This is a genomic window from Amycolatopsis lurida (assembly GCF_900105055.1).
In the GTDB taxonomy this organism is placed as follows: Bacteria; Actinomycetota; Actinomycetes; order Mycobacteriales; family Pseudonocardiaceae; genus Amycolatopsis; species Amycolatopsis lurida.
The window spans coordinates 2,768,371-2,825,802 of record NZ_FNTA01000004.1; the positions used below are offsets into that span (position 1 = coordinate 2,768,371).

The 57,432-nt window shown below is 68.9% G+C and carries 49 protein-coding genes and 1 other RNA gene (2 of these 50 cut by a window edge); 20 read left to right on the top strand and 30 right to left on the bottom strand.

The annotated features are described in order from the left end of the window. Positions 1–542, top strand: partial view of an LppX_LprAFG lipoprotein gene (locus tag BLW75_RS17800; protein WP_034324806.1) — the 3' portion only. It extends 127 nt beyond the left edge of the window; the window shows 542 of its 669 coding nt (coding positions 128–669); the start codon falls outside the window, past its left edge; the stop codon is at positions 540–542. Between the two features lie 21 nt (positions 543–563). Here BLW75_RS17800 and BLW75_RS17805 read toward each other — a convergent pair whose 3' ends face one another. Together BLW75_RS17805 and BLW75_RS17810 are read right to left on the bottom strand one after the other, a co-directional pair. After that, entirely contained in the window at positions 564–2,117 is a 1,554-nt protein-coding gene (locus BLW75_RS17805; protein ID WP_034324804.1) for an alpha/beta hydrolase, read from the bottom strand. 52 nt (positions 2,118–2,169) lie between these two features. Then, entirely contained in the window at positions 2,170–3,741 is a 1,572-nt protein-coding gene (locus BLW75_RS17810; RefSeq protein ID WP_198935872.1) for an alpha/beta hydrolase, read from the bottom strand. 149 nt (positions 3,742–3,890) lie between these two features. Between BLW75_RS17810 and secA2 the strand changes: the two genes are divergently transcribed. Both secA2 and BLW75_RS17820 read left to right on the top strand, forming a co-directional pair. After that, entirely contained in the window at positions 3,891–6,218 is a 2,328-nt protein-coding gene (secA2, locus tag BLW75_RS17815) for an accessory Sec system translocase SecA2 (protein WP_091597796.1), read from the top strand. A gap of 160 nt (positions 6,219–6,378) precedes the next feature. Further along, positions 6,379–8,136 carry an NAD+ synthase gene (locus tag BLW75_RS17820; protein WP_034313049.1) on the top strand — a complete coding sequence of 586 codons (1,758 nt, stop codon included), beginning with the start codon at positions 6,379–6,381 and terminating at the stop codon, positions 8,134–8,136. On the opposite strand, the gene BLW75_RS17825 is transcribed toward BLW75_RS17820, so the two are convergent. After that, a complete protein-coding gene (locus tag BLW75_RS17825; RefSeq protein WP_034313051.1) occupies positions 8,107–8,733 on the bottom strand; it encodes a VOC family protein in 627 nt (208 codons plus the stop codon). The genes BLW75_RS17820 and BLW75_RS17825 overlap by 30 nt on opposite strands. 90 nt (positions 8,734–8,823) lie before the next feature. Between BLW75_RS17825 and BLW75_RS17830 the strand changes: the two genes are divergently transcribed. Beyond that, positions 8,824–9,360 carry a methylated-DNA--[protein]-cysteine S-methyltransferase gene (locus BLW75_RS17830; RefSeq protein WP_034313053.1) on the top strand — a complete coding sequence of 179 codons (537 nt, stop codon included), beginning with the start codon at positions 8,824–8,826 and terminating at the stop codon, positions 9,358–9,360. Here BLW75_RS17830 and BLW75_RS17835 read toward each other — a convergent pair. After that, on the bottom strand, positions 9,357–9,944 hold the full coding sequence (locus tag BLW75_RS17835) for a DinB family protein (protein ID WP_034313055.1): 588 nt from the start codon (positions 9,942–9,944) through the stop codon (positions 9,357–9,359). The two genes, BLW75_RS17830 and BLW75_RS17835, sit on opposite strands and share 4 nt — an antisense overlap. A 143-nt stretch (positions 9,945–10,087) precedes the next feature. Continuing rightward, entirely contained in the window at positions 10,088–13,405 is a 3,318-nt protein-coding gene (lysX, locus tag BLW75_RS17840) for a bifunctional lysylphosphatidylglycerol synthetase/lysine--tRNA ligase LysX (protein WP_034313058.1), read from the bottom strand. Positions 13,406–13,648: 243 nt separating this feature from the next. Between lysX and panB the strand changes: the two genes are divergently transcribed. The 3 genes from panB (at position 13,649) to pip (ending at position 16,777) form a co-directional block, all read left to right on the top strand. Continuing rightward, entirely contained in the window at positions 13,649–14,524 is an 876-nt protein-coding gene (panB, locus tag BLW75_RS17845; RefSeq protein WP_034313061.1) for a 3-methyl-2-oxobutanoate hydroxymethyltransferase, read from the top strand. 235 nt (positions 14,525–14,759) lie between these two features. Beyond that, positions 14,760–15,734 carry a right-handed parallel beta-helix repeat-containing protein gene (locus BLW75_RS17850; protein WP_034313064.1) on the top strand — a complete coding sequence of 325 codons (975 nt, stop codon included), beginning with the start codon at positions 14,760–14,762 and terminating at the stop codon, positions 15,732–15,734. A gap of 89 nt (positions 15,735–15,823) precedes the next feature. Beyond that, positions 15,824–16,777 (top strand): prolyl aminopeptidase, encoded by a 954-nt coding sequence (pip, locus tag BLW75_RS17855; protein ID WP_034313066.1) that lies wholly within the window; start codon positions 15,824–15,826, stop codon positions 16,775–16,777. Positions 16,778–16,783: 6 nt separating this feature from the next. Here pip and BLW75_RS17860 read toward each other — a convergent pair whose 3' ends face one another. The 5 genes from BLW75_RS17860 to BLW75_RS17880 all read right to left on the bottom strand — a co-directional run bounded on the left by BLW75_RS17860 (position 16,784) and on the right by BLW75_RS17880 (position 22,336). Beyond that, the gene (locus BLW75_RS17860) at positions 16,784–17,590 is read right to left on the bottom strand and encodes an ABC transporter permease (RefSeq protein ID WP_034313067.1); all 807 of its coding nucleotides are present in this window, start codon (positions 17,588–17,590) and stop codon (positions 16,784–16,786) included. A gap of 9 nt (positions 17,591–17,599) precedes the next feature. Beyond that, positions 17,600–18,484 (bottom strand): ABC transporter permease, encoded by an 885-nt coding sequence (locus BLW75_RS17865; protein WP_034313070.1) that lies wholly within the window; start codon positions 18,482–18,484, stop codon positions 17,600–17,602. Positions 18,485–18,563: 79 nt separating this feature from the next. After that, positions 18,564–19,769, bottom strand: coding sequence for an ABC transporter substrate-binding protein (locus BLW75_RS17870; protein ID WP_034313072.1), 1,206 nt, complete (start codon positions 19,767–19,769; stop codon positions 18,564–18,566). A gap of 27 nt (positions 19,770–19,796) precedes the next feature. Then, positions 19,797–20,894, bottom strand: a complete 1,098-nt coding sequence (locus BLW75_RS17875; RefSeq protein WP_395766756.1) for an ABC transporter ATP-binding protein — start codon at positions 20,892–20,894, stop codon at positions 19,797–19,799. Between the two features lie 20 nt (positions 20,895–20,914). Beyond that, positions 20,915–22,336, bottom strand: coding sequence for a gamma-aminobutyraldehyde dehydrogenase (locus tag BLW75_RS17880; RefSeq protein WP_034313076.1), 1,422 nt, complete (start codon positions 22,334–22,336; stop codon positions 20,915–20,917). A 164-nt stretch (positions 22,337–22,500) separates the two neighbouring features. On the opposite strand from BLW75_RS17880, the gene BLW75_RS17885 reads away from it, so the two are divergent. Then, on the top strand, positions 22,501–23,244 hold the full coding sequence (locus tag BLW75_RS17885) for a FadR/GntR family transcriptional regulator (protein WP_034313079.1): 744 nt from the start codon (positions 22,501–22,503) through the stop codon (positions 23,242–23,244). Between the two features lie 32 nt (positions 23,245–23,276). Next, the gene (locus BLW75_RS17890; protein ID WP_034313082.1) at positions 23,277–24,011 is read left to right on the top strand and encodes a cache domain-containing protein; all 735 of its coding nucleotides are present in this window, start codon (positions 23,277–23,279) and stop codon (positions 24,009–24,011) included. 69 nt (positions 24,012–24,080) lie between these two features. Here BLW75_RS17890 and BLW75_RS17895 read toward each other — a convergent pair whose 3' ends face one another. Further along, positions 24,081–25,547 (bottom strand): PucR family transcriptional regulator, encoded by a 1,467-nt coding sequence (locus BLW75_RS17895; protein ID WP_034313084.1) that lies wholly within the window; start codon positions 25,545–25,547, stop codon positions 24,081–24,083. A 109-nt stretch (positions 25,548–25,656) separates the two neighbouring features. Here BLW75_RS17895 and gabT point away from each other — a divergent pair, with 109 nt between their 5' ends. Both gabT and BLW75_RS17905 read left to right on the top strand, forming a co-directional pair. Next, entirely contained in the window at positions 25,657–26,988 is a 1,332-nt protein-coding gene (gene gabT / locus BLW75_RS17900; protein ID WP_167373502.1) for a 4-aminobutyrate--2-oxoglutarate transaminase, read from the top strand. Next, positions 26,985–28,415, top strand: coding sequence for an aldehyde dehydrogenase family protein (locus BLW75_RS17905; RefSeq protein WP_034313087.1), 1,431 nt, complete (start codon positions 26,985–26,987; stop codon positions 28,413–28,415). Before gabT ends, BLW75_RS17905 begins: the two co-directional genes overlap by 4 nt. A 39-nt stretch (positions 28,416–28,454) precedes the next feature. On the opposite strand, the gene BLW75_RS17910 is transcribed toward BLW75_RS17905, so the two are convergent. Together BLW75_RS17910 and BLW75_RS17915 are read right to left on the bottom strand one after the other, a co-directional pair. Next, positions 28,455–29,216, bottom strand: coding sequence for a helical backbone metal receptor (locus BLW75_RS17910; protein WP_034313088.1), 762 nt, complete (start codon positions 29,214–29,216; stop codon positions 28,455–28,457). After that, entirely contained in the window at positions 29,213–30,622 is a 1,410-nt protein-coding gene (locus BLW75_RS17915) for a ribonuclease R family protein (protein WP_034313368.1), read from the bottom strand. The genes BLW75_RS17910 and BLW75_RS17915 overlap by 4 nt, the downstream gene beginning before the upstream one ends. 134 nt (positions 30,623–30,756) lie before the next feature. On the opposite strand from BLW75_RS17915, the gene BLW75_RS17920 reads away from it, so the two are divergent. Then, entirely contained in the window at positions 30,757–31,722 is a 966-nt protein-coding gene (locus BLW75_RS17920) for an ATP-binding protein (protein ID WP_034313090.1), read from the top strand. Between the two features lie 75 nt (positions 31,723–31,797). Here BLW75_RS17920 and BLW75_RS17925 read toward each other — a convergent pair whose 3' ends face one another. From BLW75_RS17925 to BLW75_RS17965, 9 genes are all read right to left on the bottom strand, one after another. Beyond that, entirely contained in the window at positions 31,798–31,995 is a 198-nt protein-coding gene (locus BLW75_RS17925; protein WP_016331585.1) for a hypothetical protein, read from the bottom strand. A gap of 34 nt (positions 31,996–32,029) precedes the next feature. Beyond that, positions 32,030–33,163, bottom strand: coding sequence for a superantigen-like protein SSL4 (locus BLW75_RS17930; RefSeq protein ID WP_034313095.1), 1,134 nt, complete (start codon positions 33,161–33,163; stop codon positions 32,030–32,032). A gap of 102 nt (positions 33,164–33,265) precedes the next feature. Next, positions 33,266–34,264, bottom strand: a complete 999-nt coding sequence (locus BLW75_RS17935) for a C40 family peptidase (RefSeq protein WP_034313096.1) — start codon at positions 34,262–34,264, stop codon at positions 33,266–33,268. Between the two features lie 4 nt (positions 34,265–34,268). Further along, positions 34,269–34,865: a hypothetical protein gene (locus BLW75_RS17940; protein WP_034313099.1), complete on the bottom strand. Its 597-nt coding sequence runs from the start codon at positions 34,863–34,865 to the stop codon at positions 34,269–34,271. 3 nt (positions 34,866–34,868) lie between these two features. Continuing rightward, entirely contained in the window at positions 34,869–37,034 is a 2,166-nt protein-coding gene (locus BLW75_RS17945) for a hypothetical protein (protein WP_034313102.1), read from the bottom strand. After that, on the bottom strand, positions 37,031–39,988 hold the full coding sequence (locus BLW75_RS17950) for an ATP-binding protein (RefSeq protein WP_034313104.1): 2,958 nt from the start codon (positions 39,986–39,988) through the stop codon (positions 37,031–37,033). Before BLW75_RS17950 ends, BLW75_RS17945 begins: the two co-directional genes overlap by 4 nt. 3 nt (positions 39,989–39,991) lie before the next feature. Further along, positions 39,992–40,468 (bottom strand): hypothetical protein, encoded by a 477-nt coding sequence (locus BLW75_RS17955; protein WP_091597802.1) that lies wholly within the window; start codon positions 40,466–40,468, stop codon positions 39,992–39,994. A 9-nt stretch (positions 40,469–40,477) separates the two neighbouring features. After that, entirely contained in the window at positions 40,478–40,744 is a 267-nt protein-coding gene (locus BLW75_RS17960) for a hypothetical protein (RefSeq protein WP_007035338.1), read from the bottom strand. A gap of 443 nt (positions 40,745–41,187) precedes the next feature. After that, entirely contained in the window at positions 41,188–42,051 is an 864-nt protein-coding gene (locus BLW75_RS17965; protein WP_034313109.1) for an SCO6745 family protein, read from the bottom strand. A gap of 331 nt (positions 42,052–42,382) precedes the next feature. Between BLW75_RS17965 and BLW75_RS17970 the strand changes: the two genes are divergently transcribed. From BLW75_RS17970 to BLW75_RS17985, 4 genes are read left to right on the top strand one after another with little or no spacing between them, the layout of a single operon-like run. After that, on the top strand, positions 42,383–42,886 hold the full coding sequence (locus BLW75_RS17970; RefSeq protein WP_034313373.1) for a YbaB/EbfC family nucleoid-associated protein: 504 nt from the start codon (positions 42,383–42,385) through the stop codon (positions 42,884–42,886). A 25-nt stretch (positions 42,887–42,911) separates the two neighbouring features. Then, positions 42,912–43,253 (top strand): hypothetical protein, encoded by a 342-nt coding sequence (locus BLW75_RS17975; RefSeq protein WP_034313111.1) that lies wholly within the window; start codon positions 42,912–42,914, stop codon positions 43,251–43,253. After that, positions 43,250–44,392: a hypothetical protein gene (locus tag BLW75_RS17980; protein WP_034313113.1), complete on the top strand. Its 1,143-nt coding sequence runs from the start codon at positions 43,250–43,252 to the stop codon at positions 44,390–44,392. Before BLW75_RS17975 ends, BLW75_RS17980 begins: the two co-directional genes overlap by 4 nt. Positions 44,393–44,442: 50 nt before the next feature. Then, positions 44,443–45,084: a hypothetical protein gene (locus BLW75_RS17985; RefSeq protein ID WP_034313116.1), complete on the top strand. Its 642-nt coding sequence runs from the start codon at positions 44,443–44,445 to the stop codon at positions 45,082–45,084. 76 nt (positions 45,085–45,160) lie between these two features. On the opposite strand, the gene rnpB is transcribed toward BLW75_RS17985, so the two are convergent. The 5 genes from rnpB to BLW75_RS18010 form a co-directional block, all read right to left on the bottom strand. Next, positions 45,161–45,559, bottom strand: an RNA gene (rnpB, locus tag BLW75_RS17990) — RNase P RNA component class A. 14 nt (positions 45,560–45,573) lie between these two features. Further along, positions 45,574–46,098, bottom strand: coding sequence for a COG4315 family predicted lipoprotein (locus BLW75_RS17995; protein WP_241783639.1), 525 nt, complete (start codon positions 46,096–46,098; stop codon positions 45,574–45,576). Continuing rightward, positions 46,019–47,302 carry an NAD(P)/FAD-dependent oxidoreductase gene (locus BLW75_RS18000; protein ID WP_034313121.1) on the bottom strand — a complete coding sequence of 428 codons (1,284 nt, stop codon included), beginning with the start codon at positions 47,300–47,302 and terminating at the stop codon, positions 46,019–46,021. The genes BLW75_RS17995 and BLW75_RS18000 overlap by 80 nt, the downstream gene beginning before the upstream one ends. Beyond that, positions 47,299–48,108 (bottom strand): ferredoxin, encoded by an 810-nt coding sequence (locus tag BLW75_RS18005; protein WP_034313124.1) that lies wholly within the window; start codon positions 48,106–48,108, stop codon positions 47,299–47,301. The genes BLW75_RS18000 and BLW75_RS18005 overlap by 4 nt, the downstream gene beginning before the upstream one ends. Continuing rightward, positions 48,105–48,755, bottom strand: coding sequence for a DUF4142 domain-containing protein (locus BLW75_RS18010; protein WP_034313126.1), 651 nt, complete (start codon positions 48,753–48,755; stop codon positions 48,105–48,107). Before BLW75_RS18010 ends, BLW75_RS18005 begins: the two co-directional genes overlap by 4 nt. Before the next feature lie 246 nt (positions 48,756–49,001). Between BLW75_RS18010 and BLW75_RS18015 the strand changes: the two genes are divergently transcribed. The 4 genes from BLW75_RS18015 to sfnG are packed head-to-tail and all read left to right on the top strand — an operon-like array spanning position 49,002 to position 53,984. Next, positions 49,002–49,556, top strand: coding sequence for a sigma-70 family RNA polymerase sigma factor (locus BLW75_RS18015; RefSeq protein ID WP_034313129.1), 555 nt, complete (start codon positions 49,002–49,004; stop codon positions 49,554–49,556). Positions 49,557–49,567: 11 nt separating this feature from the next. Beyond that, the gene (locus BLW75_RS18020; protein WP_241783643.1) at positions 49,568–49,936 is read left to right on the top strand and encodes a zf-HC2 domain-containing protein; all 369 of its coding nucleotides are present in this window, start codon (positions 49,568–49,570) and stop codon (positions 49,934–49,936) included. A gap of 31 nt (positions 49,937–49,967) precedes the next feature. Further along, positions 49,968–52,802: an AAA family ATPase gene (locus BLW75_RS18025; RefSeq protein ID WP_034313133.1), complete on the top strand. Its 2,835-nt coding sequence runs from the start codon at positions 49,968–49,970 to the stop codon at positions 52,800–52,802. Between the two features lie 33 nt (positions 52,803–52,835). Further along, entirely contained in the window at positions 52,836–53,984 is a 1,149-nt protein-coding gene (gene sfnG / locus BLW75_RS18030; protein ID WP_034313136.1) for a dimethylsulfone monooxygenase SfnG, read from the top strand. 65 nt (positions 53,985–54,049) lie between these two features. On the opposite strand, the gene BLW75_RS18035 is transcribed toward sfnG, so the two are convergent. The 3 genes from BLW75_RS18035 to BLW75_RS18045 all read right to left on the bottom strand — a co-directional run. After that, positions 54,050–55,786: a hypothetical protein gene (locus BLW75_RS18035; RefSeq protein ID WP_034313137.1), complete on the bottom strand. Its 1,737-nt coding sequence runs from the start codon at positions 55,784–55,786 to the stop codon at positions 54,050–54,052. 111 nt (positions 55,787–55,897) lie between these two features. Continuing rightward, entirely contained in the window at positions 55,898–57,007 is a 1,110-nt protein-coding gene (locus BLW75_RS18040; protein ID WP_198935747.1) for a bifunctional RNase H/acid phosphatase, read from the bottom strand. Next, on the bottom strand, positions 57,004–57,432 hold the 3' portion of the coding sequence (locus BLW75_RS18045) for a zinc ribbon domain-containing protein (RefSeq protein ID WP_034313141.1). Its footprint extends 309 nt past the window's final position; 429 of the gene's 738 nt are visible here — the last part of the coding sequence; its start codon lies off the right edge, out of view; the stop codon is at positions 57,004–57,006. Before BLW75_RS18045 ends, BLW75_RS18040 begins: the two co-directional genes overlap by 4 nt.

The window sequence follows — 57,432 nt, forward strand, 5'->3', positions numbered from 1 at the left end:
TGCGCAGCGTGCGGTTCACGCTCGGGGTGAACGGTGTCGTCACCGGCCTGCCGGTGCGGGGACTCGACGGCGAGGTCAGTCTGGAGGGTGGCGCGGTCGGTAATGCCGACCTGCAGGACGACTTCGAACGGATGAAGGTCAAGTACCGGCTGTCCGGCTCGGAGATCACGCTCAGTGGGCCTCGCGGGGAGCGCGTGATTCCGGCTTCGGCGCCGTACACGCCCGAAGCGATGCTCGGGCCCGAAGGCGGACTTCGACGGCTGCTGACCGGCGCGACCGACCTGCGGGGCGAGCGATGGGAGCGGGTGCAGGACACCGAGTCGTTCCGGATCGCCGCGAAGGTGCCGGCCGCGGTGATCGGCGGGATCGTGCCGGAGATCAAGTCGGACGTGTTCGTGAAGCTGTGGATTTCGCGGGACGAGCCGCGGCGGCTGGTGCGGGTGTGGCTGCAGGTGCCGCCGACGAGGCCGGAGGAGTTCGCGGTGATGCTCGAACTGGCGTTGACCAGGCATAACTCGGTGGTCATCGGGGCAGGGCGGTAGCAAAGGTCCCTTGCTCCCCTGCTAGGAGCAGCGGGTGTCGGGGGCGGGTAGTTCGCCGTCGGTCAGGTAGGCGATGCCGGCTCTGTCGACGCACTCGTTCCCCTCGAGGAAGACCGTGTGCTGCGCTCCCTCGAACGTGAGCAAAGCTCCCTTGAGGTCCCGCGCGAGATTCACGCCGGACGCGTGCGGGGTCGCGGGGTCGTCGGTGGTCGAGATGACCAGGGGCTTCGGCAGGCCGTCGATGTCCGGCTTGTGCACCTCCGAAGTGGCGGGCACGGGCCAAATCGAACAGATGTCGAGCTCGCTCATGTCCGGGGTGCCACCGGCGAGGAACGGTGCGCCCTGGAGCATCCGCTGGTGGGCGCCTTCGATGACCCGCCTGTCGGCGATCCGCGTGCTGTCGACGCAACGGACCGCGAAGTACACGTCGAGGATGCCGGTGTACCGGCCGTCCGTCTCGCGGCCGTAGTAGTTGTCCGCGAGCGCGACCAGGGTTTTGCCGCTTCCCCGTTTCAGCTCGGCGAGCCCGTCGTTGAGGAACTTCCACGCGTCCTGCGAGTACAGCGCGGCGCTGGTCCCGGTGATGGCGTCTTCGAACGAGAGCTTGCGGGTCCCCGCGGGCACCGGTTCGGTGATCAGCGGCCGGACCAGGTCCTGGAACGCTTTCGTCACCGCGCCCGCGTCCCGGCCGAGCGCGCAGTCTTCGCGAGCGGCGCACCACTTGCCGAATTCGGCGAACGTGTTCTGGAAGCCGGCCATCTGCGTGACCAGCGACTCGGCGGTGTCGAGCTGGGGATCGACCGCACCGTCGAGGAGCAACGCGCGCACCTTGTCCGGATAGGCCTCGGCGTAGGCGGTCCCGATCTGCGTGCCGTAGGAAAAGCCCAGGTAGGTGAGCTTCTCGTCGCCGAGGGCCGAGCGCAGGACGTCGAGATCGCGGACGACGTCCCTGGTCCCGATGTTGGCGAGCAGCTCTTTGCCGTGCTTCGTGCGCTCGGCGCACTTCGCGGCGTACGCCTTGGCGTCGGCGAGCTGCTTCGCGATCCCGGCGGGCGTCGAGTCGCTTTCCGAATCTTCCGCGCGGTCAGCGTCGCGCTCGGCATCAGTGAGGCAGACGAGCTTCGGCTCGCTGGTCCCGACTCCACGCGGATCGAATCCGACGATGTCGAAGCGCTCGGCCAGCGCCGCCGCGGGCCGGGACTTCGCGATCCGCGCCGCGGCCGAGACGCCCGAGCCACCGGGGCCGCCCGGATTGAGCACGAGGGAACCGATCCGCCCGCCGGTGCTCTTCGTCTTGTGCCGGAGGACGCCGATCGAGATCGTCTCGCCGTCCGGCTTCAGGTAGTCGAGCGGCACGGTGAGCTTCGCGCAGTCGAACGCCTTGTCCGCGGAAGACTCACACGCGCCCCACTCCAGCTCCTGCTGAGTGAACTTCTCAAGCGCCTTCGGGTCCGGCGTCGGTGACGCGGTGGTCGTGGGCGACGCCGTCGGCGCGGGCTGCGGCTGCTGCTGCGTCGTGCACGAGGCGACCAGCACGGCGACGACGAGCACGGCCGGGACGCGGCGAAGGCTCATCTCGCGATCTTCGCAGCGTCCCGGCCGCTCAGGGCCCTTCGCGCCGAACTCGTTACTTGGCGGCGCAGCGCGTGCCCTCGTCCGGCAGGGCGCCGTTCACCAGGTAATCGATGCCGATCTTGTCGACGCAGGACACGCCCTGGAGGAACACGGTGTGCTGGTTGCCCTCGAACGTGAGCAAAGCTCCCTTGATCGCTTTCGCGAGGTTGACGCCCGCCTGGTACGGGGTCGCCGGGTCGTTCGTCGTCGAGATGACCAGCGTCTTCGGCAGCCCTTCGACGTTCGGCTGGTGCGGCTCGGACGTGTTGGGCACCGGCCAGAAGGCGCAGGCGTCACGCGCGGAACCGTCCGGCCTCCCGTCGTCGAGGAACGGCGCCGCCTCCGCGTACCGCTTCTGCGCGTCGAGGATCTTCGCCTGATCGGTGACGCGCGGGTCGTCGACGCAGCGGATCGCGACGAACGCGTCCTGCGTCGTCCCGTACCGGCCGTCGGCGCCGCGTTCGTTGTAGAGATCGGCCAGTTTCTCCAGGCCGTCGCCGCGCTGGCGCTTCAGATCGTTGAGCGCGGTGTTCAGCGGTTCCCAGAGATCTTCCTGGTAGAGAGCCTGTATCACGCCTGTCGTCGCGTCCTCGTACGACAGTTTGCGGCCGTCGCTGACCGGCACCGGGAAGTCGATCAGCGGGCGCACCAGATCCTGGAACGCCTTCGTCACGCCGGCGGCGTCACGCCCGAGGGCGCAGTCCTCACGCGCGGCGCACCAGTTCGAGAACTCCCCGAACGCCTTGCCGAAGCCCTGCCCCTGCCCGACCAGCGACTCCACCGCGTCCTGCTCCGGGTCGACGGCCCCGTCGAGCACCAGGGCGCGGACGTTCGCCGGGAACGCCTCGGCGTAGGCGGAGCCGATCCGCGTCCCGTAGGAGTAGCCGAGGTAGCTCAGCTTCGGCTCGCCGATGACCGAGCGCAGGATGTCCATGTCCTTGACGACGTCACGCGTGCCCAGGTTCGCGAGCATCGCGGCGCCGTGTTCGGTCCGCTGGGCGCACTTCGCCGCGAAGTCCTGGGACTCGGTCTCCTGCTTTTTCACTCCCTCGGGTGAGCCGTCGGTCTCGCTGTCGTCCGCGCGGTCCGCGTCGCGCTCGGCGTCGGTCAGGCAGCGGACCTGCGGCTGGCTCGCGCCGATCCCGCGCGGGTCGAAACCGACCATGTCGAAGCGTTTGCCCAGCTCGTTCGTCGCCGTGCGGGAGGCGAGACCGGCCGCGGCCTGCATCCCGGAAGCGCCGGGACCACCGGGATTGACCACGAGCGCGCCAATCCTTTCGTCGGTTTCCAGCGCCTTCCGGCGCAGCAGGCCGAGCGTGATCGAGTCGCCTTCGGGCTTCGCGTAGTCGAGCGGGACGGTCAGACGAGCGCACTGCGCGTCCTTCACCCGAAACGCCGCTTTCGCGTCATCGGATGTCGCGTAGGGTGCACAGTCGGCCCAGGTCAGGCTCTGTCCGTAGAACTTCTCGAGTCCGGCGGGCACCGGTCCGGTCGGAGCGTGCGATTCGGTGGCCGGAGGCGGCGGCTGGGTTCTACCCTCTCCCGACGAGCAGGCGGCGACGGTGACCGCGAGCAGGCCGGACAGCGTGATCGCGGCGAATCGACGGGCACGGGACCTGGCGCTGACATGAGTGGACACGGTTGGATCGTGCCATCGGCCGTGGAACTCGGCCGCACCACCACTGCGTTGGTGGTACGGGTGCGGACGGCAGAAGAACAGACGGGAGCACAGGGGTGGCAGCACTGATCAGCCGGGTGGGCAAGAAGCTGCGCCGGATCATCCAGCGGCCGGGCAGCGTCGAGCTGACCCGCTACGAAGCGCTGCTGCCGGCCATCGAGAAGCTCGAGCCCGAGTTGGAAAAGCTTTCCGACGAGGAGCTGACAGAGCGGGCCGGCAAGCTTCGGGACGCGGCTTCCTTCGGCAACGACCAGCTGATCGAGGTCTGCGCGCTCGGTCGAGAGGCCGCGCGGCGGGCGCTCGGCGAGCGCGCCTTCGACGTCCAGCTGCTGGGCACGATGGGCCTGCTCAGCGGGCACATCGTGCAAATGGAGACCGGTGAGGGCAAGACGCTGGCGGGTGCGCTGGCGGGCGCCGGGTACGCCCTGCGCGGGAAGCACGTCCACGTCGTCACGGTGAACGACTACCTCGCCCGCCGTGACGCGGAGTGGATGGGCCCGATCTACGACCTGCTCGGCGTCTCCGTCGGCTGGGTCGAGCCCGCGCACTCCCGCGAGGAGCGCCGTGAGGCGTACGCGAAGGAGGTCACGTACGGCGCCGTCAGCGAGATCGGCTTCGACGTGCTGCGCGACCGGCTGGTGACCCGCGAAGAGGACCTGGTCCAGCGCGAGCCCGAGGTCGCGATCGTCGACGAGGCGGACTCCGTGCTGGTCGACGAGGCCCGCGTGCCGCTGGTGATGGCGGGGTCGATCGACCACACCGACGCCGACGAAGAGGTCGCGAACATCGTCCGGCGGCTGCGGCTCGGGCTGCACTACGAGACCGACGCCGACGGCCGCAACGCCTGGTTGACCAAGGCGGGCGCTTCGGTGGTCGAGAAGGCTCTCGGCGACGACATCAATCTCTACGACGAGACGGGGTCGGACCGGCTGCCCGCGGTGAACGTGGCGCTGCACGCGCACGCGCTGCTCACCCGCGACGTCGACTACCTCGTGCGCGACGGGAAGGTGCAGCTCATCAACGCCGCGCGTGGCCGCGTCGCCGAACTGCAGCGCTGGCCGGACGGCCTCCAGGCCGCCGTCGAAGCGAAGGAGCAGGTCAAGGCGACCGACCGTGGCGAGATCCTCGACTCGATCACCGTGCAGGCGCTGCTCGCGCGGTACCCCGAGGTCGCGGGGATGACCGGTACCGCGGTCGCGGTCGCCGAGCAGCTGCGCGAGTTCTACAAGCTCGAGGTGGCGGTCATCCCGCCGAACACGCCGAACATCCGTGAGGACCAGGAGGACCGGATCTTCGGATCGCCGTCGCAGAAGCTGCGCGCGATCGAGGAGGAGATCCGGCGGGTGCACGAGACCGGGCGGCCGATCCTCGTCGGCACCCAGGACGTCGCCGAATCCGAAGAGCTGGCCGAGAAACTGGCGAAGGTCGACCTCGAATGCGTCGTGCTCAACGCGCGCAACGACGCCGAGGAAGCCGCGATCATCGCCGATGCCGGCAAGAAGGGCGCGGTGACCGTCTCGACCCAGATGGCCGGTCGAGGCACCGACATCCGGCTGGGCGGCAAGGACGGCGAAGGCCGCGACGAGGTCGTCGAACTGGGCGGACTGCACGTGATCGGCACCGCCCGCTACCCGTCGAGCAGGCTGGACGGCCAGCTGCGCGGCCGGTCCGGACGCCAGGGCGACCCGGGCAGCGCGGTGTTCTTCGCCAGCTTGAACGACGAACTCGTGCTGTCGAACGCGCCGGACATCCCCGAGGGCATCAGCTCCGACGTGGGCAGCGGCGAGATCGTCGACCCGGCGGCGCTGCGGCAGATCAACCACGCGCAGCGCGTCGCCGAGGGCGTCGACCTGGAGATCCACCGGAACACGTGGCGCTACACGCGGCTGATCGAGCGGCAGCGCGGCGAGCTGCTGGAGCACCGGGACAAGGTGCTGCGGACGAAGCACGCGGCGGAGGTGCTGGAGAAGGCCCACCCGGAGAAGTTCAAGGAGCTTTCGGAGGCTGTCGACGACGAGGCTCGCGTCGAGCAGCTTTGCCGCGAGGTGCTGCTGTTCCACATCGACCAGCTGTGGTCCGACCACCTGGCGTTCCTGACCGACGTGCGGGAGAGCATCCACCTGCGGGCGCTGGCGCGGGAGACGCCGATCGACGAGTTTCACCGCGCGGCGATCCCCGAGTTCCACAAGATCATCCCGGAGGCGGCCGAGCGGGCGGCGAAGACGCTCGAGGAAGCCGAGATCACCGAGAACGGGATCGACCTCGGCGACGCGGGCGTGCGGCGGGCGAACACGACGTGGACCTACCTGGTGCACGACAACCCGTTCGACTCCGACTTCGAGCAGACCATCAAGAAGGTGCGGAGCATGATCAAGCGCAAGTAGCGCGCGGGTCCTCAGCGGGGAGCGGGGGACCTTTGCTGTCACTCTCTTTCGGAGAGCGATAGCAAAGGTCCCCCGCTCTCTTTTCGTGCCGGCCGGACCCAGGTGGGCGATTCGGCACATCCGGTCGTCCCCGCGGACGCCGGTGGGTGAGAATGTCGGCATGCCGCAACTGCGCATCGCACTGGCCCAGGTCAACACCACCGTCGGGGACCTCGAAGGCAACGCCGAGCTCACCGTCGAGTGGACTCGCAAAGCCGCCGAAGCAGGCGCCCACGTCGTCGTCTTCCCGGAGATGTCCCTCACCGGCTACCCCGTCGAGGACCTCTCCCTCCGCCCGACCTTCGCGTCCGCCTCGAAGCAGATGGTCGAAGCGCTCGCCAAGCGGCTCGAAGACGCCGGATGCGGCGAGGTCCTCACCTACATCGGGTACCTCGATCTGGACGAAACCGGCCCGCGCGACGCGGCGGCCGCGCTGTACCGCGGCGAAGTGGTCGCCCGCCAGTTCAAGCACCACCTACCCAACTACGGCGTCTTCGACGAGCACCGCTGGTTCAAGCCGGGCCACGACCTCGAGGTCGTCCGCTTCCACGGTGTCGACGTCGGCATGGTGATCTGCGAGGACGTCTGGCAGGACGGCGGCCCGATCTCCGCGCTGGGCAAGGCCGGCGTGGACCTGGTGGTCGCGCCCAACGCTTCGCCTTACGAGCGGGCGAAGGACGACATCCGCCTGCCGCTGATCGCTCGCCGCGCGGCCGAGGCCGGAGCACCCCTGGTCTACACGAACCAGGTCGGCGGCCAGGACGACCTCGTCTTCGACGGCGACTCGATCGTGGTCGGCGCGGACGGACGCCTGCTGGCGCGCGCGCCCCAGTTCGTCGAGCACCTGCTCGTCGTCGACACGGACCTCGAGTCGGGCGGGCACACCGCCGAAGGCGAGTTCGAGGGCCTGCGGGTGAAGCGCCGAGTGCTCAGCGAGGAGCCGGTTCCGGCGTACACCCCGCGCACCGAGTCCGCGATCAGCGAGCCGCTGTCGGACGAAGCCGAGGTGTGGCACGCGCTGGTCGTCGGCCTGCGCGATTACGTGCACAAGAACGGCTTCTCGTCGGTGACCTTCGGCTTCTCGGGCGGCATCGACTCCGCGGTCGTTGCGGCGCTGGCCGCCGACGCTCTGGGCGGCGACAACGTCTACGGCGTTTCGATGCCTTCGGAGTACTCCTCCGAGCACTCGAAGGGCGACGCCGAGGACCTCGCCCGCCGGATCGGCGCACACTACCGCGTCGAGCCGATCGCGGACATGGTCAAGGTCTACGTGGAGCAGCTTCAGCTGACCGGCCTCGCCGAGGAGAACATCCAGGCCAGGGTCCGGGGCATGCTGCTGATGGCACTGTCCAACCAGGACGGTCACCTCGTGCTCGCCACCGGCAACAAGACCGAACTCGCCGTCGGGTACTCGACGATCTACGGCGACGCCGTCGGAGCCTTCGCGCCGATCAAGGACCTGTTCAAGACGCACGTCTGGCACCTGGCCAAGTGGCGCAACGCGGAAGCCGAGAAGAACGGCGAAACCCCGCCGATCCCGGAGAACTCGATCACCAAACCACCGTCGGCCGAGCTGCGGCCGGGGCAGCTGGACAGCGACTCGCTGCCCGACTACCTGATGCTCGACGACATCCTCGACGACTACATCGAGGGCGACCGCGGTTATGTCGACCTGGTCGACGCGGGTTTCGAACCGGAGACCATCGATCGCGTGGTGCGAATGGTCGACAAGGCCGAATACAAGCGCCGCCAGTACCCGCCGGGCACCAAGATCACGTTCAAGGCGTTCGGCCGGGACCGGCGGCTGCCGATGACCAACGGCTGGCGAGAGGGCACCGTCGTGACCCGCTCAGCTCAGCGCGACCTGCTTCCCCGCTGAGTTCGTCAGCACGGCCACCAGGCCGGGCTTCGTGTCACGCCGGACGAGCATGTCCATCCCGAGCGCGCGGACCGCGGATTCGACCGCGGCGGGCTCGGGGTGGACACCGGTGACCATGAGCAGCGGGATCGACGGGAGCCCCCGCGTCGTCGGATGCGGGGTGCTCTCCCAGTCGATGAGGAAGGGTGCGAGCCCGTCGAGACCGCCTGCACCGGTGAGCCGCCAGGTCAGCAACTCGCCGTCGTCGGTGGTCCGCGACATCTCGGACGCTTCGCCCGGGTCGTAGCCACGTTCACGCGCTTCGGCGATCGCCTCGTCGATGCCTTCCACCCGCGCGGCCCAGGTGATCAGGGCGGGCGCGGTCAGCTCGTCGATACCGAACGGGCGCGGTCCGATGTGCTCGGGTTGGTCCGGGTCGGGGCCGACCACCTCGAGATAGGCGCCGGCGCCCAGATCGGCCAGGTAATTGGCCGTACCGAACCCGACGTGCCTTCCGCCGCGTACCGGCGTGACGCCGGTCAGCTCGGCGACGCGCGCGACGGCCTCTTCGAGGTCCGGCCCGGCGTAGACGAGGTGATCAAGCACGAGGTCGCTCATTCCCATACTCCTACCGCAGTGACGACTCGGGCGGCACCGCGGCCTGGCGACGAATCCGAAACTGTCGGACCGCTCTCGTACCCTGGGCACATGACGGCACCGGGCTACTCCGTGTTCGGCACCGCGATCGGCGACTGCGGCATCGCGTGGAGCGAAGGCGGGGTCGTCGCGGTCCAGCTCCCCGAGGGCAGTGAAGAGAAGACGAGGGCGCGACTGACCGCGCGCCTTCCCGAGGCGACCGAATCCACACCACCGGAGGAAATTCAGAAAGCGATCGACGACATCATCTCGTTGATGAGCGGTCGGCGCACCGACCTCACCGGCGTCGCGCTCGACTACGAGGGCGTGCCGGAGTTCCACCACCGGGTCTACGAGTTCATCCGCACCATCCCCGCGGGCAAGACGCTGACCTACGGCGACATCGCGAACATCCTCGGCATGCCCGGCGGCGCGCAGGCCGTGGGGCAGGCGATGGGCCGGAACCCGTTCCCGATCATCGTGCCGTGCCATCGCGTGCTCGCGGCGGGTGGCAAGGACGGCGGCTTCTCCGCGCGCGGAGGGGTCGCCACCAAGCGCCGGATGCTGGTCATCGAAGGCGCTTTGGCGGACGAACCGACGTTGTTCTAGTTGCCTTGGGCAGGTGACCAGGGCTTGAGCCAGGGCGTCTCCGGCCAGCCTTCCGCGGCGGCCATCAGCGGGATCGCCGTCGCGCCGTCGATGTGCTCGCGGATGATGTCGGCGTGCCCGGCATGGCGCGCGGTTTCTTCGATGAGGTGGAGCAGCACCCAGCGGACCGACCACGCGTCGACGTCCTGCGGATACCAGGGCACGCCCTTCGGCACCGGGACCGGCTGGCCGAGGTCGGCTATACCGGCGATGACGTCCGCGGTTCGGCGGGCGACCTCGTCGTAGCGCGCGAAAACGTCTTCGAGCGTCTCGCCGTCAGCCATCACGTAGCCGGCTTCGTACTCCTTCATCGCTTCGTCCATCGGCTTCGAGGGCTTCTGGAGCAGGATGTCGATCCAGCCGTCTTCGGTGAACGCGGTGTGCTTGATCAGGCCGCCGACGCTCAGCGAGCTTCTGGTCGGGACGGCTCTGGCCTGTTCTTCGGTGAGGCCGTGTGCCGCGATCCGCAGGACGTGGCGCTGCTGCTCGAGGTAGGCGAGAAGACCTTCGCGCTCGTCGGCGACCGGGGGAACGTTTCCAGCCATGGCGGCTCCTTCCGTTGGGAAGGGGATCATGGCATCCGATGGCGGCTTGCTGGGGCGATTCGGCCAGGAAGAGAGCAAGGGACCTTTGCTCTCACTTGTCTCGACGTTGAGAGAAGTGAGAGCAAAGGTCCCTTGCTCCCCCGCTACCCCTGCGGCCGGACGAACGGGAACAGCACCGTCTGCCGGATCGACGCCCCGGTCAGCATCATCAGCAGCCGGTCGACGCCGATGCCGAGCCCACCGGTCGGCGGCATGCCGTGTTCGAGCGCGAGCAGGAAGTCCTCGTCCAGCTCCATCGCCTCGACGTCCCCGCTCGCCGCGCGCAGCGACTGTGCCTCCAGCCGCCGCCGTTGTTCGAGCGGGTCGGTCAGCTCGGTGTAGGCCGTGCCGACTTCGGAGCCGAACGCGATCAGGTCCCAGCGCTCGGCCAGCCGCGGGTCCACTCGATGTTGCCGGGTCAGCGGCGAGACGTCGGTCGGGTAGTCCGTGTAGAAGGTCGGCAGCATGGTCGCGCCTTCGACCAGGTGCTCGTGGGCCTTCAGCACGAGATCGCCGTGCCCGGCCTCCTCGTTCACCGGCACTCCCGCCGCGCGGCACAGCCGCTGGAGTTCGGGGACGGAGGTGCTCGCGTCGACTTTTTCCCCGAGCGCAGCCGAGACGGCTTCATGCACCGGGATCACCGGCCAGTCGCCGGAGATGTCGTACTCGACGACCGTCCCGTCCGGCCCCGGACGGCGAACGACCTGCGCGCCGTACGCGGCTTCCGCGGCGCACTGCACGAGTTCCCGCGTCAGCGTCCGCATCGTGTTGTAGTCGGCGTACGCCTGGTACGCCTCCAGCATGGTGAATTCGGGGTTGTGCGTCGCGTCGACGCCTTCGTTGCGGAAGTTCCGGTTCAGCTCGAAAACGCGCTCGACGCCGGCCACGCACAACCGCTTCAGGTACAGCTCGGGGGCGATCCGCAGGTACATCCGCATGTCGTAGGCGTTGATGTGCGTGATGAACGGGCGAGCGTTGGCGCCGCCGTGGACCGTTTGCAGCATCGGCGTCTCGACTTCAAGGTAGTCCCCCTGGTGCAGCCGTTCCCGCACGGCACGCACCACGGTCGAGCGCATCCGCAGCATCGCCGTCGAATCCGGGTTCACGGCCAGGTCGAGGTAACGCTGCCGCACGCGGGTCTCCGGGTCGGTGAGGCCCTTTCGCTTGTCCGGCAACGGATGCAGGCTCTTCGCCGTAACGGTCCATTCTTCGACGAGCACGGAAAGCTCACCGCGCCGCGACGTCACTACCTGCCCGCTCACGCCGACGTGGTCGCCGAGGTCGACGCCTCGCCGCCAGCCGCCTGGGTCGAGCACGGAGGCGTCGAGCATCAGCTGGATCTCACCACTGAAATCCTTGACCCGGGCGAAGCACAGTCCGCCGAGGTTTCGTATCGCGAGCACCCGGCCCGCGACCCGGACCCGATGACCGGTCTGGGTGTCCGGACTCAGGTCACCGAACTTCGAGACGACGTCGCCGAGCAGATCCTCTCGGGCGAAGCCGACCGGGTAGGGATCGATCCCGGCTTCCCGCAAGCGATCCAGCTTCGCCATCCGCACCCGGACCTGATCGGGGCGCCGCACCTGTTTCGGCGCGGGAGTGGCGGCGTTCGCTTCGATGCGGTGCACCTCGGCGACGAATTCGTCGGTGACGGTCTCCAGTTTCAGCGCTCGTCCCGACCGTCCTGTCGGGACGAATCCTTCGAGCGCGCCGGCGACGATGCCGACCCGCGGCAGCCGTCGAGCCGAGGAATAGCACAGGAAACGAGGCTCCCACTCCGGGCCGTACTTGGCGTTGGACCGATAGAGCGACTCCAGCTGGAAGAACCGCGACGCCATGCTGAGGACGCCGCGCCAGGCGCGCAGCACCGGGCCCGCGCCGATCCGCTCCCCCTCGGAGAAAACCGCGCGGAACATCGCGAAGTTCAGTGAAATCCGTTGCGCGCCAAGGTGCGAGCTCGCCGCGACGACCTCCGCGACCATGTACTCGTTGAGCCCGTTTTCGGCGTCGCGGTCGCGCCGCATGAGGTCGAGGGACAGGCCGCGACGGCCCCAGGGCACGAACGACAGCATGCCGCGAAGCTCGCCCTTGGCGTCGTACGCCTCCACCATCACGCTGCGGCCATCGCTCGGATCACCGAGCCTGCCGAGCGCCATCGAGAACCCGCGCTCGGTTTCCGCTCCGCGCCACTGCTGTGCGTGCAGCAGGAGCTCGGCCATTTCGTCGGCCGGGATTTCGCTGTGCCGCCGGACTTTCGTGGTGTATCCGGCCCGTTCGATCCGTTTGACCGCTTGGCGGACCGAGCGCCGTTCCGGTCCCGCGAGGCTGAAGTCGCGGACGTCGAGGACGGCTTCGTCACCTATTTCCAGCGCACGCAGGCCCGCGTCGGCGTAGACCTTCGCGCCATGTTCACTCGCGCCGAGCACGCCAGGCGTCCAGCCGTAGGTGCGCGCTTCGTTGAGCCAGGCGCGGACGGCGTCGGGCCAGGCGTCGGGATCGCCGATGGGGTCCGCGCTCGCGACGCTGGTGCCCGCGAGCACGCGGTAGGCCACGGCGGCGCGGCCGTTAGGCGAAAAGACGACGCTCTTCTCGCGCCTAGTGGCGAAATAGCCCAGAGAGTCGTCTTCGCCGTGTTCGGCAAGAAGGCGGCGAACGCGCAGTTCTTCCTCGTCCGTCCTCAAGCGACGGCTCCGCACGCCGCGGAAGAGCGTGTACAACGCGGCCGTCGCGACGGCCGTCGCGCTGAGGTCGAGCACGAGATCGAGCCAAGCGGGCCCTTCGCCGATGCCGACCCGGCGCAGCTGGATGTTCTCGCCGGTCGTGTGGTTGACGACCCAGGCGAAGCGCGCCCAAGTGTCGGCGAGACGACCGGGAAAGGCTTCACTCAAGCCCCAGCCGACGAGGATGACCGCGGCCAAGCCGCCGAACAGGACGGTGAGTCCATCGCGCCACGCGCCGGGGGCGAGCCTGGCCGGGAACGCCGGACGCAGAATCCACAGGAACGCGATCATGCCGAGGGAGATCAGGTCGGCGATGGCCAGCACCCACACCTGATGCGGAATGTGCCGGACCTGCCACGGACCGAGTTTCAGCAGCTCGGGCCACCACAGCAGCGCGGCCTGGAACGCCAGCGTCACCGCCAGTCCACCGACCTGGAACAGCAGCAGCGTGTAAAGCGCGGCGCGTTTGCGGCGGCGGAGCGCGGCGCCGAGGACGACGAGAAGGAGGACGATCACGAGGCTCGCGTTCGTCGGGATGCTCAAGGCCGAGAAGGCGATGTCACCCGTCCTGAGCACCGGCCCCTTCACACCGCCGGCGAGCAGGAGGATCACCGAGAACACGGCCGCGAGCTGCACGAGGGTGGCGACGATCCCGCCCGCCCTCGCCTTCCACGGCGCGACTCGGCTCACTGGGTTTGCCATTCTGGTCCTTCGCGGTACACACAGGAGATCGACAGCTGTACTTACTTGACGTCACACAACCCCGTGTGGTTGTCAACGATCATCATCCTCTGGTCTGAATTTCCTCATTCGCGGGTGTGACGGCGCTGTGTGAAGCTGGTCGCAGGGCCTTGGGACGGCCATATCGGCATGTCACGCTTGGCCTGTTCAGCTCCACGACCCGGGGACCTCTTCGAGGCCTCGAGGGAAGGACGGTCGACAAGGATGTCTGCCACCGAAAAGGATTCCGGCGAGCTCGCGGCTCCGTACGGGACCGGCGCGGCGCCCCAGGCCTCATCTGGGAAGAAGGTCCGCGTACATCACCTTCGCGACATGAAAGAGCGCGGCGAAACCTGGCCGATGCTCACCGCCTACGACATGTACACCGCCGCGCTGTTCGACGAAGTGGGCATTCCCGTGCTGCTGGTCGGGGATTCCGCGTCGAACAACGTCTTCGGTTACGACACTTCGCTTCCGGTGACCGTCGAGGAACTGCTTCCGCTGGTCCGCGCGGTGACCCGATCGGTGAAGCGAGCGCTGGTCGTGGCCGATCTGCCGTTCGGCTCGTATCAGCTCTCCCCGCAGCAGGCGCTGGAAACCTCGGTGCGGTTCATGAAGGAAGGCCGCGCGCACGCGGTGAAACTCGAAGGCGGCCGGAAATTCGCTCCGCACGTCGAGGCGCTGACGTCGGCCGGCGTCCCCGTGATGGGACATATCGGATTCACCCCGCAGAGTGAACACAATCTGGGCGGCTATCGAGTCCAGGGACGCGGCGAAGCGGCCGAAGCGCTGCTCGCCGACGCGCTCGCCCTGGAGGAGGCTGGCGCCTTCGCGGTGGTCATGGAGATGGTGCCGGCCGAAGCCGCGAAGCGGATCACGCACGAATTGAAGATCCCGACCGTCGGCATCGGCGCCGGACCGGACTGCGACGCGCAGGTGCTCGTCTGGCAGGACATGGCCGGGCTTCGACGCGGCAGGACCCCTCGCTTCGTGAAGAAGTACGCCGACCTCGCCGGCGTGCTGGCGGGGGCCGCGACGGCGTTCGCGGAGGACGTCCGGCGAGGCGAGTTCCCGGCACCGGAGCACTCGTTCCAGGACTGACCCACCCCTGACCTGCCAAAAGAGAGCAAGGGACCTTTGCTACCACTCCCACCGGGGAGCGCGGTAGCAAAGGTCCCTTGCTTTCTGTTCGGGTGGGCCTTGCACGCCGACCCTCCTTTAGTTGTTCACGTACATGAACTTCAATCATGTCCTTGACGCACGTTCGTAAAGAGGCTTAACGTCTAGCCGTCGCCGCCACGACCGAGCTTCGATCCCTCGACGAGGAGGACCACGGATGCGTGTTCGTGAGCGGGTTCTGGCCCTTGCGACCGGCGCCGCCCTGCTGTCCACGCTGGCGGCGTACCCAGCTGAGGCCGCGACGGTCCGCGTAGGGACTTCGGAGCAGCTAACGGCGGCGCTCGCTTCGGTCACCCCGGGTACCGTCATCGAACTTGCGGCCGACACGACCTTCGCGGGCAACTTCAAGGCGGCGAAGAGCGGCACGTCCAGCAGCCGTATCACCCTGAAGGGTCCGCGAAGCGCGGTCATCAAGGCCTCGGCCGGGCGCACGCTGGAACTGACGGGCAGCTACTGGAACCTGACCGGCTTCACCCTCACCGGTGGCCAGAAGGGCCTGATGGCGACAGGCGTCAAGAACACCGTCGTCGACGGCATCAAGGTCACCGGCGTCGGCCACGAAGGCATCCATTTCCAGTACACGAGCACCGACAACGTCGTGAAGAACTCCGAGGTGACCGACACCGGCCGCGAATATGCGGGCTACGGCGAAGGCATCTACTTCGGTTCCGCGAAGGGCAACTGGCCCGGCGGCACGCCCGACCGGAGCGACCGCAACAAGGCGCTGAACAACAAGATCGGCCCGAACGTGCGAGCCGAGTCGATCGACATCAAGGAAGGCACCACCGGCGGCGAGCTGCGCGGCAACGTCTTCGACGGGACCGGGCAGAGCGGTGAGCACTTCGCCGACAGCTGGGTGGACATGAAGGGCAACAACTACGTGGTCGCGGACAACCGAGGCAGCAAGGTCTTCGTGCACGACGCGAATTACGGCGGCTTCGAGGTCCATGTCCAGCTCGACGGCTGGGGCCGCGGCAACACCTTCTCCGGCAACACCGCGGATGTGCGGTCCTCCTACGCGTACGGCTTCTATCTCGTGAAGGCCGCGACGGGGAACAAGGTCTGCGCGAGCAACAAGGTGACCGGTGCCGGGAACGGATTCGCGAACGTGCCCGCCACGGCGGGCTGCTGACGCGACCGAAGACCGGGGGCCCGCTCAGCCCGGCGGCGGGGGCGGGCCCCCACCCTTCGGACACTCGCCGATTCGGGCAGAGTGTCCTTATGGACGACCTGTACCCGCCGATCCACGTGCGCGCCGAGGGCATGCTCGACGTCGGCGACGGGCACCGGATCTACTGCCAGGAAGCCGGGAACCCGGACGGCAAACCGGTGGTCGTCCTGCACGGAGGCCCTGGTAGCGGTATCTCTTCGATGGCGCGGCGGCATTTCGACCCCGACGCTTACCGGATCATCCTGTTCGACCAGCGCGGCGCCGGCCGCAGCACTCCGCACATCGGCACGCCGGACGTCGACCTCTCGGCCAACACCCTCTGGCATCTCGTGTCGGATATGGAAAAGCTGCGCGAACGGCTGAATCTCGACCAGTGGCAGCTCTTCGGCGGTTCGTGGGGCGTGACCCTCGCCCTCGCCTACGCCGAAGCCCACCCGAGCCGTGTCAGCGAGATCATCCTGCGCGGCGTCTTCACCGTCCGCCGCAGCGAACTCGACTGGATCTACAACGGCGGCGCCGCGAACCTCTTCCCCCGGGAGTGGGAAGCGTTCCTCGCCCCGATCCCCGAGGACCGCCGTGACGACCCGCTTTCGGCGTACCGCGAGCTCGTCTACCACCCCGATCGGGCGATCCGGGAGCGTGCCGCCATCGCGTGGAGCGTTTGGGAAGGCGCGATCGTCTGCCTGCGTCCCGACCCGGCCTTCCGCAACCAGTACGCGTCGCCGGACTTCGCGGTCACGTTCGCCCGGCTGGCGCTGCACTACTTCTGCCATGGTGCGTGGCTTGAGGAAGGACAGCTGATCCGGGAAGCCGGGAAGCTGACCGGGATCCCTGGCGTGATCGTGCAGGGTCGCTACGACGCGGTATGCCCGCCGACGACGGCTTATGAGCTGCACCGAGCGTGGCCGGATTCGAAACTGGAGCTGGTGGAGGCGGCCGGGCACGCTGTGACGGATCCCGGGATGCTGGCCGCGCTCCGGGAGGCGACGGATTCCTTTCGCTAGGACCGGCTACAACCGGCCGCCCGAAGTCGTGTCTCCGGAAAGCCGTTGCGCCAGATAGACCGGAACGGTCGAAGCCAGGATCAGCACGGCGGCCACGACATTGACGATCGGTGCCTGGTTCGGCCGGAAGAGGTTGTTCAGGATCCAGATCGGCAGGGTCTCCAACCCGGTCCCGAGGGTGAACGTCGTGACGATGATTTCGTCGAACGACAGGGCGAACGCCAGCAGGCCGCCTGCCAGCAGCGCCGAGCGCAGCATCGGGAAGGTCACCAGCCGGAACGTCGTGAGCCCGTCGGCGCCGAGGTCCATCGACGCCTCTTCGAGGTTGCCGCCCATCCGCCGCAGGCGCGCGACGACGTTGTTGAACACCACCACGATGCAGAACGTCGCGTGCGCGACGATCGCGGTGAACAGGCCGAGATCGATGCCGAGGATCGTGCGGAAGGCGTTGTTCAGCGCGATACCGGTGACGATACCGGGCAGCGCGATCGGCAGGATGATCAGCAGCGACACCTGGTTGCGGCCGAAGAAGCGGTACTTCTGCAGCGCGAAAGCCGCCATTGTGCCGAGTACCAAGGCGATCGCGGTGGCCGCGAGTCCTGCTTGGACACTCGTCCACAGCGCGTTCAGCGCGCCCTGGTTCTCCGCGGCCCGGCCCCACCATTCGAGGGTGAAGCTCGACGGCGGCCAGCCGAAGGTGGTGTCGGCGTTGAAGGAATTGAGCAGCACCACCAGCAGCGGGAAGTAGATCACCGCGAGGCCGAGCACCAGCGCCGCCAGCAGAAGGTATTTGGTCGTCCGGGAAAGCCGCATCGCGCGCTCCTACAGGTTGTCCAGCGCGCCCGTGCGGCGCACGGCGGCGAGGTAGGCGAGCATGATCACCACGGGTACGGTCGCGACGGTCGCCGCGAACGGCAGGTTGTTGGCCGCGCCGATGTTGTCGTAGACGACGTTGCCGAGCATCTGCGACGTGCCGCCGACGATCTTCACCGCGATGTAGTCGCCCAGCGACAACGAGAACGTGAAGATCGAGCCGGCGACGACGGCCGGGAAGGTCACCGGCAGCACGACCGAGCGGAACGTCCGGAACGGCCGGGCACCGAGGTCGCCCGAGGCGTCCACCAAGGAGTTCGGCAGCCGCTCCAGGCCCGCGTAGATCGGCAGGATCATGTACGGCAGCCAGAGGTACGACAGCGTGATCACCGTCGCGAGCACGCCGTAGCCGGGGGTGTCGAGGCCGAACGGGTTCAGCAGCCAGTGCAGCACCCCGTTGCCGGACAACATGGTCCGCCACGCGTAGGCCTTCACCAGGTAGCTCGCCCACAACGGCGTCATGACGGCGATGACCAGGAGGCGCCGCGCCCTCGGTGAGGCGAATTTGGCCATGTAGAACGCCATCGGGAAGGCGATGATCGCGGTGACCACCGTGACGAGCGCGGCGATCCCGACCGTCCGGAGGGTGATCGTGCGGTACACCGCGTCACTGAAGAGGGTGGCGAAGTTGTTCAGTGACCACTCGGTCACGACCTGGCCGGTGAAGACGTCGGTGCTCCAGAACGCGGTCACGAACAACGCGGCCAGCGCGCCGAGGTAGGCGAGGCCGAGCCACAGCATCGGCGCGGAGAGCAGGATTCCCAGTCGCAGCCGGGGTTTGCGGTACAGGAGGGCGGAGGTTCTCCGCCTCGGCGAATCGAGGGTGGTCGTCATCGTCTCCACCAGGTGAGGGATGGGACCGGGAGCGGACGGCGTTGGGGGGCACCACCGTCCGCTCCCGGAGTTCGGGAGGTCAGCCCTTGATCTCGGTCCAGGCGCGGGTCCACTCGCCGTAGTCCTTGCACTTGACGTCGGTGCGGCCGTCGAGGCACTGCGCGATCGGCGTCGTCCAGTACTGGATCTTCGAGGCGTACGCGGCGTCACCGGCGTGGAAGGTCTCGCAATGCGCCTTGTTCTTGGTTTCGGCGCACGCCTTGGGGTTCGAAGGCGATTCACCGAAGTACTCGGCGACCTGCGCGTTGGCCTTCGGGCTGACGATGTGGTTCAGCCACTTGTAGGAGCACGTCTTGTGCGGCGACTTCGCCGACACCATCCAGGTGTCCGACCAGCCGGTCGCGCCTTCGGACGGAAGCACGGACTCGACCGGCGCGCCCTCGCTCTTGGTCAGGTTCACCGTCACCTGCCACGCGGTGCCGACGACGGCGTCGCCGCTCTTGAGCGCCTGGCTCTCCTTCAGGTAGTCCGACCAGTACTCCGCCACCATCGGGCGCTGTTGCTTGAGCAGGTCGACGGCGGCCTGGAACTGCTTGTCGTCCAAGGCGTACGGGTTCTTGATGCCGAGTTCGGGTTTGTGCGTCTGCAGGTACAGCGCCGCGTCGGCGATGTAGATCGGCGAGTCGTAGGCGGTGATCTTGCCCTTGTACGGGCTGTTCGCGTCGAACATGACCGACCACGACGTCGGCGCCGGGGTCACCTTGTCGGTGCGCCAGGTGAGCAGGTTCGCGCCCCAGCCGTGCGGCACGCCGTAGGACACGTTGTTCACGCTGTTCCACGGGCGGTTCTTGAGGAAGTCGAAGACGTCGGCGTAGTTCGGCACGAGTGCGGTGTTCACCGGTTCGACGTCTCCGGACGCGATAAGCCGCAGCGAAGCGTCACCGGAGGCGGAGATGACGTCGTACTGTCCGGTCTTCATCAGGCTCACGGCCTCGTCGGAGGTGCCGAACGCCTTGACATTGACCTTGCAGCCGGTCTCCTTCTCGAAGCCGGTGACCCAGTCGACGGCCGGGTCGTTGGAGCCGTTCTCCGCGTAGCCGGGCCAGGCCAGCACGTTGACCTGGCCTTCCGGCTGGCCGAGCTGCGCGAGCGCGTCGAGCTTCGGCGGGGTGAAGCCCTGTCCGCCGGGCGCGGCCGCGGTCGAGCTGGATCCGGAGGTTCCGCAGGCGGCCACGAGCAGGCCGGCGCCGAGCAGGCCGGCGAGCGCGAGTTTCCTGTTCTTCATTGAACAACCTTTCGGTACAGGGGAGAACTAACCGGCTTCGGGGACGCGGAAGCTGTGTTCGTGCCGCCAGCTCAGGCGGACACGGCCGCCCTCGAAGTCCGCGGGTTCGGCGGTGTTCTGCCGGACCACGGAGAGCTGGCCGCCGGCGTCGAGGGTGACCTCGTAGCGCACGGTCGCGCCGGCGTAGACGGTGTTGGTGACAGTGCCGGTGGCACTGGTCTCGCCGACCTCCGCGGTCTTCGAGAGATCGGCGTCGATGCGGATCTTTTCGGGGCGGATGCTGAACACACCGGGTTTGCCGATGATGTTCTCGGCGCCGCCGCCACTGAGCAGGTTCGAGGTCCCGACGAAACCGGCGACGAACGCCGACGCGGGCCGCTCGTAGACCTCGACCGGTGAGCCGACCTGTTCGATCCGGCCGGCGTTGAACACCGCGATGCGGTCGCTCATCGTCAACGCCTCGTCCTGGTCGTGGGTGACGAAGATGAAGGTGATGCCGACGTCGCGCTGGATCTGTTTCAGCTCGGTCTGCATGGTGTGGCGCAGCTTCAGGTCGAGGGCGCCGAGTGGCTCGTCGAGCAGGAGCACCTTCGGCCGGTTGACCAGTGCCCTGGCGAGCGCGACGCGCTGCCGCTGGCCGCCGGAGAGCTGGTCGGGTTTGCGCTCGCCGAAATCACCGAGCCGGACGGTGTCGAGAGCCTCCTTCGCGCGCTGACGTCGCTCCGCGCGGGGGACGCGCTTCACCCGGAGGCCGTACTCGACGTTCTGTTGCACGGTCATGTGCGGGAAGAGCGCGTAGTCCTGGAAGACGGTGTTGACGTCGCGGTCGAAGGGCGCGAGACGGCTGACGTCGCGGCCGTGCAGTTCGATCGTGCCCGCCGTCGGGAGCTCGAAGCCGGCGATCATGCGGAGCACGGTCGTCTTGCCCGAGCCGGACGGGCCGAGCATCGAGAAGAACTCGCCGGGCGGGATGTCGAGGTCGACGCCGTCGACCGCGTGGACCTGGCCGAACTCCTTGCGCAACCCGCGCAGCCGGATGGCCGGAATGTCGCCTCCACCTGCGGAAGTGATAGCAAAGGTCCCTTGCTCCCCCGCGGCCGAGGCGGTGGGCGCTTGTTGCGGCATGGCATGCCTTTCGGTGGTCGTCACAGCGCGCTCATCACGTGCTTGACGCGGGTGTAGTCCTCGAGGCCGTAGAGCGAGAGGTCCTTGCCATAGCCGGACTTCTTGAAGCCGCCGTGCGGCATTTCGGCGACCAGCGGGATATGCGTGTTGATCCACACGCAGCCGAAGTCGAGCTCTCGGGCCAGGCGCATCGCGCGCTGGTGGTCGGTGGTCCACACCGATGACGCGAGCGCGTACTCGACGCCGTTGGCCGCGGCGAGCGCTTCGGCCTCGGTCTCGAAACGCTGCACGGTGATGACCGGGCCGAAGACCTCCGTCTGGCTGATCTCGTCGTCCTGCCGGACACCGGAGATCACCGTCGGTTCGTAGAAGTAACCCTCGTCCCCCTGCCGCTTACCTCCACAGTGGACCACCGCATGCTCGGGCAGCCGATCGACGAACCCGGCGACCCGTTCGAGTTGCGCGGCGTTGTTGAGGGGGCCGTAGGTGACCGATGTGTCGTCGGGTTTGCCGGTGGTGGTCGCCCGCGCCTGCCGGGCGAGCGCGGCGACGAACGTGTCGTGGACTTCGTCGGCGACCAGGACACGCGTCGCAGCCGTACAGTCTTGGCCCGCGTTGAAGTACCCCGCGGCGGCGATGCCCTCAGCGGCCGCTTCGATGTCGGCGTCCGCGAAGACCACTACGGGCGCTTTACCGCCGAGCTCCAGGTGTACGCGCTTCACGTCCTTCGCGGCCGAAGCGGCAACCTCGATCCCAGCCCGCACGGAGCCGGTGATGGACACCATCGCGGGGATCTCGTGCTCGACGAGCGCTCGCCCGGTGTCGCGGTCTCCGCAGATCACGTTGAGCACGCCGGGCGGCAGGAATTCGGCACAGATTTCGGCGAAGAGCAGGGTCGACGCAGGCGTCGTGTCGGCCGGTTTGAGCACCACGGTGTTCCCCGCGGCGAGGGCGGGCGCGATCTTCCAGACCGCCATGAGGAGCGGATAGTTCCACGGCGTAACCTGCGCGCACACGCCGATCGGTTCTCGGCGGACGAAAGAGGTATGCCCTTCCATGTACTCGCCCGCCGACCGTCCTTCGAGGACACGCGCGGCCCCCGCGAAGAACCGCAACTGGTCGACGATCATCGGCAGTTCTTCGGCCGCGGTGAGCGCGACCGGCTTGCCGGTGTCCGCCGATTCGACGAGCACGATCTCTTCCGCGCGGGCTTCGACGGCGTCCGCGATCTTCAGCAGCGCGAGCTGGCGCTGCGCGGGCGTGGTGTCGCGCCAGGTTTCGAAGGCGGCGGCCGCGACCTGGAGCGCGCGGTCGACGTCTTCGGGGCCGGCGACGGCGGCGGTGCGATACGGGCGGCCGGTGACGGGATCGACGACGTCGGCGACCTGGCCCGACGCGGATCCGGTGTACTCACCGCCGATGAAGTGCTTCAACTGCTGCACGAGAGCTCCTGGCTACTGGGCCTGGGGGCGTGAGGCGATAGCAAAGGTCCCTTGCTCCCTTGTGGGGCGGCAAGGTCGCTAAAACATATAAGTCCATATGTTAAATGACAAGACGATGGGGCAAGATTGCTTCCATCGGGTAGCGGTACGGGCGAAGGGCCACCATGCGTAAGGGGATGTCGCACAGCGCGCGATCAGCGATGTTCGCTCCGCTCGACCAGATCGGCCGGGCGGAAGCGGTCACCGCGCGGCTGGTCGACGCCATCACTCTCGGGCTGCTGGCCGACTCGGAGCAGCTGCCGAGCGAAGCCGAGCTGGCCGCCCAGTTCGGCGTCTCCACCGTGACGGTCCGCGAAGCGCTCGTGGCCTTGCGACAGCAGGGCCTTGTCGAGACGCGACGCGGCCGAGGCGGCGGAAGCTTCGTGAAGACGCCTGCCAACCCTTCGGCCGCTTCGTGGCGAGAGCGCCTTCGCACGGTTTCGCTGTCCGAGCTTCGCGACGTCGGCGATCACTACCTCGCCATCGCGGGCGCCGCGGCCAAACTCGCCGCCGAGCGGAGTTCGCCCGAGGACATCGAGCGGCTCGAACTGGCGACCGAGGACATCCGCACGGCCACCGGCGCGGAGGCGTCGCGCGCCGAGCGCCAGTTCCATCTCGAAGTCGCCGCGGCCGCCCAATCGCCACGGCTGACCAGGGAAGAAGTGCAGTTGCAGAGCGAACGAGGCGGTTTGCTGTGGCTGCCGCTCGAGCCGCACGGCACCCGTGAGAACGCCTACGCCGAACACCGCGCGATCGCCGCCGCCATCGCGCAGGGAGACGGCGAGCTGGCCAGAAAGCTCACCGAGGAGCACATCCTCGAAGCGATAGACCGGCTGGCGGACGTGCATTTAGACCTTCTGGCCCCTTAAGCTGCGGCATCCGCGCATCCGAGGTGAGCATCGTGAACGACACACCGTCCGCCGGTTCCGAGGTCGTCGAACAGGTATCCACCCTGGTCGAGGACGTCTTCGGCCGGCTCAAGCCGCTGCTGGCCGGCGCCGAGGGGCTCCTGGCCGCCTCCACCGATGCCACCGCCGAAGACCTGCCCCGCCTCCGGCCGCAGGTCTTCGACGTCCTCGGCGGCCTGGTCGTCGGCGCCGGGTTCATCAGTGCGCCGAACGCGCTGGCCGATCAGGAATTCGGCTTCGAATGGTGGACCGAGACCGGGGACGCCGAGCCGGCGCAACTGGTCATCAGCCTCGATCCGGGCAGCGAGAACTTCCTGGACTACACCAGGCAATCGTGGTTCACCGTCCCGCGTGACACCGGCCGCCGCCATATCAACGGCCCGTACGTCGACTACCTCTGCACCGACGAGTACACGCTGACCTTCACGGTTCCCGTCCAGCGCGACGGAGAGTTCGCGGGGGTCGTCGGCGCGGACATCTACGTGCGCGAGGTCGAGCGCCTGCTGCAGCTGAAACTGCGCGCGCTCGGCGGCCGCGCGGCGCTGGTCAACGCGCAGGGCCGCGTGATCGTGTCGAACAACGCGCGCCAGGCGACCGGATCGCTGGTCCGCGACGTCGACGTCCCGGCCTGGTGGTCCGCCGGTGCGGAGCCGGTCACGACGGAGACCGGCACGCACCTGCGACGCTGCGGAGACTCGCCGATCGCCCTGGTCAGGTCCGAGCGCTGAAGGACGCCATACCCGCATCAGATGTGGGAAAAGCGCCCTTCACCGCGTCGCATGCGGGGAAAGCGTCCTTCAGCCCCCGCTGACCTGCAACGCGAGCCAGAATTCGGCGCGCACCCCGGGGGAATCGAGATCACGGCCGGTCAGTTCGGCGACCTTGCGCATACGGTTGCGCAAGGTGTGCCGGTGGACGCCGAGCCGCGCGGACGCCAGATCCCAGTGGCCGTGGTGTTGGAGCCAGCAGGTCAGCGACGCGACGAGCTCGCCACGGCCGGTCTCGTCATGGTGCCGCAGCGGCGCCAGCAGACTGTCCGAAAACGCTTGCGCCGCTTGGGAATCGACCATCTCCAGGAAGCCGCGCCCGGCGTGTTCGGCGAACCGGACCAACGGCGAACGCTCGGCCTTCGCCGCTTCCGCCGCCTGTTTCGCCTGCCGGAGCCCCGTCGGGAAGTCCACTGTGGAAACCAGATCGGACAGCCCGGCGTGCAGCCCGCCGATCCGGGAAGCCTGCCGGGCGACGGTCTCCACGTCGCCGAGCGCGATCACGAACGCCCCGGACTCGCCGAAGAACGCCTTGTCTCCGGCCACTTCCGCGTCGAGCGCGTCGGCGAGCGAGCGGCGGGCGGTGGCGGGACCGGCGACGGCAAGCACGGACCACGGCGCTTCCGGCACACCGCCCCAGAGCGACTTCATCGTGCGCGTGGCGAGTTCGGTTTGCCCCGCGGCAAGCAGGTCACACAGCCCTGACCGCAGCCGCCGCACGGCGTCCACGTGCTCACGGTTCTGTTCCAGGGCAAGGGAAAGCAACGACACCGCGGTATTGACGATGTGCTGGCCCGCGGCATCGAGCGGCTCACGGGAGCCGACGGCGAGCACGCCCCGGGCACGGGTGTCGAGCGTCTGCAGGACGACCTCGTACTCCCCCGCCACCGTCACCAGCGTGCCCGCGCGCAGCCGCGCGAAGTCATCCTGGAGTCCGTCGGCGAAGGGTCTCGCGGAAGGCGAAGCCTCAGTGACCGCACCGGACGAGTCGAGCAGGAGCACCCAGCCGTCGACCAGTTTCGCCAGTTTGCGCACCACGCCACCGGGCCCGCCCTTGCCGACGGCCGTCCTGGTCAGCTCCTGCTGGCCCTTGCCGGTGCGCACGAGCGAGGCGTATTCGTCGGCGGCGACCGCGCGGGAGACCGCCCGCGTGATCGCGATGAACGGTGTCTTCCTCGGCACTTCGAGCACCGGCAGCCCGACCTCGTCCGCGGTGTCCACAAGCGACTGAGGAATGCTCTCGTGGCTGAGCCCGACTCCGAAACCGAGCCCCGCCACGCCGGCGTCGACGAGCCGCCGTATGTACCCGGGGGACGTGGTCTCATCGAGGGCGAGACCGGTGGTCAGCAGCAGTTCGCCACCTTCGAGGAAGGCCTGCGGATCGGTCAGTTCGGTGGGGTGCACCCAGCCGATCGCCCGCTCGAGCCCCGTCTCGGCCGCGCGCACCCGCAGGCCGAGCGGGCGCTCGGCCACCAGTGCGGCGAGGGTCAGTGCCATGTTGTCCAACTCTACGCCTCGATATCGACAAGATGTCGAGCTGACGCGGGCCGGGCGGGCTCCCATCCTGGAGGGCGACCCCGTCCCTCGCGTCCGCAGGAGTCTGGCCGTGACCGTCACCACCGAAACCCAGCGCAGGCTGCGCACCGAGATCCCCGGCCCCGCCTCGCGCGCCCTGCAGGAGCGACGCGCCGCCGTCGTCGCCGCGGGCGTGAGTTCGGTGCTGCCCGTCTACGTCACCTCGGCCGAGGGTGGCCTGCTCACCGACGCCGACGGCAACGTCCTGATCGACTTCGGTTCCGGTATCGCGGTGACCAACGTCGGCCACGCAGTGCCCGCCGTCGTGGACCGCGTCCGTGAGCAGGTGGGCCGGTTCACGCACACGTGTTTCATGGTCACGCCGTACGAGGGGTACGTCGAGGTGTGCGAAGCACTCGACAAGCTGACGCCGGGCACCCATGAGAAGCGTTCCGTGCTGTTCAACTCCGGCGCCGAAGCCGTCGAGAACGCGGTGAAGATCGCCCGCGCGGCGACCGGGCGACAGGCCGTCGTCGTCTTCGACCACGCCTACCACGGCCGCACGAACCTGACGATGGCGCTGACCGCGAAGTCCATCCCCTACAAGCACGGTTTCGGCCCGTTCGCGCCCGAGGTCTACCGCGTTCCCGGCTCGTACCCGTATCGCGACGGGCTGTCCGGTCCCGAGGCGGCGCGGATCGCCATCGACCGCATCGAGAAGCAGATCGGTGGCGACCAGGTCGCGGCCGTAGTGCTCGAACCGGTGCAGGGTGAGGGCGGGTTCATCGAGCCCGCCCCCGGTTTCCTGCCCGCGCTTTCCCGCTGGTGCACCGAAAACGGCGTCGTGTTCGTCGCTGACGAGGTGCAGACCGGCTTCTGCCGCACCGGCGAGTGGTTCGCGTCCACGCACGAAGACGTCGTCCCCGACCTGATCGCCACCGCCAAGGGCATCGCGGGCGGGCTGCCGCTCGCCGCCGTCACCGGCCGCGCGGAACTGCTCGACGCCGTCGGCCCGGGCGGGCTCGGCGGAACCTACGGCGGTAACCCGATCGCGTGCGCCGCGGCGCTCGGCTCGATCGAGGTCATGCGCCAGGAGAACCTCGCGGCGTCGGCGAAGCGCATCGAGAGCACAGTGCTGCCGCGGCTGCGGGCGCTGGCCGAGGAGACCGGCGTGATCGGTGACGTCCGCGGCCGAGGCGCGATGCTGGCCGCCGAGTTCGTGAAGCCCGGCACCACCGAACCCGACGCGGACCTGACCAAGCGGATCGCACAGGCCTGCCACCAAGCCGGCGTCGTCGTCCTCACCTGCGGCACCTACGGCAACGTCGTCCGCCTGCTGCCGCCGCTGTCCCTGTCCACCGAACTGCTCGATGAGGGCTTGACCGTTCTCGAGCACGCTGTCCGTACGGAGGCCGCCAAGTGACCACATTTCCTTTCTGGGTAGCCGGGAAACCGGTCACCAGCGACGAGACCGTCGTCGTCCGTCACTCCTTCGACGAAAGCGAGGCGGGCTCGCACCACGTTCCGTCCACTTCGGACATCGAGACCGCCGTGCAGGCGGCGCACGACGTCCAGGACGAGTTCGCGACGCTGCCCGCGCACGTCCGGGCGGGCGCGTTGGACCACGTGTCCCGAGTTTTGGGTGAACGGTCCGAAGAGCTGGCGCAGCTGATCACCGCCGAGTCGGGCAAGCCGCTCAAATGGGCGCGCGGCGAAGTCGGGCGCGCGGCGTCGACGTTCCGCTGGGCCGCCGAGGAGGCCCGCCGGTTCTCCGGCGACCTGCAGCGTCTCGACACCGACCCGGGCGGCACCGGACGGCTCGCACTCGTGCGCCGGGTGCCGAAGGGTCCGGTGCTGGGCATCACGCCGTTCAACTTCCCGCTGAACTTGGTGGCGCACAAGGTCGCGCCTGCGATCGCGGTCGGCGCGCCGATCGTGCTCAAGCCCGCGCCCGCGACGCCGCTGACCGCGCTGCTGCTCGGTGAGATCCTCGCCGAGACCGATCTGCCGGCCGGGAGCTGGTCGATCCTCCCGGTGAGCAACGAGGAATCGGCCAAGTTGGTTTCGGACCCGCGGCTGCCGGTCGTGTCGTTCACCGGTTCCGTGCCGGTGGGCTGGGGTATCCGGGACAGCGTGCCGCGCAAGCACGTCGCGCTCGAACTCGGCGGCAACGCGGCGGTGCTCGTCTGTCCTGATTGGACGGATCTGGACTTCGCGGCGCAGCGGATCGCGACGTTCGCGATGTACCAGGCCGGGCAGTCGTGCATCTCGGTGCAGCGTGTGTACGCACACGCCGACGTCTACGACGAGCTCCGGGCGAAGGTGCTGGAGCAGGTGCGCGCGCTCGGGACCGGCAACCCGCGAACGGACGGCGTGGACGTCGGACCGCTGATCAACACCGACGCCGCTTCCCGGGTGGAGTCGTGGATCACGGCGGCCGTCGAGGCGGGCGGCGAACTACTGACCGGCGGCAAGCGTGACGGCGCCACCGTCGAGCCGACGGTGCTCGCGAACGTGCCGGAGGACGCGTCGGTGATGGCCGACGAGGTCTTCGGGCCGGTCGTGTCGATCACGCGCGTGGAGTCGGTGGAGGACGGGGTGCGCCGGATCAACGACTCGCGCTTCGGCCTGCAGGCGGGCGTGTTCACGCGCGACCTGCCGACGGCGTTCGACGTGTCCGCGAAGCTGCGTGTCGGCGGTGTGCTCGTCGGCGACGTGCCGAGCTTCCGGGCCGACCAGATGCCCTACGGCGGGGTGAAGGACTCCGGCGTCGGCCGCGAGGGCCCCGCGTCGGCGATGGCGGACTTCACCGAGGAACGCGTCACCGTCCTGACCGGTCTCACCCTCTGACCTGCCCGCATTTAGTCCTCTGGATGCGCTCTACCGCATTCAGAGGACTAAATGCGTGAGGTGGGCGTGCGCGTCGACGAGCGAAGGGCCGTACCAGGTCAAGTAGCGGCCGGAGACCAGGACGTGCTTCGCGCCGGGGAACGCTTCGGGGCCGTCGTCCGCGGTGAACTCGTAAGGCTCGTCGGGCAGCACCAGCAGGTTCGCGTCTCCGTCCGCGAAGCGCGCTTGGAGCTCGTCGAGCTTCGGGCGCGGGTAGCGTTCTTCGTGGTCCGCGTAGACGTTGCCGATCCCGACGCGATGCAGGACGTCGCCGCCGAAGGTGTCCCTGCCGAGCACGATCCACGGCTTCCGCCAGACCGGCACGACCGCGCGGAACCGCTCCGGCAACGTCTCCCGCCAGATCTCCTCCGCCTCGACCAGCCACTCCGGTTCGGCGAGGTCGTAGGCCTGCGTCAGGATCCGCCGGATCGACGCGAGCGCGCCGGGCACGGTCGCCGACGCCTCCATCACCCAGACCGGGATCCCGTTGGCACGTAGGCGTTCCACGTCTTCCGGCCGGTTCTCCTCGGAGTTGGCCAGCACCAGATCCGGCTCGAGTTCGAGCACCCTGTCCACGTTCGGGTACTTCGAGCCGCCCACCCGCGGGACGTCCAGATCGAACGGATGGGTGCAGTAGTCCGTGGCGCCCGCGAGCCGTCCCGGCGCGCTCACCTCGACGGCCTCGGTGAGCGACGGCACGAGCGACACCACGCGCGACGCCGGTTCGCGCAGCGGGACGACTTCGCCGAGATCGTCGATCATGCGCGCTCGAAGGACAGTTTCCGCTTGTCGACGTCCACCGCCGTGAGCCGGACGCGGATCCGCTCGCCTTCCGGCGGCTTCTCGCCCGCGCACTTGCCCATCACCGGCGGATTCTCGATCAGGATCTCCGACTTGGTCTCGTCGGCCCGCAGCACGATCGCGTCGAACTCCTCACCGATGTGCTCGGCCATGACCCACGCCTCGACCTGGTCGATGCAGGCGCGTTCGACCTTCGCCGCCAGGGTGTCGGACGCGGTCATCTGCTCCGGCACCTCCGAAAGCGCCGCGCGAACCCACTCCGGCACTTCCCGGCCCGCGCTTACGGCGAGACAGATCTCGGTGGCGAACCGGTCGACCAGCCGCCGGATCGGCGCGGTGACGTGGGCATACGCGCCGCCGATCCCGGCGTGCGTGGTCAAGGCGGGCAGTTCGCCGTCGAAGGCGGTGTATCCGGCGCCGCGCAGAAGCCTGGTGGTGTCGGCGAAAAGCGCCATGGACGCGGGCTGGCCGGGGTCGAGCGCGGCCAGGAACTCCGACACGCTCTTGCCCTCGGGCCAGTCGATGTTCAGCGCCTGCGCGGACCGGCGCAGCCATTCGATCGCTTCGGCGTCGGGCTGGGGCAGCGTGCGCAGAACCCCGATCCCGGCGCGGATCATGATCTTCGCCGCGGCCATGCCGGTGAGCAGCGAGATCTCGGCGTTCCACGCGTCGACGTCGTTGCGCGGGCGCTGGATCAGCGCCCAGCCGCCGTCGGGATCGCCGCTGATCTCCTGCTCCGGCAGCTGCAGCTCCACCGCGCCGCGGCGGATCGCGAGTTCGCGGCGCAGACGGCCCAGCTCCGGAAGCGCGGCGACCGAGGGATGCGGGTCACCCGCGTCGATCGCCGCCTGGACGGTCTCGTAGTCGAACTGTTCGGTGGACCGGACCAGCGCCCGGCGGACGTTGGTCGCCGTCGGCTCACCGCTCGCGTCGACGTCGATCGTCCACAGCACCGCGGGCCGGGTCTCCCCCGGCAGCAGGCTCGCCGCACCCTCGGACAACACCGGCGGATGGAGCGGGACGTTCCCGTCGGGCAGATAGAGCGTCTGCCCGCGCCGACGCGCCTCTTTGTCGAGCGCGCCACCCGGCGGGATGAACGCGGCCAGGTCGGCGATCGCGTAGTGGACCCGGAACCCGCCGCCCGCGACGCGTTCGACCAGAACCGCCTGGTCGAGGTCCTTGGCACCGGGCGGATCGATGGTGACGAAGGGCAGACCGGTGGCGTCCTCACGTTCCCCCGCCGATTCGAGCGGGTCGACGACCGCCGCCTCCGCCTCGGCGAGCACGTCGGGCCCGAACGACTCCGGCAGCGAGAACTCGGCTCGAAGGTGACCGAAGTCCCCTCCTGCCGCGTGTGTCCTGATCACGAGTGGAGGCACCACCCAACCCTATCCCGATCCGGCGCCGTTGATCGCCCGTTCGGGTGCGGGCCGGTCGGGTGTACGTTACCGACCGAAATGAAAACCGATACCCTTTTCAAAACGACAGGAAGGGCCGTGGCGTGAAGATCGCGTTCGTCGGGAAGGGCGGCAGCGGGAAGACCACGCTGGCGTCGCTGTTCACCGCGTACCTGGCCGGCGGCGGGAAACCGGTTCTGGCGATCGACGCGGACATCAACCAGCACCTCGCCGTCGCGCTCGGCGCGAGCGAGGAAGAGGCCATCGCGTGGCCGACGCTGGGCGACAACATGGGCCTGATCAAGGAGTACCTGCGCGGCGACAACCCGCGGATCGCGGACGCCGCCTCGATGATCAAGACGACGCCGCCGGGGCGCGGGTCGCGGCTGGTCCGGCCGTTCGAGGACAACCCGATCTTCCAGGCCTGCTTCCGCGAATTCGGCGGTGTGCGGCTCGGCGTCACCGGGCAGTTCGACGAGGACGACCTCGGCGTCGCCTGCTATCACTCGAAGGTCGGCGCGGCGGAGCTCCTGCTGAACCACATGATCGACGACGCGGGCGAATACGTGGTCATGGACATGACCGCCGGCGCCGACGCGTTCGCGTCCGGGCTGTTCACGCGGTTCGACGTGACGTTCCTGGTATGCGAGCCGACCGTGCGCAGCGTCGGTGTGTACCGGCAGTACGCCGACTACGCACGGGACTTCGGCGTGCGGCTGGTCGTCGTGGGCAACAAGGTGACCGAGGACGAGGACATCGAGTTCCTGCGCGAAGAGGTCGGCGACGCCCTGCTGGGCTGGATGGAGAACTCGCGGCACGTCCGCGCCGCCGAACGCGGCCGCGCACGCCCGATCGGCGAACTCGAGGCGCACAACCTCACGACGCTGGACTCGATGCTCGCGACCGTCGACGGCGAGCAGCGCGATTGGGCGCGCTACCAGCGGCAAGGCGTCGAGTTCCACCTTCGCAACGCGCGGGCTTGGGGCAGTGGGCGGGCCGGGGAAGACCTCACCGCGCAGGTGGACCCGGAGTTCGTGCTGGGGCCGGCGTTGGCCGCTCAGGACGCCTGAGTCCCTCGCCGAAAGTCCGTGAAGGCCTCCTTGAGGGACTCTGGGTCCCTCAAGGAGGCCTTCACGGACCAGCGATCAGTCGCCGTTCCACTTGGCGTCTTCGGCGTCGGCCTGCCTGGTGCGTTCCTTGGCGATCTCCAGGGCGCGCCTGGCCGTCGCCTCGTCCGGGTACGGGCCGAGGAGGTCGATGCTCCGGCCTCGTTCCAGGTGCTCGACCTGGTTCGTCTTGGTGTTGAAGTACCAGCCCTGATCCGGGTTCGGGTCGCTCGACATACGTCAAGCCTGACATCACCCGGACGTCCTGTCATCACTTGCGATAGCGGTAGGGGATCTCCGTGGGATCGCCGGTCGGGCCGAACTCGCCGCCCTCGGGCGGGTCGACCTTCGAGCTTTCCGGCACGTTCTCGCCGAGTTCGTCGAACCAGCCCCGGTGCATCGGGACGCCGCGCGGCGGGGTCGCCGGTTCGGGCGCCACGGGGATTCCCGGCGGAGGCGACACCGGCTGCGTCAACGGAGGAGCCGAGGGCATCGCGGACGACGGCGGCGTCACGGGCGGCTCCGGTTCGGCCTGCGACGGCGCGGCTGTGGCCGGGGCCTCCGGGGTGGCGGGAGGCGCGCTCACCGGCGGAGGCGGCGGCGTGTGGTTCCCGGGCGAGGATTGTGTCCGGGTGGGCTGAGGCAGCGGCGGCTGGGACACCGGCGGCTGGGCCAACGGTGCCTGAGGCGCGGGCGCCTGAGGAGCGGGCGCCTGGGACGCAGGTGACTGAGGCGCTGGTGCCTGCGGGGCCGGCGCCTGAGGAGCAATCCCCTGATTGCCTGGCAGCGGCGGCGCGGGCGGTCCCGGAGGCGGCGCGACCGTACGCCACACCGGCGCGGGCCCGATGTTCATCGGCGCCGGAGCGCGCGGCGGCTGCCCGGTCGCGGGCGGCGCGGTCTGCGAAGGCGCCGGGGGCGCCGGACGCTGCGCCGGCTTCGGGATCGGATCGAGGCAGGAGACGAGCACCGTGGTGTTCGCCGGGTCTTCGACCTTCCGTCCGCTGCGCTCGCGGTAGACCATCTCGCCCTCGGTGTCCATCTCGACCAGGTAGCCGGCCTCCGCCAGCTGCTCCTCGTCGAGATCGACGAGCTTTTCGTAGCGCGACGGGACGACCCGGTAGATCGGCCAGGCGAGCCGGGCGTTCTCCTGGTGGAACTGGGCGAGCAGGGCGGCCATCTGCTGCTGCCAGGGCAGCGACATCCCCTCGGCCAGCGAACGCGGCAACACGACGTAACCGGGATCGACGCCCGGCCAGCCCTGGTTCAGCTGGTCGGCGAGCGGGGTGCTCGACGCCGGCCGCGCCGCCTGCCGCGCGGGCTGGGCGGTACCGAAAAGATCGCGGGGATCGACCTCCGGGCCGCCTCCCGCCGCGGGCTTGCCTCGCCTTCCGAATTTCCGTGCCACGTTCTTCATCCTCTGCCAGTGTGCGGCCGCGTGCCGGTGGACAGGCCGCCACTTCGGGTGAATCCGATGGTCCCGCGATCGCGATACCACGCGCTCACCATGCTAAACGCCAGGACGGACCGCCTGCGCGACCACTTCGGCCTCGTCGAAGGAGAAGTCGCGGATGTGCACCGGCACCCCGGTCTGCTGCGCTTCGACGATCTTGCCGTCGCCCAGGTACATCATCACGTGGTGGATGGTCGCCGGGTTCGACGGCACGGTGGCGAGGAACAGCAGGTCACCCGGTTGCGCCTGCCGCACCGGCAGCATCGCGCCCGCCTTGTACTGGTCGCGGGAAACGCGCGGCAGGATGATCCCGGCCGACTCGTAGGCCCGCAGCATCAGCCCGGAACAGTCGTAGCTGTTCGGCCCGGTGGCGCCCCAGACGTACGGCTTTCCCTGCTCGGCGAGGGCGAACTTGATGGCCTGCGCGGACGCCTGACTCGGCGGCACCACGCTGCCGACGCTCGTGCCGCAGCCGACGACGTCGACGATCTGGCCCTCGTTCTGCACGAGGAGCGCGGCCATCGGCTCCCAGTTGTGGTACCGGTCGGGGAAGCCGGAGCGCTCGACGCGCTGCGCGGCGTCGCCGGGCCGCATGTTCTCCCAGTCCGGCACCGCGAGCAGCACGTCGTAGAACTTGTTGACCTGGTACGGCGGGTCGGTGACCTGGGCGACGGTGCCCCAGCCCATCGACGGCCGCATCTGGAAGATGCCGAGCGAGTCGCGGTCGCCGTAGGTCAGGTTCCGCAGCTTGGACTCGGTCATCCCGGCCTGGATCGCCACCTGCCACGCGCGCGGGGACAGCGACCGCTGCTTGCCGATCGAGATGATCAGCGCGACGATCCCCTTCTGCTCTTCGTCCAGCTTGTTGATGTCCGAAGAGCCGCGATCGGTCTGTCCCGGCAGGGTCGGCCCGATCGACGCGTCGCACGAGGTCTTGACGATCCCGCCCGACTGCGCCTCCACATGGTCGGTCACCACCTTGGTGACCGTGCTCGTGGTGACCACCGCGGCGAAGACCGCGGTGATCAGCACACCGACGATGAGCCCGATCTTCATCGGGTCAGCCCGCTTGGGTGAACTTGGTGACCCGCCATCCCGGGTTCGTCTTGACGACGGTGACCCGGACCCTGGGCCCGTCCGTGGGTACGTCGACTTCCATCGACCCGGCGAGCGAGGAGACGACCTGCGGCTCCCCGGCCACCCTGGTCGCCTTGATGTTCGCGGGGTCCACCGTCGTCAGTTCCCCGGCGAGGTACTCCTCGGTGGTGTACGGCTTCAAGCCGCTCAGCCATTGCTCGGTCGTCGTACCGTCTGGATGGTTCGCCCATGCCGTCACCCAATTCTTGGCGACCCGGATACCGTCCTGGTCAGGTGGCGCGGAAGACGGCGGTGGCTGGCTGGTGAGCCTCGGCGGCAACGTCGACGTCACGGTCACCGGCGCCGCGACGCCGGGGCGTGAGGTGGCTGTCGCCGAGGAACCCGGCCCGGCGGCCGTCGGTCCCGGTTTTCCGATGGCCTTGGGCAGCAGAATGCCCAAGGCGGTGAGCACGACCGCGAGGATCACCAGCGTGCCGACGAGGTGGCGGGGCGAGCGCAACGGCCAGCCCCACAGTCTGCGGTAGACCGCGGTGCGCCCGCGGTTGGTCCGGATCGGCATGGGTCACCGGCCCACTGCGTGGTCTGTGTCGCGGACTTCCTCGCGGACCTCGAGCCCGCGCGACGGCCGGTACAGCACGAAGACCGGCTTCCCCGCGACGACTTCGGGGTCGACACGGCGCGGACGCGGCGTCGACGGTCCCGGTTGCACCGGCACGGCGCCCGTCTGGTCGGGGATGGCGTAACCGCCGCCCGCGGAGTTCATCCGCGACGGCACCACGACCGGCTCGGGTTCGTCGCTCCAGCGCCGGTCGGCGACCGGTGAGGTGTCGACCCGGCGGCTCGGTACCTGGATCGGGCTCCGCCCACCGGAGGTGAACATCGAGTCTCCGGGATTGCCCGCGGACGGGTTGTACTGGCCGAACACGGGAACGCCTCCGCCACCACCGGCGGGCAGCGCGGGCATCCCGCCGCCACCGCCGACCGCACCCGGCCACGGCGCTCCCGACCAGGCCGCCGCGGGGCGGATCGCGCCGGAACCGTTGTCGAGCCGCTGGGAGCTGGCGAAGATCGTCGCCTCGGGCCGGAACCGCCCGCCGCCGACCGTCGCGCCCACGGGACCGCGCAGTTCGCCGTCGACGACGTCGTCGGTGTCGCGGACGTTCTGCCAGAACGCGTCCTGCGGGGTCGGCTCGTTATTCTTCTTGCGGAAGCGGGAGAAGAGTCCCCCGCGCGGTGACGGCATCGCGCCGCCGACCATGCCGACGGACATCTCGACCATCTGCCACAGCCGCCGCACCGGACGGCCGACCATGAACAGCAGGACGGTGATGATCGCGGCCAGCGCCATCTTCGTCAGCAGGGACAGCGAGTTCCCCGCGGTGAAGATGGCCTCCAGCAGGAGGGTGTGCACGCCGGCCAGCACCGAGAGCACCATGAGGTTGAAGGCGACCGCGCCGACCACCTTCAGGATGCGCTGCATGATCTGGGGCTGGAGCAGCGCGATCAGGCCGATCAACGGAGCCGTCAGGACGAAGATCCTGATCAGCACCTGCGCGAGCAGCACCGTGGCCTTGGCCAGCAGCTGGAACAGCGAGTAGAAGATTCCCTGGCCCAGCGAAAGGAAGCCGGCGCCGACGCGGCTGCCGTCCTCACCGGTGAAGTACCCGGTCGCCGGGCCGAGCTTGGTGGAGATGTCCTTGAACGCCGCCTTCTTGGAGTCGACCAGCGCGGCGTCGGCGTCCCCGCCCTGCTGGATCTGACCCCAGGTGAAGGCCCGCGCGTCCAGGAGAGCGGGGCCGTACTGGATCGCCTGCGGCGAGTCCGGGCTGCCGAATTCGCCGCGGAGCCAGTTGTCGTAGACGACCCGGCAATGCAGTTCGGTCGGGACCCGGTCCCACGGCTGGCGGGCGGCCACGGCCTCCGGAGTCGCCTGGCACGGCTGTGCCGCGGGCGGCTGCGGCTGGGACGGCGGCGGGGTCTTGGCCTCGTCGATGAACCCGGCCTGGATGTTGGTCGTGGTCTGCACGATCGCGTTGTCGATCGGATCGAGGAATCTCAGCAGTGCCAAGGAGGACGCGGCCAGCCAGACCGCGGCGAGGCCGTACAGCGCCCGTTTGCTGACCGCCGCGAGATCGCCGCGCCAGATGTTGCGGAACAACATGATCGACATGATCAGCGCGGCCAGGCCGAACAACTGCGCGTAGATGTTGTTGTAGACCTTCTCGGCCCCGGCCTTGACGGCGTTGTACAGCGGGCTGAGCAGGCTGCCCTGCAACACGGTGTAGTGCAGCGAGTTGGTCGCACCGACGATGTTCTTGCCGATGTTGAACAGCTGGTTGCCCGCCCAGGTGTCGATGGTCGAGTTGGGCGAGGTGATGCCCGCGAGCGGGCCGCAGTCGGTTTCGAAGGTGTCCCAGACGTGTCCGGCGTACCCGTAGACGTTGTACGGGCTGCCGCCTTCACCGCGAGCGGTGGCTGGCGGGTCGAGCGCGCCGACCATGCCCGCGCCGGGACGTTCCGGGTTCGGGGCCTCACCACAGGCCGCGGCCGACGCCGCCGGAGCGGTCGCCACGGCCTGAAGGCCCAGGATCACCATGACGACGAACATCGTCGCCCGGCGGCTGGGTCTGGTCTTGCCCGGCCGCGGCCCCTCTTTGAGACGGCGGCGCAGCGCGTGCCAACCGGCGGCGAACGCGAGAACGAACGCCAGGGTGAACACCGTGTTCATGCGGCATCCCTGCCGGTGCCACCCTTGCCGGCGCGCGCGTGCTCGCCTTGACCCCCGCTACCGTTGTGTCCATTTTGGACGGCTCCCTGGACCTCGCCCGTCTCCGCGGCGAGCGGGTCCGGGGCGCCCAGCATCTGCTCGTCGGTGAGGCCGACCTCGAGTTCGGCCGCGAGTTCGAGGTCCTCTTCGAGCTCGAAGTCGTCCTCTTCCGGCGGCGACGCCACGAACGGCTTCTCCGCCGGGACGGCGAGCTCGTTGCCCGGCCTGGACGGTTTGGCGTCGGGTGAACCCGGCGTGGTGTCCATGACCCGGCGCAGGTGCTCCAGGTGCGGGCCGGAGAAGTCGACGCGGATCCGCTCCACACCGCCGGCGCCGTCACCGAAGATGAACTGCCGCGGCTCGACGTCGCGCTGGAGATCGCGTGACGAACCGGGGCGGCGGCCCAGCGCCGCGACGACCTGTTCGTAACCGACGCCGACCGGGACCTTCAGCAGGCGCAGCGCGTCGGCCTGGGCGTCGTCGTCGTCGAGGCGGCCGACGAACACCGAGTCCAGCAGCGCCACGAAACCCTGGATCTTCAGGAAGTCCGCGGGGATCTGCGAGGACAGCAGGACACGGACGTTCCACTTTCGCGAGTCACGCGCGAAGCGGTTCATCAGCACGCGGCCGGTCGGGACCTCGGAGAGGAAGAACGCCTCGTCGATCCAGACGCCCTTGCGCAGTTCCTTCGGCTTCTCGTACACCGACCGCTGCGTCAGCCACGCGGCGAGGTTCAGCATCTCGACGCCGAGGGATTCCGCGTCCGTCCAGTACTCGCGCGGGACACCGTCCTTGGGCAGGGTCAGCCCCGCCATGGTCAGCACGGTCATCCGGTCGTCGCGGGTCTCGGCGTACGGGTCCGCGTCGCTCTCCGGGATGAGCAGCGCCATCCGCTCGCGCATCTCGTCGAGGAAGTCCGCGACGACGACGGCGTGCTCGTGGTGCTCGCTGGAGTCCCGCCGCAGCGCGTCGATGACTTGGCCGGGGTCGGCGTCGAACCGGCCGCCGACCGCGCGGACCGCGCGCAGCAGCACGATCCGGGTCTGCGCCATCCGCGAGACCTCGTACGGCAGGACGCCGGTGAGGACGTCGAGGACGAGACGGCGGCGCGTCGCGCCCGCGAGGGCCTTCTCCCGCCGCCACGAGCGCTCGGGGTCGTCCTCGTCCATGAAGTGCTCGAGCTGCGGCTCGGCGACCACGCGGTACGGGTTGAGGATGCCGGGCTGCGCGTTGAGCAGGTTGATCGGCCGCGCGTACGGACGCAGCTCGGGCAGGTCGCACAGACGCGACAGCGGGCCCGAAGGGTCGAGGATCGTCCAGTGCGCGCCCGCGCGGAGCGTCTTGTAGACGATGCCGCCGCCGAGGAACGACTTACCGCCACCGAGACCGGCGACCATCGCGGTCAGCCCGGAACCGTCGCGGATCTCCTGCGCCATCCACGGGTCCCACGCCACCGGGCGCCGGGTCGCGGTCACCGTCTCGCCGAGCAGGATGCCGCGGCGGTCGCCCACCTCGGCCGTCGCGGTCGGCACGGACGACGCCGCCCACACGACCGAACCGCGGCGCATGTACGCCGCCGAAGCCAGCGGCTCGCCGGGGATGAACTCCCGGGCGAGCGCGTACTGGGCCTCGGGATGCTCGACGGCGATCTTCGGCTTGTAGAGGTCGAGAAGCTGCTGGGCGAGGCGCAACGCGTCCCGCTCCGTCGGCCCGGACACCGCGAGCCGCCACCACGACCGCACCCGGGTGGCCAGCGCGGTGAAGCCCGACGTCATCTCGTCGTCGATCTCCAGCACCCGGCCCGCCTGGCGCGCCAGCGACTGCGGCGGCTCCAGCTCGTGCTCGTCGGTGTAGTGCTTGACCTGCGAGCGGACCTTGTTCATCTGGCGTTGCAGCTCGCCGGCGACCTCTTCCGGCCGCCGGACGTAGATCCGCGCGGACACCTCGACCGCGGCGGGCAGCCGGTCCGCGTGCTGGATCCACGGGTCGTCGACCTCGGGGATCTGCAGGCCGTGCATCTGGCCGACGGTGAGGACGGCGAGATGCCGGGAGACCCCGGCGTTCGACCCCGTGCGACCGCGGACGGTGACCGTCGGCGCGTACGGCTCGGCGTGGAAATCCGCCGCGTCGGTGAAGCTGGCGAGGTCCTCGGGCTCCCAGGCCGCGCCGGGTACCGCGGGCATGTTGCGCGGCGCGGGCAGGCCCAGCGAGCACGAACGGTGCATCAGCCAGGACATCTCCTCGGCGTGCACCGGACGGCCTTCGAGGCCGGCCGAGCCGATCACCTGGTCGAGGTGCTCGACCTCGGAGTCGAGCGCGGCCAGCTCGGCGTCGACGGCCTCCGGGAAAACCTTGCGCAGCACCGGGGCGGCGCTCTCGACCGCGCGGTCGATCATCCGCCGGGTCTGCACCTGGACGCCGAGGTAGACCTCTTTTTCGGCCATCGAACGGCCCATCAGCTGCTGCTGCTCGCCGATGAGATAGTCGTCGAAGGACAGCGCGCCCTGGACGTCCTGAGGACGGCCGACGGCGTTGTGCACGTGGGCCTCGGCCCACATGCGGATCGGGTACGGCCGGTTGGTCACGCGCAGGTGCAGCCAGCGGCCCTGGAGCTCCGCGTACTGCCCGGCGATGGCCGCGATCAGGTCGCGGCGCTGCGAGTCCGACCGGAACGACCAGCGCTGCGGCGCGAGCCGATACCAGGCATAGACCTCATAACCGGTGCGTAACAGGTGCCCGTCGATGCTTCGCGCCGCGATGGACGGGGTATAGGAGGGTATGGCCGCCTCGCCGGGCAGCCGCCTTCCCTTGCCGGCCTTCTTGGGCTGCGCGGAGCGGACCTGCTGGGGCGGGTGCCAGGCCCCTTGCTGCAGATCTCGATCACGTTTTCCTCGGCTTCCGCCGCGACCGAACAACGACTACCTCCCGGCCCGAGCCGCAGGGCGGCTCCGACGCGCTCGTGGTGTTCCCTGAGCTCCGGCGCCGCCGCCGTAGCCGTGGTGCTGGTACTGCCGTCTCCTGCGGTGCTTCGGTAGCGGGCGGTTCGCCCGTACCCGGACGCGGGAGGCGCTGGCCGCGCCGCCTGTGCCCGTGGTCCGTTCTCTGGGTGTGTTGAGCTCTTTCGCCGCCATCGCGGCCACGGCGCCCAGCGGGCGCTCGTGGCTGATCTTGGCCGTGATCAATCGGGTGATCACAATTGTGGCGACGAAGGCCCAGGCGGTCGAGAAGAACCCGAAGCCCCAGCCCGCCCACCGTTCGACGGTGAGCACGAGCAGGAAGACCGGGATACCGACGAGCCACGCGACGTAGCGGGCTCTCCAGGGAAAAGTCGCTTTCGGCGGGCCGAGCCACACGGCATCGACCCGGTAAACCTCGTCATCGGTCCGGATACGCAACGCGAGCCCTCAGCCTGTGAAGAGGCCGGCGATCCACTGGCCCACGTTGACTCCGGCGCCGCTCACCGCGAGGCCGATGATCGCCAGCGCGATCACGACACCGGCGAGCCGGCGCATGACACCGGCGTTGTCCCCTTTGCCACCGCCAAGCCACAGCAGGAGGAGCGCGACGGCCAGCAGCACCAGGGGGATGATGTTGTCGATCAGCCAGGTGCGGACGTTGCCGGTGCCGAGCTCGCCGGCGGCCAGCGTGTCGAGGGTGGTCATGGTCATCATCGCATTACTCCCGGTGCGCGGAGAGGGGGTTCGCGCGGTTTTGGCTCGGTGGTGCTTCGAACATCATGGCGTCACGAGGCGTAGTGGTCAAAGCGCGCTCTGTAGATGTCGTTTTGTCTACAGTTCACAGAGCGAGGCACAGCACCACGACCATCCTCGGTCTCCATCATCGTTGCAAGGGTCGTCAGGATTAACCCCGGCCACCCGTATTTCGCAGTGTGCGGAGGGCCTCACTCGCTTGCGAGGCATCTTGCTCACTGTGAGTACGGGTCGGCCGCGGAGATTTCGGCCTCGACCAGTGTGACATGACTCGTTCGGTGGCTTCTCCCGAGTCCGCTGGGTGAACACGCATTCGACAAAAATCATGAGTGCCGATCAAGTGAAAGTCACGCTTCCGTTACCCAAAGCGAAATCAGAGCGGCCATTTTCGCTACATAGCGTGATTATCGGCCCGTAGAGAACACATTGGCGGGAAAAGCGCCCGCTTCGACGGCCTGGCGGCTCAAAGGTCCGCACAGCTCGTGAAGCCGTTTCGTCTTTTCCTCGCCGAGGTGCTCCCAGGGCCCTGTCGACGCCGCGTTCGTGGCGACTTCGAGCCGTTCGCGAAGATCGTTCCCGGCCTCGGTCAGGCCGCCCCCGCCGTCGAGGATGCCCTTCTCGCGAAGCTTCGCCGCCGCGTCGTCCCACTGCTCGTCGCTCCAGCCGCGGGACGCCTTGGCCGCGTCGGGCAGGAACCCCTTGCCGGTGGCGGTGTGCGTGACGAGGGCGGCGAGCCCGTCGAGCCCGTTGGCGACGAGCGCGGCGATGTGGCCGTCGCCGCGATGCTCGCGCAGGAGGGTGATGGCGTGCCAAAGGACGAGATGCGGCTCGCTCGGCCAGTCGAGACCCGCGTGCCCGGCGTACAGGGGACGGCCGTCGACCTGGCAGCCGCCGGTCGCCTCGCGGGCGAGCTCCGCCGCTTCGGCGACCTCTTCGGAACCGAGCGTCTCCTTGCCGAGCAGCCGGGTCAGCGTCGCGTCGACGGCCTCGAACCGGGCCTCGATGATCTTTTCGGGCGTGGCCAGCGTCCACGCGCGCGGGATGTGGCGGGCGACGAGTTCGGGGTTGAAGTTGTAGAACGTCGCCGCGACCACGCCGGGCCCCACCGCGCCCATCGGCGCCGCGCGGCCCGCGAAGTACGTCATGCGCCCCGGCCGGAGACCCGCGCCGGTGAGCGCGGCTTCCGTCTCGGGCGCGAAGTAGGTAAGGGAATGCAGTACGTCGAACGTTCCGCGGAACCGTCCCGTGACCCGACTCGCTTCACCCATGTGGGCACCCTACCGACAAGTAGTGACGGGCGCAGCGTCCGAAGGGGCGGCGGCGGGAGCAAGGGACCTTTGCTCTCACTTGAGCCCCTGACCTGCGAAAAGAGAGCAAGGGACCTTTGCTGCCACTGGGGGTGCGGGAAATAAGGACGCTGAGTGTTCCTATATCCGCGTACCCACTACTCCGCGTGGTGACGGTGCGGATCTTGTTGCGTTGGGCGGGACCGCAGGGAGCAAGGGACCTTTGCTACCGCCGGGAGACGACGCGGAACCGAACGTGCTCGGCTGCGTCATACTCCAGACGACGGATCACCACAGCGCACGGGGAGCGACGATGTCCGCCCAGATGGAACAACTGATCGCCCAGTTCGAGAACTTCCAGGCCAAGGTGCGCCAGGCCGAGGCGCGCTTCGCCGAGGTCGGCGACATGCAGGAGCGGATCGCGCGGGTCGAGACCACCGTGACCTCTCCGTCCGGTGAGGTCACGGTGGTCGCCGGGGCGGGCGGAACCGTCACCGATCTCCGGCTCAGCGCGGGCGCCATGCGCCTCGAAGCGGGCCACCTGTCCTCGGTGATCATGAGCACCCTGCAGAAGGCCGTCGCCGGCGCCGCCCAGCAGCAGGCCGGGATCGTGGACGACACGTTCGGTGAGGCGTTCGGCCTCAAGACATCGGAACAGGTTCGCGAGGCACAGGCCGAGGCGTTCGGAACCACCGAGGAAGAACCCGCGTCACAGCAGCAGCAACAACCGCAGCAGCCATCCCGGCCGGCGCGCCGCCCCGCCCCGCGGGACGACGACGACTATTTCGACGACGGCTCCTTCCTCCGCCGCAGCTGACCGAACCGACCGAGGGACTCCCAAGATGTCAAAGGGAATCGAGACGAATATCGCGGCGATCGCCGCGTACGCCCAGCAGCTCCCCTATTACGAGCAGGAAGCGGAGAAGTTCGGCGCCAAGATCGACGCCGCCGACGTGACCGACGAGGCGTGGGGTGTCGTCGGGATCTGGGCCAAACAGGGCTACACCGACCGCCTCGGCGAACTCCGTTCCCTGATGAACGACATGAAGGACGGCGTCGACGGGTTCATCTCCAAGCTGAACAAGGCCGCCGAGATGTACCGGGGCATCGAGGAAGCCGGAAAAGTCGAGTTCGGCAAACACGAGGCGACCATCGACCAGACGCTCGGAAAGCAGGGGTCATGACCGAGGATAAGTCGAGCATCGCCGACGGGCTGAACGTCCAGGCGTACGACGAGAGCATGAGCGCGAACCTCGATCGCGCGATGGGGCACGTGCCCGTGGCGGGCACGATCTACAAGTCGGGCAAGTCGATCGCCGGGCACGCCCAGCAGGCGGCCCAGGCGGACGACCCGGCCGAACTGGCGTCCGCGGGTGCCGCGCTGGTCGGTGACGGGGCGGCGTTCGTCGGCGCGGCCGCCGCGGACATGGTCACCTTCGCCATGGACCCGATCGGCTGGCTGGTCAGCCACGGCTTGAACATGCTGCTCGAGCTGGTTCAGCCGCTGCAGGACGCGTTGCACCAGGTCACCGGTGACGGCCCGGCCATCGGGCACGCGTCGGAGAACTTCGTGACCCTCGCGAACGGTTTCGTCGCCCTCGCCGAGGACTTCGAAAAGACCGGTGACGCGGCGCTCGCCGAATGGGTGGACGACGCCGGCAAGGCGGCGAAGGAAGCGCTGGGCGACTTCTCCTCCGGTATCCGCGGCATCGGCTCGGCCGCCGGATCGGTGGCCGAAGTGCTGCAGATGTGGTCGATGGTCATGGTGGTCATCGAGGAGTTGATCAAGGGCATCATCACCGAGCTGATCTCCTGGCTGATCACCATCTGGCTGCCCGCGCTGGCGGCGTCGGTGATCAGCTTCGGCAGTTCGGTCGCCGCCGCGATGACCGCGTCCATCGCCAAGGCCGCCAGCGTGCTACAGAAGGTGACCAAGTATCTCGGCAAGTTCGGCAAGCTGCTCGACACCTTCATCGAGTACCTCGCGAAATACTCGACCAAGGTCGTGGAAGCGACGAGGAAGTTCCGGATCGGGACCTTCGCCGGTGAGTCGAAGTTCTCGCTGAACGTCCTGGAGAACACCGCCGGGGTCGCGCTGACCCCGAGCAACCGGGCGCTCACCACGATGTTCGGCACCGCGGTCGGCGCGCGCCCGCTGGTCTCCGGCGCGGCCGTCAAGGGCGGCATCGGAGCCGCGAAGGGCGCGTACACCGAGGGCAAGGAAGCCGTCACGCCGGAGGGGGAGAACGAGCCTTGGTTCAACAAGAGCGAGATCGGTGGGGACAAGAGTCCGGAGGAGACCCGGGGGAACCTCGACATCTGAGCGGCTCTCGGAAGCAGGCGGCGGAGAAGATCTTCGCGCACCAGGAACGCATGGAGGACAAGGCGGAGAAGGCCCAGGTCCGTCCCGGATTCCGTGAGCGGGTCGAGCAACTGATGGCGGGCCAGTGGCGCGAGCCGGTCCTGGTGCTGCGGCTGGGCGACACCGACCTGGGTTTCGACGTACCCGGCAGGCGTCAGGACGGCACGGTCAAGGGAAAGCGGCTCGTCCGGCGATTCTTCTGGAACGTGTTCCGTGGCATCGGCGGCGCGGCGGTCTACGTCTTCGCGCTGCTGAACGGCGCGGGCAGCGGCGGCGGCAAGGGGGGTCACCCGTTCCAGCGGGAGATCCGCGTGAAGGGCCCGGCGAACGCGCTGGCGCTCGACCTGGCCGACCGGCTTCGCAAGGCGAGCGGTCCGTGGCTGGTGTGCTCGCCGTCGGCGATCGCGGTGGTGGACACCGGTTCGACCTACCGGGACCCGGCCGACGCGCCACCGCCGGAGATCCTTTGGCAGGCCCGGAAACCGCAAGCGCCCGCGATCGACTTCCGCAAACGCGTCATCACCTGGCCGGACGGTTCGAGTTTCGCGTTCACCCTGCACGGCCGCGCCGAGGAGCGGCATCTGCGCGACCGTTTCGAGTTCCCGGACACCATCCACTGGACCGGACGGCCGGCCGGCGACGGGTCGAAGTAGCTCGCTCCGGTTTTTTGGGGCTGAAGGGCGCTTTCCCTGCATGCGATGCGGGGAAAGCGCCCTTCACCGCGTTTGACGGACGAGCCGGCGTGTAAGCCGGATCCTGTCCCCGCCCCGCCTCGCGGCGGCGCGGGTGGCGGCCATCCATCTAGGCCCGCCGTCGCCGACGGGCTCGAGCGGCCTACCCGCAGGCTCGGGCGGGCAGCCCTCGATCGCCTGCGCAGGAGCCTCGCGGCTCCCTCTTGACCTTGCTCCGGGTGGGGTTTACCTAGCCGTCCTGGTCACCCAGGACGCTGGTGGTCTCTTACACCACCGTTTCACCCTTACCTCCGCCCGCGAAGCGAGCGGAGGCGGTCTGTTTTCTGTGGCACTGTCCCGCGGGTCGCCCCGGGTTGCCGTTAACAACCACCCTGCCCTGTGGAGTCCGGACTTTCCTCGAACCGGTTTCCCGGCTCGCGGCCGCCCCGCCGACTCGTCCGTCGGAGAATCCTACTGCACGGGTCCGGGCAGGCAGTTCAGGTTGCGCCGCCCGTCGGGTCGCACGACGAACCACACGTGGCCGGTGCCCTGCCCGGTCCATTCGCCGGGCCGCGCGGTGGCGGCTTTGTAGAGCGGCCGGCCCGCCAAGGTCACCTGTTCGGTGCCTTCGGGACGCTTGATGGTGTCGATGAGCGCCGGGTCGATACCGGTCACCGGCGGCGTGCCCTTGGTCGTGACGGGCGTCCAGACGATGGCGCAGTCCCCCAGGCACGCCGAGCGGGCCTCGTGCGGATTGTCGCGTTCGTAGCGGAAAAGAACGGCGCCGGTCTCGTCGAGGACGGCCTGCCCCATCCGGACCAGGTGGACGGCGGTGAGCCGCGTCCCGGCCGGAGCACTGGGCCTCGGGCTGGGAAGCGCTTCGGTGACCGGAGCCCGTGCCGTCCGCGACACGGGTTCAGCCGCCTGCCACCACATCGCGGCGCCCACGACGAGCACCGCGACGACGACGAGCATGGTCAGCCGCGATCGGCGCATCGGGCGTCTCCGTTTCTCCCGGGTGGCGGACGGGGTTCTGCGCCGCGATCTCGTTGGTCCAGTGGCAGACGGCGGACGGGCTGTCGAGGCCGACGACACCGACGAGACGCCCCTTGCGGACGAAACCGGTGACGGGCCGTTCGCCACCGACGGGTGAAGCGAGCGCGACGGTGTCGGTGCCCAGCTTCGGGATGCCGCCTGCCTGGATCCGCATGCCGTGCTGTTCGGACCAGAACCGCGGCACCGGTGCGAACGGGCGCGAAGCCTGCGGGCCGTCGAGCAGGTTCTCCGCGGCCGCCCGGCCCATTTCGACGGCGTTGAGCCAGTGCTCGACCCGCCGCGGCGTCTCGTCGAAACGCAGGTTCGGCCACTGCGCGACGTCACCGGCGGCGACGATGTTGTTCATTCCCAGCACATGGCAGGTCGGCGAGCAGACGACGCCGTCGTCGAGCGGCAGCTTCGCCCCGCGCAGCCACGAGATCGACGGCACGGTCCCGACGGCCACGACGACACATGAGACGTCCAGGATCCAGCCGTCGGACGAGCGCAGCCGCAGGCCGTTCGCCGTGGTCTGCCAGCTGTCGATGGACGCGCCCAGCGCCAGCCGCACCCCGCGCGACCGGTGCAGCGCCGAGAGCTTCTGACCGATGTGCTTGCCGACGACCTCGCCGAGCAGATGCGCCGACCGGCCGATGATGGTGACCTCCCGGCCGATCTCGCGCAGGCTCGCGGCGACCTCGCAGCCGATGAACCCGCTCCCCAGCACCGCGATGGGCCCGTGGTCGGCGGCGAGGTTGTCGCGGAGTTCCGCGGCGTCCGTCAATGTCCTGACGACGACCACCCGCGGATGTCCGTGCGGCACACCGGAAAGGCGCCGCGGTTCGACGCCGCTGGCGATGACGAGCCCGTCGTAGGGCAGTTCCTCCGCCCCGGGCAGATGGACGATCTGGCGGCCGGGCTGCAGATGGGTCGCCGGGGTGTTGAACCGCCATTCGGCGTCGATCTCGTCGGGCCGGGCGAGCAGCATTTCCGCCGGATGGGTGGCGCCGGTCAGCAGTTGCTTGGACAGCGCGGGCCGGTGATACGGCAGTTCCGGCTCGTTGCCGACGATCACCAGTTCGCCGTCGAACCGCAGTTCCCGCAACCGTTCCGCGCACCGCAGCCCGGCCAGCCCGCCGCCGACCACGACGATCCGTTCGCTCATCGTGCAGCCCCCTGTACTCGGATCGCTCGCATCGGACACGCTCTGGCCGCGGCCTGGACCAGCGGTACCTGTTTGGCGCCGGGTTTCCGGAGGTAGCGCAGCTGGCCGTCTCCCTGCAGCTGGAAGACCTGCGGCGCCTCGGCCTGGCAGATGGCGTAGCGGTGGCATTTCTTGTCGTCGACGGAGATCCGGACCGGTTCGGCGCGCCCGGCCCCGCCTTCGAGCAACCCCAGCCGGACCAGCGCCCCCGGCGGGAGCACCCGGAGCACGGTGAGCACGACGGCGGGGGTGAGCACGGTGATCCCGCCGAGCCAGACCGTCGCGAGGTTCCCGTTCGCGGCCGCGCCGAGCCAGGAGTGGATCGCCAGCAGGCCGACCGCGAAGTAGCCGGCCTGGTGGAACCGCTGCCCGCGGTGATCGGTCACGCCACGGCGCACCGCGGCGGTGATCGAGACGGCGATGAACAGTTCCAGCCCGGCGACACCCGCCGCGTGCCGTGCGAACCCGCCGCCCGCGAACGGGATCAGCAGCGCGAGCACACCGAACGAGCCGTCGTCGAGGAACAGGTAGGACAGTCCGTGGACGGCACCGGTGGCGAGGCTGAACGTCGCGAACACGACGTGCCCCCCGCGCAACGCGTCGTGACCGGTGGCGCGCCTGATCCAGCCGGTCGCGCTCAGCACGCCCCACACCAGCGTCAGGCACATCGTCACGTAGGCGAACCGGGCGGACAGCGCGGCGATGTCCCGCACCCCGCTGTCGTGTGGTGACGGAGCCGGGATCACCGCCAGGAGTGAGGCCGTCATGCTCGCCTGCCCTGCGTGCCGAGAACCCGGACGAGCCCGAAGGTCGCTCCCCCGGCGATCCCCACCATGAGCATGCCGAGCGCGAGGTCGCCGCCGTCGAGTTCGTCGCCGCCCGCCGGAACGACCATCAGCGAGGTGGTCTCGGCGATACCGGTGCTTTCGAGCAGGCTCATATGCCGCATGACGGTGTCGACGGCGATCTGGGCGAACGAGCGCATCTCGTCGTCGCGGGTGGCGGCCCGGACGTGGGAAGCGAGACCGAAGAGGCTCCCGTACGCGGCGCGGGCGCGATTGACGTAGAGCCGGTCGAAGTCGGCACCGGCGGCGCCGGTGATCTCGTCGGCCCAGGAGCGCTGTTCTTCGGTGGGCTCGCCGGGCAGTTCGACACCGGTCTTCGAAGCGAAGGTGCGCGCCTGCGCGTCGAGGCGGTCGTGGTCGTCGGCGAGTTTGCGGCCGACCTCGCGAACCCGCCGCGCGCTCGCGCGATGTTCCGCCAAACGGCTCGCCGGGCCTTGCCACAAACCGGCTTGGCGTACTCGCACGAGGAGCTCCCGATCAGGGGAGTCGATTTCCGCGAAGGCGACGGCCGGCGTTCCGACCCAAATCACCAGGCAGCCGATCATCACTCCAAGAAGCCGATAGATCATTTCACCCGTCCCCGTCCTCGAAGTGCCTCACTGGGAGTACGGCGAACCGGAGCGGCCGGTTCGATCTCCGCCATCTCGGCCAGTGTGATGTGCATCACACAACATATTTAGAACCGTTTCTCGTCGGCATACGTACCGGATGTTCAATGGTAAATAGAGCACTACTGCACATGGCCCACGGCGATAGTCTGCGCTACGGTGTACGAACCTGTGAAATCCTCCACCGCTGGGGAGGTTGCGAACTTTATGGAAGCAGTGGGCAGAGAATGCGGGATCGGCGGCGACCCTCGGGCGAGCGAGCTTTCCGACGAGCTGATTTCGGTACTGTACAAGGATTTCCGGGAAACCCTGTTCAGTCAGGTGATGCACCTGACCGGCCATGATCAACAATGGACGGAGGACGTCGTCCAGGAAACACTGATTCGCGCCTGGCAGCATTCCGACACGTTGAACCGTGAGCCGGGAATGCTGCGCGGCTGGCTGCTCACGGTTGCCAAACGGATCGTGATCGACGGCTGGCGAAACCGGCGTGCGCGCCCACAGGAAGTGGAGCTGGACAGTTCCGAAAGCGCCGAAATAGCGGATCAGACCGAACAGTCACTGTCCGCACTCGTCATTTCCGAAGCGCTACGCTATCTGGACGGCAAATATCAGGCTGTCATCTACGAGACGTATCTGACCGGGCATACGGTCCGCGAGGCGGCGGTGATATTGGGAATCCCGGAGGGAACGGTCAAATCACGGCTGTACGCGGCTATGCGGACATTGCGACGGTCGTTAGGAGAGCTGGGTTCGCGATGAGGAAGCGAAAGGTGAAACACACCGATGTGGCGGCCTACGTACTCGGTGTGCTCGACCAGGCCGAGGCTCTCGCCTTCGAGACGCATTTGAAGGGCTGCGTGCGCTGTGGCCGCCAGGTCGCCGAATTCGCTTCGGTGGAAGACGCGCTGGCGAAGGCCGATCTGCGCTACTTGTCCCCCGTCGCTTCACCGCGGTGCGGGCGGCTGTCCCTGATCGCGGCCAACCTCGTGGTGGTCTTCCTGGCGTGCGTCGTCGCGGCCTTGATGTCGTCACAACGGTCGTCCCGCCGGCTACGGCGGATCTCGTCCGATGCGGGCATCTCGACCCCTGCTCCCCTCGATGACCAGCGATTACTCCCGATACCGCTCACGTTCGAGTAGTCTGCCGCAACCCGACACGAAGGTCTCTACGGTGCATACCGAAGTAAATCCCGAGAGCCCCTTCGGCGGACCTTCGGTACCGAAGCGCCCCGCCGCCGGGCTACTGGGCCGCGACAGCGAACTCGACACGATCACGGGGCTGTTCCGGGCCGCCCTGGCCGGCCGGGCCGTCAGCGCGGTGGTGGCCGGAGAGTTCGGCATGGGCAAGTCGGCGGTGCTCACCACGGCCGGTGAGCTCGCGGAAGCGGCCGGGTTCACCGTCGCGCTCGCCACCGCGTCCCGGCTGGAGACGCATCTGAGCGGTGGTGTCGGCCGCCAGCTGATCGAGGGGCTCACCCACGCGCCCGCCATCCCCGGATCACCGCGGCCGCGCACGCCGCATGTGACTGAGATCCTGCCGGACCATCCTCCCCGGACCGGACACGAACAGACCGAGGCACTCGACGCCTTCTTCCACGCCGTCCGGCACGCCGCCGAACAGGGGCCGGTCTTCCTCGGCATCGACAACATCCACCTCGCCGACCCGTGGTCGATGCGCTGTCTCGCCTACATCCGCCATCGGGTCGAGCACCTGCCGGTGCTGGTCGTGCTGACCTCGCTGATCGGCCATCTGCAGACCGGCGAGGTCGCGCTGCTGGAGATGTCCGGCTGCACCCCCGCGACGATCCTCTTGCGCGGGCTCGGCACCCGGCACGTCGCCGACTTCCTTCGTGTCCCTCCCGGGCGGTTCGCCGAGGAATGCCGCGAGGTCACCGGCGGCAACCCGTTCCTGCTCGGCGCATTGGCGCGCCGACTGGTCCCGGGGATGGAGCCGGACACCGTGGGTTCGGCGATGATCGGCGAGGTGCTGCGGGTCCGCATGCACGAGTACACCGCCGCGCCGAAGATGCTCGAAGCCGTCGCGATCCTCGGCGAGGACGCGAGCTTCGACCTGCTGGCCCAGCTCGCCGGGGTCGACGAAAGCACCGCGCTGGAAGCCATCGACACGATGGTGCGCGTGCATCTGCTGACCAACAGCCATCGGCCAGCGTTGACCTACCGCTTCGTCCGCAACTCGGTGCTCGCCGACATGCCGCTCACCACCAGGGCGGTCACCCAAGCCCGGGCGGCCCGGCTCCTGCACGACGCGGGCGCCGCGCCGGAGCGGGTCGGCGCGCATCTCCTGGAGGCGACCGCGATCAGGATCCCTTGGGCGGTCGACGTCCTGCGGCTGGCCGCGCGGCATTCCGTGGTCGAGGGCGACCCGGAGCTCTCCGTCCGGTTCCTGTCGCGCGCGCTGGAAGAACGGCTCAGCGAACGCAAGCGGATGGCGATCCTGCTCCAGCTCGCGCACGCGGAGTTCCACTGCGACCCCGATTCGGCACCGGCCAGGGTTCGCGAGGCCATCGACCACATCGACGACCGCGAAACCGCGGCCTTCGTCGCGACGGCCATGATCCTTTCCCTGTGCTGCGGCCCGGACGCGCGGCTGGCGATCAACTCCGCGGGCCAGTTCGCCGCGCGGCTCGACGCGGGCGGGCCCGACGCCGTCTGGCCGCTGCTGTGCATGACCTATCTCGCCGAGGCGGGCAGCAGGCTCGGGCCGCCGCCGGACTTCCGCGATTTCGAGCGGCAGTGGGCGCCGCTGAACGATCCCGCCGCCCAGCAGAGCCGGTCGGGGTTGCTCGCGCTCGACACGGTGCGAAGCGGGGAGTCCTCGGCGAACGCCGTCCGGCATTTCGGGGAGGCGTTGTCCGGCGAGCAGCCCGAACTGTTCGAACAGCCCTACTTCTTCACGCTGGCGACGGCCGCGCTCGCCGACGAACCCGCGCTCACCGACAAGCTCTGCCAAGTACTCGACACGAAACGCCTGCCTTGGGACTTCCATGTGCCGAAGGGCGCCCTGGCCACCCTCGCCCGCGGGATCGCCCTGCAAGCCGGCGGCGATCTGGTGCGGGCGAGCGTCCACTACGAATCGCTGGTGCGGCAGTTCGACGAACGCGGCGCCACCAGCCGGTGCCCGATCGCGGTGCTGTGCGCGGCGAGGCTGATCGAGGTCTCGGTCGACCTCGGCCGCCACGACGTCGCGACCGCGCTGCTGGGCAAAATCGATTTCGCGGCCACACAAGCGCTTTTCACGCACAACTACCTGCTCTACGCCCGCGGCAGGCTCCGCGCGGCCACCGGTGAACCCGAACTCGGCTACGAAGACCTGCGCGGCTGCGGCCGCCGTCTCGAACACCACGGCATGCGCTTCCCCGGTTTCGCCCCGTGGCGCGCGCACGCCGCCCGCACCGCGCTGGCGCTCGGGCGCACCGACGCGGCTGCCCGGCTCGCCGAAGAGGATCTCGACGCCGCCGGACGCTGGGGAGCGCCGAGGATCCTCGGCGGCGCGCTGACCACCGCCGGTCTCGTCCGCGAAACTGGCCTCGGCGAGGAGGCCGAACGCCTGCTCACCAAGGCCGTCGACGTCCTCGGCGGGTCGACCGCGAAACTGGCGCTGGCCGAGGCATTGACCGAACTCGGCGTGTTCCAGGCCCGGCACGGGCAGGCCGAGAAGGCGATCGGCACGCTGCGGATGGCCGCGCAGTCGAGCAAGCACTGCGGGGCGCGCCCGCTCGCGAGACGGGCCGCCGAGGCGCTGCGGGACGCGCGCACGAGCCTCACGACGGCGAAGGACAACGAACACGGCCTCACCAAACAGGAATACCGCGTCGCGCTGATGGCGTCACAGGGTCTCACCAACCGGGAGATCGCCGAAGCGCTGCACCTGACGCGCCGCACCGTCGAACTGCATTTGTCCGGGGCCTACCGGAAACTGGGGATCACCGGCCGCACCGAATTGAGTTCCGCGCTCGGCCGGTCCCAGCGCGTGGACGCCGATTGACGGTTTCCGGGGGCGGCGGGTTCACTCCGCGGCATGCCGGGAATCGAATCCGAACCACTCAAATTCGCCTATTGGGTCCCCAATGTGAGCGGCGGTCTGGTCACCAGCGACATCGAGCAGCGCACCGACTGGGGATACGAGTACAACCGGGATCTCGCCGTCCTCGCGGAGAACAGCGGGTTCGAGTACGCGCTGAGCCAGGTCCGCTACACGGCCAGCTACGGCGCCGCCTACCAGCACGAATCGACCGGATTCAGCCTCGCCTTGCTGCTCGCGACGCAGCGGTTGAAGGTGATCGCGGCGATCCATCCCGGACTGTGGCATCCCGGGGTGCTCGCGAAGTTCATCGCCAGCGCGGACGTGATCTCCGGCGGCCGCGCGGCGGTGAACGTGGTCAGCGGCTGGTTCAAGGACGAATTCACGAACCTCGGTGAACCGTGGCTGGAACACGACGAACGGTATCGTCGTTCGGAAGAGTTCATTCGCGTGTTGAAGGAACTCTGGACCAGTGATCACGCCGAATTCACCGGTGATTTCTACCGGATCCACGATTTCGACATCAAACCCAAACCGGTCGGGCGGCCGCATCCGGAGATCTTCCAGGGCGGTAACTCCACCGCGGCGCGGAAGCTCGCGGGCCGGGTCTCCGACTGGTACTTCAGCAACGGCAAGGACTTCGACGGGTTCAGCGAGCAGGTCGCGGAGGTCCGCGGCTACGCGGCCGAGAACGACCACGCCGTCCGCTTCGGGCTCAACGGTTTCGTGATCGCGCGGGAAACCGAGAGCGAGGCGAAGGCCGTGCTGCGGGAGATCGTCGAGAAGGCGAACACCGAGGCTGTCGAAGGCTTCCGCAACGCCGTCAAGCAGGCGGGAAGCTCCACTTCGGACAAGAAGGGGATGTGGGCCGACTCGGAGTTCAAGGATCTGGTGCAGTACAACGACGGCTTCCGCACCGGGCTGATCGGCACGCCGGAGCAGATCGCGGACCGGGCCATCGAGTACAAGAAGCGCGGGGCGAACTTGCTGCTGCTCGGTTTCCTTCACTACCTGGAGGACGTCGAGTACTTCGGGAAGCACGTGCTTCCGGTGATCCGGCAGAAGGAGGCGGACCTGGAACGCGGCGCCGCCACCCCCGAACCCCTGCCGGTGGCGGCGGGGAGCCTGCCTGAAAAGTTCGCCTAAACGCCGTGAAGGCCTCCTTCCCTACCCTCAAGGTAGTGAAGGAGGCCTTCACGGAAAGTCGGCGGTTAAGGCAGGTAGACGGTCTGGCCGGAGTGCATGGTCGGGCCGCAGTCCTTGAGCGGGCCACCGAAGCGCGCCTTCTCGACTTCCGGCATGGTCTTCGCGGCGTAGTCCTGGACGGCCTTCAGCTTCTCCGGGCTGGTGATGGCGTCCTTGCGCACGAAGTCCCCGTTCCGCGGTCCGCTGCCCGGGTACACGAAGATCGGCTCGTAATCGCGGTCGATCCGGGGGTCGACGGTGATGCCGTTGCCCGCGGCCCACGGACCCCACGAGTGGATGAAGGTCGGCTTGACCTTTTCGAACACATAATCGCGCAGCCCCGGCAGGTCGCCGTTCTTGAGGAAGTCCGCGACGTCCGCCTCTACCAGCCCGGCCATGTCGACCAGGTGCAGGCGGCTGGTCATCGACGAGCCGCCGAGGTCGGGCAGCAGCAGCGACGCCTGCTGGAGGCCGAGGATGTCGGCCATGGTGTTGAAGCCGCGGCCGAAGCGGTCGGCGATGAGGCACGCGGGCACGGTCGGGACCTCTTGGAACTTCTTCGACGCCGAGGCGAAGCCCATCCCGGACGGGATCGCGGCCGCGACCAGCACGAGCACCACGACGGTCCGGAGCACGGCACGCGACCGGCGCAGCAGTTCACCGGCGGCCAGCGTTCCAGCCAGCACGGAGAGGATCCAGATCGGGGTCGCGAACCGGTGCTGCCCCATCCAGTCCGGGACCATCACGCCGTACGCGATGATGCCCAGCGCCAGCGGCACCAGCAACGCGATCAGGGCGCGCCGCCATTCCGCCCGGACGAGTGCGTAACCGATGGTCAGCGCGAGCAGGATCGTCCCGGCGATACCGGCGTAGCCGACCAGCTCGAACGGCTGCTTCAGCGCCGAAAGCCCGGGCAGGCCCTGCCCCTTCGCGATGGACGGGTTCGCCAGAAGCCTGCCGAACTCCGCGATCCGCCAGGCGAGGTACGCCCCGAACGGGATCGCGAACGCGACCACCGACACCACGACCAGTTTGACGCTCTGCCCCAGGAGCGGCTTCCGCAGCTGGAACAGGACGACGAGCGGGTACGCGCCGCCGTAGATCAGGCCTTCGGGGCGGGTCAGCGCGGCGAACGCGACCAGCACCCCGGACCAGACGGCGACCTTCGCGGTCAGCACGGTGTCCTTGCGCACGGCCACGAACAGCAGGGCGGCGAGCCAGGCGACGGCCATCCCGAACAAGGAGTTCTCCAGGCCGGAGATCGTCCAGATGACGAACGACGGGATCGCGGCCAGGGTCAGCCCGACGACCAGCGTCGCCAGCCAGGCGAAGCGCGCGAAGATCTGCTTCGCCATGATGTGGCACGCGGCCAGCGTCCCGGCGGTGAACAAAAGCCCCAGCAGCTTCGGGAACAGGACGTAGTCGGGAACGCCGAACAGCATGCCGCTGTCGAAGACGCCGACGAGTTTGCCGAGTACCAGCGCCACCAGCCACGTCGAGTTCGACCAGCCCTCGACCGATGGCTGCCCCTGCTGCAGCACCGGCCCGAGCCCGTCGGCGAAGCTACGCGCGTAGGAGAAGGTGATGGCCGCGTCGTCGACGATCCAGTGGCCGTAGAGAGTGGCGTGCCAGGCGACGGCCGCGACCCCGGCGAGCACCGCCAGGTACGGCGCGACACGGGCGGCCAGGCCACGACGGGCCGGCGTCTCCGCCGGGTCGGGCACGTCTTGTTCGGAAGCTTCGCTCAGTGCGCTCGCCGTCATGTCCCCGTCTTTGCCTTTTCGCTCACGTGCCGTCGCCGAAACTGTAGCCAATACCCCATCGGCCACCCGCGACACGTCATATCCAGGCGTGATCCGCGCCACATCTCCCGGCTAGGACAGGTGCGAGATGTCGTTCACCAGCCGCACCGACGCGTTGCCGTCCGGATAGAACTCGACGATCGACAGCGAGGCCAGGTCCAGATGCAGACGGAACAACAGCGACGGCCCGGCGTCCAGGCCCATCCGCAGCAGCGCCTTGATCGGCGTGACATGGCTGACCAGCACGAGTGTGCGGCCGCCGTACTTCGCGATCAGTTCGTCGCGGGTCTTGCGGACCCGGCGGTGGACACCGTCGAAGCTTTCGCCGCCCGGCGCCGCTATCGAGGTGTCGGAAAGCCAGCTGGTCTGGAATTCGGGGTCGCGCTCCATCGCCTCGGTGAAGGTGAGGCCTTCCCAGTCGCCGAAATCGGTCTCGATCAGCCCAGGGTGGGTCTCGACCCGGCCGCCGAGCGCGTCCGCGATCGCCTGCGCGGTCTGCTGGGTGCGGATCAGCGGCGAGGCGATGATCGGCGCGGCCTCGCCGTCGACGATCAGGCCCTCCATCGCACCGAGGCGTTTCGCGGCGGCGGCCGCCTGCTGTTTGCCGTGCTCGGTGAGGGGCACGTCGCCGCGGCCGGAGTAGCGTTTCTCGACCGACATCGCCGTCTGGCCGTGCCGCACGAGGAGCAGCTTGGTCGGTGTCCCGGTCGCGCCGGTCCAGCCGACGGGGCTGACCCTGTCCTGCTTCACGGTCTTCTTCGGCGCTTCCGCCTGCTTGCCGGCGTCCATCGCTTCGTTCGCGAGCCCGTCCGCGTGGGAGTTCTCCGCGCGCGGGATCCACTCGTAGCGCACTCGCGAGAACCGCGCCGCCAGCTCCTTGGCCTCGGCGTTCAGCGGCTGCATCGACGGGTGCTTGACCTTCCAGCGCCCGGACATCTGCTCCACCACGAGCTTCGAGTCCATCCGGACGTCCACTGTGGACGCGCCGAGCTCGGCGGCCGCGGCGAGCCCGGCGATCAGGCCGGAGTACTCGGCGACGTTGTTGGTCGCGATGCCGACGTACGCCTTGCGCTCGGCGAGCACCTCGCCGGTGGCCGCGTCCTTGACGACCGCGCCGTAGCCGGCGGGGCCGGGGTTGCCCCGCGAACCGCCGTCGGCCTCGACGAGCACGTGCTCGGTCACAGGCCGGACTCCAGTGTGCGCACAAGGATGGCGCCACAGTTCTCGCACTGGATGACGTTGTCCTCGGGCGCGGCCTTGATCTCGGCGATCTCGCGGCGGTCGATGTCGAGCTGGCAGGCGCCGCAGCGGCGGGCCCTCAGCAGCGCCGCGCCGATGCCCTTCTGCGCCCGGACCCGCTCGTAGAGCTTCATCAGGTCTTCCGGGAACCGCGGCAGGAGCTTGGCGCGGTCTTCGTCGCGGCGCGCCTTCGTGGTGTCGAGGTCGGTGAAATGCTCGTCGCGCCGTCGGACGGCTTCGGCGACCTCGTTCTCGGCCTTCGCGACCTCGGCGCTGGTGCGCTGGGCGTCGAGCTCGAGCGCCTCGCGGCGCTCCATCAGTTCGAGCAGGTCGTCCTCGAGGGCGGACTGACGCCGGTTGAGGCTGTT

What these genes read in the sequence shown, in the direction of transcription:
- BLW75_RS17805 (WP_034324804.1), bottom strand. Translation starts at nt 2,117, where the DNA reads ATGAGCCTTCGCCGCGTCCCGGCCGTGCTCGTCGTCGCCGTGCTGGTC.
- BLW75_RS17820 (WP_034313049.1), top strand. Translation starts at nt 6,379, where the DNA reads ATGCCGCAACTGCGCATCGCACTGGCCCAGGTCAACACCACCGTCGGG.
- BLW75_RS17825 (WP_034313051.1), bottom strand. Translation starts at nt 8,733, where the DNA reads ATGAGCGACCTCGTGCTTGATCACCTCGTCTACGCCGGGCCGGACCTC.
- BLW75_RS17830 (WP_034313053.1), top strand. Translation starts at nt 8,824, where the DNA reads ATGACGGCACCGGGCTACTCCGTGTTCGGCACCGCGATCGGCGACTGC.
- BLW75_RS17835 (WP_034313055.1), bottom strand. Translation starts at nt 9,944, where the DNA reads ATGGCTGGAAACGTTCCCCCGGTCGCCGACGAGCGCGAAGGTCTTCTC.
- lysX (WP_034313058.1), bottom strand. Translation starts at nt 13,405, where the DNA reads ATGGCAAACCCAGTGAGCCGAGTCGCGCCGTGGAAGGCGAGGGCGGGC.
- panB (WP_034313061.1), top strand. Translation starts at nt 13,649, where the DNA reads ATGTCTGCCACCGAAAAGGATTCCGGCGAGCTCGCGGCTCCGTACGGG.
- BLW75_RS17850 (WP_034313064.1), top strand. Translation starts at nt 14,760, where the DNA reads ATGCGTGTTCGTGAGCGGGTTCTGGCCCTTGCGACCGGCGCCGCCCTG.
- pip (WP_034313066.1), top strand. Translation starts at nt 15,824, where the DNA reads ATGGACGACCTGTACCCGCCGATCCACGTGCGCGCCGAGGGCATGCTC.
- BLW75_RS17860 (WP_034313067.1), bottom strand. Translation starts at nt 17,590, where the DNA reads ATGCGGCTTTCCCGGACGACCAAATACCTTCTGCTGGCGGCGCTGGTG.
- BLW75_RS17865 (WP_034313070.1), bottom strand. Translation starts at nt 18,484, where the DNA reads ATGACGACCACCCTCGATTCGCCGAGGCGGAGAACCTCCGCCCTCCTG.
- BLW75_RS17870 (WP_034313072.1), bottom strand. Translation starts at nt 19,769, where the DNA reads ATGAAGAACAGGAAACTCGCGCTCGCCGGCCTGCTCGGCGCCGGCCTG.
- BLW75_RS17875 (WP_395766756.1), bottom strand. Translation starts at nt 20,894, where the DNA reads ATGCCGCAACAAGCGCCCACCGCCTCGGCCGCGGGGGAGCAAGGGACC.
- BLW75_RS17885 (WP_034313079.1), top strand. Translation starts at nt 22,501, where the DNA reads ATGCGTAAGGGGATGTCGCACAGCGCGCGATCAGCGATGTTCGCTCCG.
- BLW75_RS17895 (WP_034313084.1), bottom strand. Translation starts at nt 25,547, where the DNA reads ATGGCACTGACCCTCGCCGCACTGGTGGCCGAGCGCCCGCTCGGCCTG.
- BLW75_RS17910 (WP_034313088.1), bottom strand. Translation starts at nt 29,216, where the DNA reads ATGATCGACGATCTCGGCGAAGTCGTCCCGCTGCGCGAACCGGCGTCG.
- BLW75_RS17925 (WP_016331585.1), bottom strand. Translation starts at nt 31,995, where the DNA reads ATGTCGAGCGACCCGAACCCGGATCAGGGCTGGTACTTCAACACCAAG.
- BLW75_RS17935 (WP_034313096.1), bottom strand. Translation starts at nt 34,264, where the DNA reads ATGAAGATCGGGCTCATCGTCGGTGTGCTGATCACCGCGGTCTTCGCC.
- BLW75_RS17940 (WP_034313099.1), bottom strand. Translation starts at nt 34,865, where the DNA reads ATGCCGATCCGGACCAACCGCGGGCGCACCGCGGTCTACCGCAGACTG.
- BLW75_RS17945 (WP_034313102.1), bottom strand. Translation starts at nt 37,034, where the DNA reads ATGAACACGGTGTTCACCCTGGCGTTCGTTCTCGCGTTCGCCGCCGGT.
- BLW75_RS17960 (WP_007035338.1), bottom strand. Translation starts at nt 40,744, where the DNA reads ATGATGACCATGACCACCCTCGACACGCTGGCCGCCGGCGAGCTCGGC.
- BLW75_RS17965 (WP_034313109.1), bottom strand. Translation starts at nt 42,051, where the DNA reads ATGGGTGAAGCGAGTCGGGTCACGGGACGGTTCCGCGGAACGTTCGAC.
- BLW75_RS17970 (WP_034313373.1), top strand. Translation starts at nt 42,383, where the DNA reads ATGTCCGCCCAGATGGAACAACTGATCGCCCAGTTCGAGAACTTCCAG.
- BLW75_RS17975 (WP_034313111.1), top strand. Translation starts at nt 42,912, where the DNA reads ATGTCAAAGGGAATCGAGACGAATATCGCGGCGATCGCCGCGTACGCC.
- BLW75_RS17980 (WP_034313113.1), top strand. Translation starts at nt 43,250, where the DNA reads ATGACCGAGGATAAGTCGAGCATCGCCGACGGGCTGAACGTCCAGGCG.
- BLW75_RS17985 (WP_034313116.1), top strand. Translation starts at nt 44,443, where the DNA reads ATGGAGGACAAGGCGGAGAAGGCCCAGGTCCGTCCCGGATTCCGTGAG.
- BLW75_RS17995 (WP_241783639.1), bottom strand. Translation starts at nt 46,098, where the DNA reads ATGCGCCGATCGCGGCTGACCATGCTCGTCGTCGTCGCGGTGCTCGTC.
- BLW75_RS18000 (WP_034313121.1), bottom strand. Translation starts at nt 47,302, where the DNA reads ATGAGCGAACGGATCGTCGTGGTCGGCGGCGGGCTGGCCGGGCTGCGG.
- BLW75_RS18005 (WP_034313124.1), bottom strand. Translation starts at nt 48,108, where the DNA reads ATGACGGCCTCACTCCTGGCGGTGATCCCGGCTCCGTCACCACACGAC.
- BLW75_RS18010 (WP_034313126.1), bottom strand. Translation starts at nt 48,755, where the DNA reads ATGATCTATCGGCTTCTTGGAGTGATGATCGGCTGCCTGGTGATTTGG.
- BLW75_RS18015 (WP_034313129.1), top strand. Translation starts at nt 49,002, where the DNA reads ATGGAAGCAGTGGGCAGAGAATGCGGGATCGGCGGCGACCCTCGGGCG.
- sfnG (WP_034313136.1), top strand. Translation starts at nt 52,836, where the DNA reads ATGCCGGGAATCGAATCCGAACCACTCAAATTCGCCTATTGGGTCCCC.
- BLW75_RS18035 (WP_034313137.1), bottom strand. Translation starts at nt 55,786, where the DNA reads ATGACGGCGAGCGCACTGAGCGAAGCTTCCGAACAAGACGTGCCCGAC.